At 73.1% G+C, this 55,039-nt stretch carries 56 protein-coding genes (1 of these 56 running past the window's edge); 30 read left to right on the forward strand and 26 right to left on the reverse strand.

Annotation, left to right across the window (positions count from 1 at the left end; genetic code table 11):
- Positions 1-209 precede the first annotated feature (209 nt).
- Positions 210-755: a peptide deformylase gene (def, locus tag ACIPYQ_RS29915; RefSeq protein WP_401256926.1), complete on the reverse strand. Its 546-nt coding sequence runs from the start codon at positions 753-755 to the stop codon at positions 210-212.
- A gap of 123 nt (positions 756-878) precedes the next feature.
- On the opposite strand from def, the gene ACIPYQ_RS29920 reads away from it, so the two are divergent.
- From ACIPYQ_RS29920 to ACIPYQ_RS29945, 6 genes are all read left to right on the forward strand, one after another.
- On the forward strand, positions 879-2,117 hold the full coding sequence (locus ACIPYQ_RS29920) for a MurT ligase domain-containing protein (RefSeq protein ID WP_361757403.1): 1,239 nt from the start codon (positions 879-881) through the stop codon (positions 2,115-2,117).
- Positions 2,118-2,145: 28 nt separating this feature from the next.
- On the forward strand, positions 2,146-2,874 hold the full coding sequence (locus ACIPYQ_RS29925; RefSeq protein WP_401256928.1) for a type 1 glutamine amidotransferase: 729 nt from the start codon (positions 2,146-2,148) through the stop codon (positions 2,872-2,874).
- Positions 2,875-3,089: 215 nt separating this feature from the next.
- Entirely contained in the window at positions 3,090-4,115 is a 1,026-nt protein-coding gene (locus ACIPYQ_RS29930) for a 6-phosphofructokinase (protein ID WP_361757409.1), read from the forward strand.
- 89 nt (positions 4,116-4,204) lie between these two features.
- Positions 4,205-5,161 carry a cytochrome c oxidase assembly protein gene (locus ACIPYQ_RS29935; RefSeq protein ID WP_401256930.1) on the forward strand — a complete coding sequence of 319 codons (957 nt, stop codon included), beginning with the start codon at positions 4,205-4,207 and terminating at the stop codon, positions 5,159-5,161.
- Positions 5,162-5,193: 32 nt separating this feature from the next.
- Positions 5,194-5,352 (forward strand): hypothetical protein, encoded by a 159-nt coding sequence (locus tag ACIPYQ_RS29940; protein ID WP_030711544.1) that lies wholly within the window; start codon positions 5,194-5,196, stop codon positions 5,350-5,352.
- A gap of 84 nt (positions 5,353-5,436) precedes the next feature.
- Complete coding sequence (locus tag ACIPYQ_RS29945; RefSeq protein WP_361757415.1) at positions 5,437-6,162, forward strand: lysophospholipid acyltransferase family protein; 726 nt, start codon at positions 5,437-5,439, stop codon at positions 6,160-6,162.
- 26 nt (positions 6,163-6,188) lie between these two features.
- On the opposite strand, the gene ACIPYQ_RS29950 is transcribed toward ACIPYQ_RS29945, so the two are convergent.
- The 8 genes from ACIPYQ_RS29950 to ACIPYQ_RS29985 form a co-directional block, all read right to left on the reverse strand.
- Positions 6,189-7,850 carry an alpha/beta hydrolase gene (locus ACIPYQ_RS29950; RefSeq protein ID WP_361757418.1) on the reverse strand — a complete coding sequence of 554 codons (1,662 nt, stop codon included), beginning with the start codon at positions 7,848-7,850 and terminating at the stop codon, positions 6,189-6,191.
- 181 nt (positions 7,851-8,031) lie between these two features.
- Positions 8,032-8,793 (reverse strand): urease accessory protein UreD, encoded by a 762-nt coding sequence (locus ACIPYQ_RS29955; protein WP_401257097.1) that lies wholly within the window; start codon positions 8,791-8,793, stop codon positions 8,032-8,034.
- Between the two features lie 50 nt (positions 8,794-8,843).
- Positions 8,844-9,539 carry an urease accessory protein UreG gene (gene ureG, locus ACIPYQ_RS29960; protein ID WP_401256933.1) on the reverse strand — a complete coding sequence of 232 codons (696 nt, stop codon included), beginning with the start codon at positions 9,537-9,539 and terminating at the stop codon, positions 8,844-8,846.
- Between the two features lie 21 nt (positions 9,540-9,560).
- The gene (locus ACIPYQ_RS29965; RefSeq protein ID WP_401256935.1) at positions 9,561-10,235 is read right to left on the reverse strand and encodes an urease accessory protein UreF; all 675 of its coding nucleotides are present in this window, start codon (positions 10,233-10,235) and stop codon (positions 9,561-9,563) included.
- A 31-nt stretch (positions 10,236-10,266) separates the two neighbouring features.
- A complete protein-coding gene (locus ACIPYQ_RS29970; RefSeq protein ID WP_401256937.1) occupies positions 10,267-11,988 on the reverse strand; it encodes an urease subunit alpha in 1,722 nt (573 codons plus the stop codon).
- Positions 11,981-12,292, reverse strand: a complete 312-nt coding sequence (locus tag ACIPYQ_RS29975) for an urease subunit beta (RefSeq protein WP_327417677.1) — start codon at positions 12,290-12,292, stop codon at positions 11,981-11,983. Before ACIPYQ_RS29975 ends, ACIPYQ_RS29970 begins: the two co-directional genes overlap by 8 nt.
- A gap of 14 nt (positions 12,293-12,306) precedes the next feature.
- Positions 12,307-12,609: an urease subunit gamma gene (locus ACIPYQ_RS29980; RefSeq protein WP_401256939.1), complete on the reverse strand. Its 303-nt coding sequence runs from the start codon at positions 12,607-12,609 to the stop codon at positions 12,307-12,309.
- Between the two features lie 323 nt (positions 12,610-12,932).
- Positions 12,933-13,388: an ATP-binding protein gene (locus ACIPYQ_RS29985; RefSeq protein WP_401256941.1), complete on the reverse strand. Its 456-nt coding sequence runs from the start codon at positions 13,386-13,388 to the stop codon at positions 12,933-12,935.
- Between the two features lie 198 nt (positions 13,389-13,586).
- Between ACIPYQ_RS29985 and ACIPYQ_RS29990 the strand changes: the two genes are divergently transcribed.
- Both ACIPYQ_RS29990 and ACIPYQ_RS29995 read left to right on the forward strand, forming a co-directional pair.
- Entirely contained in the window at positions 13,587-14,471 is an 885-nt protein-coding gene (locus ACIPYQ_RS29990; protein WP_361757437.1) for a helix-turn-helix transcriptional regulator, read from the forward strand.
- Positions 14,472-14,483: 12 nt separating this feature from the next.
- A complete protein-coding gene (locus tag ACIPYQ_RS29995; protein WP_319722562.1) occupies positions 14,484-14,705 on the forward strand; it encodes a DUF397 domain-containing protein in 222 nt (73 codons plus the stop codon).
- Positions 14,706-14,731: 26 nt separating this feature from the next.
- On the opposite strand, the gene ACIPYQ_RS30000 is transcribed toward ACIPYQ_RS29995, so the two are convergent.
- Complete coding sequence (locus ACIPYQ_RS30000) at positions 14,732-15,904, reverse strand: 8-amino-7-oxononanoate synthase (protein ID WP_401256944.1); 1,173 nt, start codon at positions 15,902-15,904, stop codon at positions 14,732-14,734.
- A 157-nt stretch (positions 15,905-16,061) separates the two neighbouring features.
- Between ACIPYQ_RS30000 and bioB the strand changes: the two genes are divergently transcribed.
- The 4 genes from bioB to ACIPYQ_RS30020 all read left to right on the forward strand — a co-directional run bounded on the left by bioB (position 16,062) and on the right by ACIPYQ_RS30020 (position 20,401).
- Positions 16,062-17,315: a biotin synthase BioB gene (gene bioB / locus ACIPYQ_RS30005; protein ID WP_401256946.1), complete on the forward strand. Its 1,254-nt coding sequence runs from the start codon at positions 16,062-16,064 to the stop codon at positions 17,313-17,315.
- Positions 17,308-18,639 (forward strand): adenosylmethionine--8-amino-7-oxononanoate transaminase, encoded by a 1,332-nt coding sequence (locus tag ACIPYQ_RS30010; protein WP_401256948.1) that lies wholly within the window; start codon positions 17,308-17,310, stop codon positions 18,637-18,639. Before bioB ends, ACIPYQ_RS30010 begins: the two co-directional genes overlap by 8 nt.
- A gap of 1 nt (position 18,640) precedes the next feature.
- Entirely contained in the window at positions 18,641-19,390 is a 750-nt protein-coding gene (gene bioD / locus ACIPYQ_RS30015) for a dethiobiotin synthase (RefSeq protein ID WP_401256950.1), read from the forward strand.
- Positions 19,391-19,714: 324 nt separating this feature from the next.
- Positions 19,715-20,401 (forward strand): class I SAM-dependent methyltransferase, encoded by a 687-nt coding sequence (locus tag ACIPYQ_RS30020; RefSeq protein WP_401256952.1) that lies wholly within the window; start codon positions 19,715-19,717, stop codon positions 20,399-20,401.
- Here ACIPYQ_RS30020 and ACIPYQ_RS30025 read toward each other — a convergent pair.
- Positions 20,373-20,807, reverse strand: coding sequence for a GNAT family N-acetyltransferase (locus tag ACIPYQ_RS30025; RefSeq protein ID WP_361757453.1), 435 nt, complete (start codon positions 20,805-20,807; stop codon positions 20,373-20,375). The genes ACIPYQ_RS30020 and ACIPYQ_RS30025 overlap by 29 nt on opposite strands.
- 205 nt (positions 20,808-21,012) lie before the next feature.
- Between ACIPYQ_RS30025 and ACIPYQ_RS30030 the strand changes: the two genes are divergently transcribed.
- The 5 genes from ACIPYQ_RS30030 to mug all read left to right on the forward strand — a co-directional run bounded on the left by ACIPYQ_RS30030 (position 21,013) and on the right by mug (position 26,274).
- Positions 21,013-22,347 carry a hemolysin family protein gene (locus ACIPYQ_RS30030; protein ID WP_401256954.1) on the forward strand — a complete coding sequence of 445 codons (1,335 nt, stop codon included), beginning with the start codon at positions 21,013-21,015 and terminating at the stop codon, positions 22,345-22,347.
- Positions 22,344-23,369, forward strand: coding sequence for a hemolysin family protein (locus ACIPYQ_RS30035; RefSeq protein WP_401256956.1), 1,026 nt, complete (start codon positions 22,344-22,346; stop codon positions 23,367-23,369). Before ACIPYQ_RS30030 ends, ACIPYQ_RS30035 begins: the two co-directional genes overlap by 4 nt.
- 66 nt (positions 23,370-23,435) lie before the next feature.
- Positions 23,436-24,218 (forward strand): SGNH/GDSL hydrolase family protein, encoded by a 783-nt coding sequence (locus tag ACIPYQ_RS30040; RefSeq protein WP_401256958.1) that lies wholly within the window; start codon positions 23,436-23,438, stop codon positions 24,216-24,218.
- A gap of 71 nt (positions 24,219-24,289) precedes the next feature.
- Positions 24,290-25,723 carry an adenylosuccinate lyase gene (gene purB, locus ACIPYQ_RS30045; protein ID WP_383574141.1) on the forward strand — a complete coding sequence of 478 codons (1,434 nt, stop codon included), beginning with the start codon at positions 24,290-24,292 and terminating at the stop codon, positions 25,721-25,723.
- Entirely contained in the window at positions 25,720-26,274 is a 555-nt protein-coding gene (gene mug, locus ACIPYQ_RS30050) for a G/U mismatch-specific DNA glycosylase (RefSeq protein ID WP_361757660.1), read from the forward strand. Before purB ends, mug begins: the two co-directional genes overlap by 4 nt.
- Here mug and ACIPYQ_RS30055 read toward each other — a convergent pair.
- From ACIPYQ_RS30055 to ACIPYQ_RS30065, 3 genes are read right to left on the reverse strand one after another with little or no spacing between them, the layout of a single operon-like run.
- Entirely contained in the window at positions 26,271-26,708 is a 438-nt protein-coding gene (locus ACIPYQ_RS30055) for a hypothetical protein (protein WP_401256960.1), read from the reverse strand. The two genes, mug and ACIPYQ_RS30055, sit on opposite strands and share 4 nt — an antisense overlap.
- 40 nt (positions 26,709-26,748) lie before the next feature.
- Positions 26,749-27,498 carry an ABC transporter permease subunit gene (locus ACIPYQ_RS30060; protein WP_401256962.1) on the reverse strand — a complete coding sequence of 250 codons (750 nt, stop codon included), beginning with the start codon at positions 27,496-27,498 and terminating at the stop codon, positions 26,749-26,751.
- Positions 27,499-27,539: 41 nt separating this feature from the next.
- On the reverse strand, positions 27,540-28,451 hold the full coding sequence (locus tag ACIPYQ_RS30065; RefSeq protein WP_401256964.1) for an ABC transporter ATP-binding protein: 912 nt from the start codon (positions 28,449-28,451) through the stop codon (positions 27,540-27,542).
- A gap of 108 nt (positions 28,452-28,559) precedes the next feature.
- Here ACIPYQ_RS30065 and ACIPYQ_RS30070 point away from each other — a divergent pair, with 108 nt between their 5' ends.
- The 3 genes from ACIPYQ_RS30070 to ACIPYQ_RS30080 all read left to right on the forward strand — a co-directional run bounded on the left by ACIPYQ_RS30070 (position 28,560) and on the right by ACIPYQ_RS30080 (position 31,643).
- Positions 28,560-29,735, forward strand: a complete 1,176-nt coding sequence (locus tag ACIPYQ_RS30070) for a histidine kinase (protein WP_361757533.1) — start codon at positions 28,560-28,562, stop codon at positions 29,733-29,735.
- A gap of 4 nt (positions 29,736-29,739) precedes the next feature.
- Entirely contained in the window at positions 29,740-30,390 is a 651-nt protein-coding gene (locus tag ACIPYQ_RS30075) for a response regulator (RefSeq protein ID WP_401256967.1), read from the forward strand.
- A 98-nt stretch (positions 30,391-30,488) separates the two neighbouring features.
- Positions 30,489-31,643, forward strand: coding sequence for an ROK family transcriptional regulator (locus ACIPYQ_RS30080; protein ID WP_383574131.1), 1,155 nt, complete (start codon positions 30,489-30,491; stop codon positions 31,641-31,643).
- 117 nt (positions 31,644-31,760) lie between these two features.
- Here the strand turns inward: ACIPYQ_RS30080 and ACIPYQ_RS30085 are convergent, their stop codons facing one another.
- A complete protein-coding gene (locus ACIPYQ_RS30085; protein ID WP_361757542.1) occupies positions 31,761-32,531 on the reverse strand; it encodes a GntR family transcriptional regulator in 771 nt (256 codons plus the stop codon).
- A gap of 288 nt (positions 32,532-32,819) precedes the next feature.
- Between ACIPYQ_RS30085 and ACIPYQ_RS30090 the strand changes: the two genes are divergently transcribed.
- From ACIPYQ_RS30090 to ACIPYQ_RS30105, 4 genes are all read left to right on the forward strand, one after another.
- Positions 32,820-33,671, forward strand: coding sequence for an alpha/beta fold hydrolase (locus ACIPYQ_RS30090; protein ID WP_401256970.1), 852 nt, complete (start codon positions 32,820-32,822; stop codon positions 33,669-33,671).
- 153 nt (positions 33,672-33,824) lie between these two features.
- Complete coding sequence (locus tag ACIPYQ_RS30095; protein ID WP_401257099.1) at positions 33,825-35,384, forward strand: alkaline phosphatase D family protein; 1,560 nt, start codon at positions 33,825-33,827, stop codon at positions 35,382-35,384.
- A 188-nt stretch (positions 35,385-35,572) separates the two neighbouring features.
- Positions 35,573-37,036, forward strand: a complete 1,464-nt coding sequence (locus tag ACIPYQ_RS30100) for a GNAT family N-acetyltransferase (RefSeq protein ID WP_401256972.1) — start codon at positions 35,573-35,575, stop codon at positions 37,034-37,036.
- Positions 37,037-37,342: 306 nt separating this feature from the next.
- Positions 37,343-39,046 carry a DUF885 domain-containing protein gene (locus tag ACIPYQ_RS30105; RefSeq protein WP_401256974.1) on the forward strand — a complete coding sequence of 568 codons (1,704 nt, stop codon included), beginning with the start codon at positions 37,343-37,345 and terminating at the stop codon, positions 39,044-39,046.
- Between the two features lie 86 nt (positions 39,047-39,132).
- On the opposite strand, the gene ACIPYQ_RS30110 is transcribed toward ACIPYQ_RS30105, so the two are convergent.
- Positions 39,133-39,660 carry a rhodanese-like domain-containing protein gene (locus ACIPYQ_RS30110; RefSeq protein ID WP_401256976.1) on the reverse strand — a complete coding sequence of 176 codons (528 nt, stop codon included), beginning with the start codon at positions 39,658-39,660 and terminating at the stop codon, positions 39,133-39,135.
- Between the two features lie 94 nt (positions 39,661-39,754).
- Between ACIPYQ_RS30110 and ACIPYQ_RS30115 the strand changes: the two genes are divergently transcribed.
- Complete coding sequence (locus tag ACIPYQ_RS30115; RefSeq protein WP_030008650.1) at positions 39,755-40,201, forward strand: Lrp/AsnC family transcriptional regulator; 447 nt, start codon at positions 39,755-39,757, stop codon at positions 40,199-40,201.
- Here ACIPYQ_RS30115 and ACIPYQ_RS30120 read toward each other — a convergent pair.
- From ACIPYQ_RS30120 to ACIPYQ_RS30130, 3 genes are all read right to left on the reverse strand, one after another.
- A complete protein-coding gene (locus tag ACIPYQ_RS30120; protein ID WP_401256978.1) occupies positions 40,191-43,202 on the reverse strand; it encodes an AAA family ATPase in 3,012 nt (1,003 codons plus the stop codon). The genes ACIPYQ_RS30115 and ACIPYQ_RS30120 overlap by 11 nt on opposite strands.
- Entirely contained in the window at positions 43,199-44,368 is a 1,170-nt protein-coding gene (locus ACIPYQ_RS30125) for an exonuclease SbcCD subunit D (RefSeq protein ID WP_401256980.1), read from the reverse strand. The genes ACIPYQ_RS30120 and ACIPYQ_RS30125 overlap by 4 nt, the downstream gene beginning before the upstream one ends.
- Before the next feature lie 85 nt (positions 44,369-44,453).
- On the reverse strand, positions 44,454-45,080 hold the full coding sequence (locus ACIPYQ_RS30130; protein WP_361757563.1) for a YigZ family protein: 627 nt from the start codon (positions 45,078-45,080) through the stop codon (positions 44,454-44,456).
- A 105-nt stretch (positions 45,081-45,185) separates the two neighbouring features.
- On the opposite strand from ACIPYQ_RS30130, the gene ACIPYQ_RS30135 reads away from it, so the two are divergent.
- Positions 45,186-45,590, forward strand: coding sequence for a CoA-binding protein (locus ACIPYQ_RS30135; protein WP_361757666.1), 405 nt, complete (start codon positions 45,186-45,188; stop codon positions 45,588-45,590).
- Here ACIPYQ_RS30135 and ACIPYQ_RS30140 read toward each other — a convergent pair.
- Positions 45,587-46,219, reverse strand: a complete 633-nt coding sequence (locus tag ACIPYQ_RS30140; protein ID WP_401256982.1) for a helix-turn-helix domain-containing protein — start codon at positions 46,217-46,219, stop codon at positions 45,587-45,589. The two genes, ACIPYQ_RS30135 and ACIPYQ_RS30140, sit on opposite strands and share 4 nt — an antisense overlap.
- 105 nt (positions 46,220-46,324) lie before the next feature.
- On the opposite strand from ACIPYQ_RS30140, the gene ACIPYQ_RS30145 reads away from it, so the two are divergent.
- Entirely contained in the window at positions 46,325-47,191 is an 867-nt protein-coding gene (locus ACIPYQ_RS30145; protein ID WP_401256984.1) for an EamA family transporter, read from the forward strand.
- Positions 47,192-47,207: 16 nt separating this feature from the next.
- Here the strand turns inward: ACIPYQ_RS30145 and ACIPYQ_RS30150 are convergent, their stop codons facing one another.
- On the reverse strand, positions 47,208-47,954 hold the full coding sequence (locus ACIPYQ_RS30150) for an acyltransferase (protein ID WP_401256986.1): 747 nt from the start codon (positions 47,952-47,954) through the stop codon (positions 47,208-47,210).
- 143 nt (positions 47,955-48,097) lie between these two features.
- On the opposite strand from ACIPYQ_RS30150, the gene ACIPYQ_RS30155 reads away from it, so the two are divergent.
- Positions 48,098-48,643: a gamma carbonic anhydrase family protein gene (locus ACIPYQ_RS30155; RefSeq protein WP_361757575.1), complete on the forward strand. Its 546-nt coding sequence runs from the start codon at positions 48,098-48,100 to the stop codon at positions 48,641-48,643.
- Between the two features lie 5 nt (positions 48,644-48,648).
- On the opposite strand, the gene ACIPYQ_RS30160 is transcribed toward ACIPYQ_RS30155, so the two are convergent.
- From ACIPYQ_RS30160 to ACIPYQ_RS30180, 5 genes are all read right to left on the reverse strand, one after another.
- A complete protein-coding gene (locus tag ACIPYQ_RS30160; protein ID WP_401256988.1) occupies positions 48,649-49,359 on the reverse strand; it encodes an ankyrin repeat domain-containing protein in 711 nt (236 codons plus the stop codon).
- Entirely contained in the window at positions 49,356-50,027 is a 672-nt protein-coding gene (locus ACIPYQ_RS30165; protein WP_361757580.1) for a DedA family protein, read from the reverse strand. The genes ACIPYQ_RS30160 and ACIPYQ_RS30165 overlap by 4 nt, the downstream gene beginning before the upstream one ends.
- Positions 50,028-50,085: 58 nt before the next feature.
- On the reverse strand, positions 50,086-52,602 hold the full coding sequence (locus ACIPYQ_RS30170; protein ID WP_401256991.1) for a beta-glucosidase: 2,517 nt from the start codon (positions 52,600-52,602) through the stop codon (positions 50,086-50,088).
- A 128-nt stretch (positions 52,603-52,730) separates the two neighbouring features.
- Positions 52,731-52,931 carry a type II toxin-antitoxin system VapB family antitoxin gene (locus tag ACIPYQ_RS30175; RefSeq protein WP_361757586.1) on the reverse strand — a complete coding sequence of 67 codons (201 nt, stop codon included), beginning with the start codon at positions 52,929-52,931 and terminating at the stop codon, positions 52,731-52,733.
- Between the two features lie 137 nt (positions 52,932-53,068).
- Positions 53,069-53,521 carry a DUF4442 domain-containing protein gene (locus ACIPYQ_RS30180; RefSeq protein ID WP_189973593.1) on the reverse strand — a complete coding sequence of 151 codons (453 nt, stop codon included), beginning with the start codon at positions 53,519-53,521 and terminating at the stop codon, positions 53,069-53,071.
- Positions 53,522-53,617: 96 nt separating this feature from the next.
- On the opposite strand from ACIPYQ_RS30180, the gene ACIPYQ_RS30185 reads away from it, so the two are divergent.
- Together ACIPYQ_RS30185 and ACIPYQ_RS30190 are read left to right on the forward strand one after the other, a co-directional pair.
- A complete protein-coding gene (locus tag ACIPYQ_RS30185; RefSeq protein WP_401256993.1) occupies positions 53,618-54,625 on the forward strand; it encodes a hypothetical protein in 1,008 nt (335 codons plus the stop codon).
- Positions 54,626-54,693: 68 nt separating this feature from the next.
- On the forward strand, positions 54,694-55,039 hold the start of the coding sequence (locus ACIPYQ_RS30190; RefSeq protein ID WP_401256995.1) for an MFS transporter. It continues 1,010 nt past the right edge of the window; the window shows 346 of its 1,356 coding nt (coding positions 1-346); the start codon lies at positions 54,694-54,696; its stop codon lies beyond the right edge, outside the window.

Consider the following 55,039-nt stretch of genomic DNA (forward strand, 5'->3'; position numbering starts at 1 on the left):
CTCCTGTGTCTTTCCCTTGTCCCCCACTCCCAGCCCTCTCTCTTGTCCTCGTCCCCCCCCGCGCGCGCCGGGGGGGGGGGGGGCGGGGGGCGGGGGCGCGCCCCCCCCCCCCCCCCGAACCCGGCTCCGCCGGGCACCGGGCTCCGCCCGGACCCGCTCCTCAAACGCCGGAGGGGCTGAAACTGGCCCGGCGCAGCCGAAGGGGGAGGTTAGGCGCGCGGCGACCAGGGGGCCTTGTGGATGGCTCGCCGCAGGCGACGGGCGCGGAGGCCCGTCACGCGGTCCGCGTACACGGTCCCGTCCAGGTGGTCGCACTCGTGCTGCAGGCAGCGGGCGAAGAAACCCGTACCGGAGACCCGTACGGCCGCCCCGTCCGAGGTGACCCCCTCGACGACCGCCCGGTCGAAGCGGGCCGTCCCCGCCTCCAGCCCCGGCAGGGACAGGCAGCCCTCCGGCCCGAGGAACTCGTCCCCGTCGGCCTCCACCAGCCGCGGGTTGACGATGTGCCCGACGTGGCGGACGTCCTCGTCGTCGGGGCAGTCGTAGACGAAGACCCGCTTCCCGACCCCGATCTGGTTCGCGGCGAGCCCGACGCCCTCCGCCGCGTACATCGTCGCGAACATGTCCTCGATGAGCCGGTCGAGTTCCGGGCCGAATTCGGTGACTTCCGCGCACGCGGAGTGGAGCACCGGATCACCCAGCAGGCTCATGGTGCGGACGAGGCCGGTGGTACCGGGGATGGGGCGCTTTGGCATGGCCGTAAGCCTACGACGGGCGACTATATGAGGAGATCCGCGGCGGGGCGGGGGCGCCGCGGTCAAGGCTGCGGCCGGTACTGGATAGGCTGGGGCCGACCGACGCAAGGAGGACAAGGGACGATGGCAGGCAACACGGAGCCGCTTTCGCCGCGGGCCAAGCTGGCCGTGACGGCGGGCAAGGCCGCGGCGGCGGTGTCGCGGGCCGCGGGACGCGGAAGCGGATCGGTGATCGGTGGCAAGGTCGCACTCAAACTCGACCCCGATCTTCTCGGCGCGCTGGCGCAACACCTCGACGTCGTCCTCGTCTCCGCGACGAACGGCAAGACGACGACGACCCGGCTGATCGCGGAGGCCCTGCGGGCCAGCGGCCCGGTCGTCTCCAACGCCCTCGGCGCCAACATGCCGGCCGGCATCACCTCGGCGCTGGCGGGCGGCTCGGACGCCAAGTACGGCGTCATCGAGGTCGACGAGAAGTACCTGGCCGGAGTGGCCCGGGACGTCACCCCCAAGGTGATCGCCCTGCTCAACCTCTCCCGCGACCAGCTGGACCGCGCCGCCGAGACCCGCATGCTCGCGGAGAAGTGGCGCGAGGGCCTCCAGGGCTCCAAGGCGGTCATCGTCGCGAACTGCGACGACCCGCTGATCGTCTGGTCCGCCTCCTCCTCGCAGAACGTGGTGTGGGTCGCGGCCGGCCAGGAGTGGAAGGACGACGCCTGGTCGTGCCCCTCCTGCGGTGGCGTCATGCAGCGCCCGGGCGACGACTGGTTCTGCGGCGAGTGCGGCTTCCGCCGTCCGACGCCGACCTGGGTGCTCTCCGGAGACCACGTCCTGGACCCGCACGGTTCGGCCTGGCCGATCCACCTCCAGCTGCCGGGCCGCGCCAACAAGGCCAACGCCGCCACCTCGGCCGCCGTCGCCGCCGTCTTCGGCGTCCCGCCGCAGGTCGCGCTGGAGCGGATGTACCAGGTGCAGGCCGTCGCCGGCCGCTACGACGTGGTGAGCTTCCAGGGCCGTGAGCTGCGGCTGCTGCTCGCGAAGAACCCGGCGGGCTGGCTCGAAACGTTTTCCCTGATCGACCCGCCGCCGACGCCGGTGATCCTCTCGGTGAACGCGCGCGGCGCCGACGGCACCGACACCTCCTGGCTGTGGGACGTGGACTACCCGCGCCTGGCCGGCCACCCGATCTTCGTGATCGGTGACCGCAAGCTGGACCTCGCGGTCCGCCTCGAGGTCGCGGGCCTGGACTTCCGGGTGTGCGAGACCCTCGACGAGGCCGTGCAGCTCGCGCCGCCCGGCCAGATCGAGCTGATCGCCAACTACACCGCCTTCCAGGACGTCCGCCGCCGCGTCGGCAACTAGGCCCGTCAGAAACGCAGAGGACAAGAGCATGAGCGACAACAGCCTGCGTCTGGTGTGGGTCTACCCCGACCTGCTCAGCACGTACGGAGACCAGGGCAACGCCCTCGTCGTGGAGCGCCGGGCCCGCCAGCGCGGCCTGGACGTGCAGCGCGTGGACGTGCGCAGCGACCAGCCGATCCCCACCTCGGGCGACATCTACCTGATCGGCGGCGGCGAGGACCGGCCGCAGCGCCTGGCCGCGGAGCGGCTGCTGCGCGACGGCGGTCTGGAGCGCGCCGTTGCGAACGGGGCGATCGTCTTCTCCGTCTGCGCCGGGTACCAGATCCTCGGCAAGGAGTTCGTCAACGACCAGGGCCAGCGCCAGGAGGGCCTCGGCCTGCTGGACGTCGTCACCGTGCGCGGTGAGGGCGAGCGGTGCGTCGGCGACGTCCTCGCCGACATCGACCCGCGCCTGGGCCTGCCTCAGCTGACGGGCTTCGAGAACCACCAGGGCGTCACGCACCTCGGTCCGACGGCCAGGCCGTTCGCCCGGGTGACGATGGGCCGCGGCAACGGCACCGGCGACGGCACCGAGGGCGCGTACAACGACACGGTGTTCGGCACGTACATGCACGGTCCCGTGATGGCCCGCAACCCGCAGATCGCGGACCTGCTGCTGAAGCTGGCCCTCGACGTGAACGCGCTGCCGGCCATAGACGACCGGTGGTACGAGGCGCTGCGCGCGGAGCGCATCGCGGCCGCCACGCAGCCCGCGTAGCGCCCGGCGGACCGCTCATCGGGGCGGCCCCGTCATCATGTGTTCGGCCCGGTTTTCCCTAGGGGGAACCGGGCCGACGTGGTTTCGTACGACGAGTGCGACCAGCATGTGGAGGATGGTTCAGCCGACCGCTCCACCGCTTGTAGGGTGGCCGTAGTTCCAACCGGACGACGTGGTCCGGTCGTCGGCCCACGTTGCAAAGGTCCGTTCCTGCCATGCGCATAGGTGTGCTCACTTCCGGTGGCGACTGCCCCGGTCTCAACGCCGTCATCCGTTCCGTCGTGCACCGCGCCGTCGTCGACCACGGCGACGAGGTGATCGGCTTCCTCGACGGCTGGAAGGGCCTGCTGGAGGCGGACTACCGCAAGCTCGACCTCGACGCCGTCGCCGGCATCCTGGCCCGCGGTGGCACCATCCTCGGCTCCTCCCGGGTCCAGCCCGCGCACCTGCGCGACGGCGTGGAGCGTGCCCGCGGGCACGTCGCCGACCTCGGCCTCGACGCGATCATCCCGATCGGCGGCGAGGGCACCCTGAAGGCCGCGAACCTGCTGTCGCAGGCCGGTCTGCCGATCGTCGGTGTCCCGAAGACCATCGACAACGACATCGCCTCCACCGACGTCACCTTCGGCTTCGACACCGCCGTCGGCGTCGCCACGGAGGCCCTGGACCGCCTGAAGACCACCGCCGAGTCGCACCAGCGCGTGATGGTCGTGGAGGTCATGGGCCGCCACACCGGGTGGATCGCCCTGCACTCGGGCATGGCGGCGGGCGCGCACGCGATCGTCGTGCCGGAGCGCCCCTTCGACATCGAGGAGCTGACGGCGATCGTCGGCGAGCGCTTCTCCGCGGGCAAGCGGTTCGCGATCGTCGTGGTCGCCGAGGGCGCCAAGCCGCGTCCCGGGTCGATGGACCTGGAGGAGGGCGGCGTCGACATGTACGGCCACGAGCGGTTCGCCGGCATCGGCAACCGGCTCGCCGTGGAGCTGGAGCACCGTCTGGGCAAGGAGGCCCGGCCGGTGATCCTGGGCCACGTCCAGCGCGGCGGCACGCCCACCGCGTACGACCGGGTCCTGGCCACCCGCTTCGGCTGGCACGCCGTGGAGGCCGCGCACCGCGGCGAGTTCGGCATGCTGACCGCGCTGCGCGGCACGGACATCGAGATGGTGCCGCTCGCCGAGGCGACCTCGACCCTCAAGACGGTTCCGGCCCAGCGCTACGACGAGGCCCAGACGGTTCTGTAACCGTATGCCCGTTACGGCCGCCCCCGCGCGCAGGAGCGTGCGGGGGCGGCACTACTGTGGTGGGGCGCCACAGTCAAGGGAGTGAAGAGATGGATCACAGCGGGCACGGCATGGACATGGACATGGACCTGCCGCCCTTCACTCTCGGACGCGGGCTGGAGTTCTCGTTCGACGCGTTCTTCCTGATCGCCCCGCTGGCGGGACTCGCCCTGTACGCGTGGGGCGTGCTGCGGCTGCGCCGGCGCGGGGACGCCTGGCCGCTGGGCCGGACCATCGCCTTCACCGTGGGCGTGCTGACCGTGGTCCTGGTGATGTGCACCAAGCTGAACGACTACGGCATGGTCATGTTCAGCGTGCACATGGTCCAGCACATGGTGATCAGCATGGTCACCCCGATCCTGGTGCTGCTGGGCGCACCGGTGACGCTGGCGCTGCGCGCGCTGCCGCCCGCCGCCCGTGGCCACAAGGGCCCGCGCGAGCTGCTGCTGGCGCTGCTGCACAGCCGGTACATGCGGGTGGTCACCCACCCCGCCTTCACGATCCCCATGTTCATCGCGAGCCTCTACGCCCTGTACTTCACGCCGCTCTTCGACTTCCTGATGGAGAGCCGCACCGGGCACATCGCGATGATGGTCCACTTCCTCGCCGTCGGCCTCATCTTCTTCTGGCCGATCATGGGCATCGACCCGGGTCCGCACCGTCCGGGCTACGTGATGCGGATGCTGGAGCTCTTCGCCGGCATGCCCTTCCACGCCTTCTTCGGCATCGCCCTGATGATGGCGAGCCAGCCGATGATCAAGACTTACGCGAACCCGCCGGCCTCCCTCGGCATCGACCCGCTGCTCGACCAGCAGTGGGGCGGCGGCATCGCCTGGGCGTTCAGCGAGATCCCCTCGGTGCTGGTGCTGATCGCCCTCGTCTACCAGTGGTACCACTCCGAGCAGCGGGCGGCGCGGCGCTCCGACCGGGCCGAGGAGCGCAACGGCGACAAGGAGCTGGAGGCGTACAACGCGTATCTCGCCTCGCTCCAAGCGCGTGGCCAGTAGCGGAACGGCACTGCGGCGCGCCACCATGGGGCATGACCGGATCCGTTAAGGCGATGGCCGTCATGACCTTCGCCGCACTGGTGGCCGTCGCCACGTACTCCGTGGCCCTCGGCAGCAACGGCTGGCTGTGGTTCGGCTGGGTGGTGCTGGGGCTGCTGACCGCAGGGATGGCCGCCTCCCGCAATGTCTGAGGAAGGTTCCCACCACCCCCTCCAGCCCGTGGCTCACCGTCCGTAAACTGGCGGTGACAACGGGATATCGACGGGAGCGGCCTGGTGTTCTACCACTTGCTCAAGCACGTGTTGCTCGGTCCTCTGCTGCGGCTGCTGTTCCGGCCGCGGATCGAGGGGCTGGAGAACATCCCGGCGGAGGGTGCCGCGATCGTCGCGGGCAACCACCTGTCCTTCTCCGACCACTTCCTCATGCCCGCGATCCTCAAGCGGCGGATCACCTTCCTCGCGAAGGCCGAGTACTTCACCGGGCCCGGCGTCAAGGGCCGGCTCACCGCCGCCTTCTTCCGCAGCGCGGGGCAGATCCCGGTGGACCGGTCCGGCAAGGACGCCGGGCAGGCGGCGCTGCGCGAGGGCCTGGCGGTGCTGGCCAAGGACGAGCTGCTGGGCATCTACCCGGAGGGGACGCGCTCGCACGACGGGCGGCTCTACAAGGGGAAGGTGGGCGTGGCCGCGATGGCCCTGGGCGCCGGGGTGCCCGTGATCCCCTGCGCGATGGTCGGCACCTTCGAGATCCAGCCGCCCGGGCAGCGGATCCCGAACATCCGGCGGGTGACGATCCGCTTCGGCCGGCCGCTGGACTTCTCCCGGTACGCCGGGATGGAGGGCGAGCGGGCGATCCTGCGGGCGGTCACCGACGAGATCATGTACGCGATCCTCGAACTGTCCGGCCAGGAGTACGTCGACCGGTACGCCGGCGAGGTGAAGGCCGAAGAGGAAGCCGAGCGGAAGAAGGAGCAACGGAAGAAGGCCCGGCGCTCCGCGCGCTGAGCCTTCTCCCGTACGGACGGTCCGGTCTAGCGGACGGCCGGCAGCTCCTCACCGGCCGGCCACGCGCTGCCCGGTCCGTGGTCGAGCGACAGCGCGGCGGCCTGGGCCGGGGCGACGGGCGCGGCGTGCGGGGCGCACGTGACGTCCTGCGCGTCGACCTTGCCGGTCAGCAGGTAGGTGTCCACCCGCGTGTTGATGCAGGGGTTCTGCAGGCTGGTGACGCCGTGCGAGCCGGCGTTCTGCTCGGTGATCAGACGCGAGCCGGCGAGGCGGCGGTGCAGCTCGACCGCGCCCTTGTACGGCGTGGCCGCGTCCCGCTCGGACTGGACGATCAGGATCGGCGGCACGCGCTTGGCACCGACCGCGATCGGGGTGCTCTGCTTGGCCTTCCAGGTCGCGCAGGGCAGGTTCATCCACGCGTTGGACCAGGTCAGGAACGGGTACTTCTCGTGGAGCTTGGTGTTGTCCCGGTCCCACTTGGCCCAGCTGGTGGGCCACTTGGCGTCGGCGCACTCGACCGCCGTGTAGACGGCGTTGCCGTTCTCCGAGGCCGCGTTGCCCTTGGTGTCCGTCATGTCCGGGGCGATGGCGTCGACGAGCGCCTGCTCGTCACCGGCGGCGTAGGCGGCCCAGGTCTGGGCGACGGGCACCCAGGAGGAGTCGTAGTACGGGGCGCCCTGGAAGAAGCCGATGAGCTCGGCCGGTCCGACGATCCCGCCGATCGGGTTGGCCTTCGCCTTGTTGCGCAGCTCCAGCCACTTGGCCTCGACCTTGGCGCGGGTGTCGCCGAGGTGGAAGACCCCGTCGTTCTTGGCGACCCAGTCCTGCCAGTCGTTCCACCGCATCTGGAAGGCGACGTCCTGGCCGAGGTTGGCCTCGTACCAGATGTTGTCCTGCGAGGGGTCGACCACGCTGTCGACGATCATGCGGCGCACGTGGGTCGGGAAGAGGCTCGCGTAGACCCCGCCGAGGTAGGTGCCGTAGGAGACGCCGAGGAAGTTCAGCCGCGCCTCGCCGAGGGCGGCGCGGATCACGTCCATGTCGCGGGCGCTGTTCGGCGTGGTCATGTGCGGCAGCATCTCGCCGCTGCGCTCCTTGCAGCCGTCCGCGTACTCGGCGGCGAGCTTGCGCTGGGCGCGCTTGTCGGCCTCGCTGTCCGGGACCGGGTCGGCCTTGGGGGCCTTCACGAACTCCTGCGGGTCGATGCAGGAGATGGGCGCGGAGTGGCCGACACCGCGGGGGTCGAAGCCGACGAAGTCGTACGCCTTGGAGGCGTTGACCCACAGCGGGCTCTTGGTGGTGACCCGGCGCGGGAAGCGCATGCCGGAACCGCCGGGGCCGCCGGGGTTGTAGACGAGGGCGCCCTGGCGCTCCTGCGGGGTGCCCGTGCTGCCGATCCGGTCGACGGCGATCTCGATGGTCTTGCCGTACGGCTTCGCGTAGTCGAGCGGGACCTTCACCCAGCCGCACTGGATGGGCTTCTCCAGACCCCAGTCCGCGGGGCAGTCCTTCCAGTCGATCCCGGTGCGGGCGGCGCGGGCGGCGGCGATCTGCACTCCCAGCACCTCCGGCAGCTTCGGGCCGTTGTCGGCCGGAGCCGCGGCGGCCGGCGGGGCCAGCAGCAGGCTCGCCGCCAGTGTGCCGGTGATCAGTGTGGCGGCGCTCCCCAGCGTCGCGTTGCGTATCACGTGGTTGTTCCCCCTGCGTCAGGTGCCGCCGTGGGCGGCCGGGTTGGTCGATTCGGTCGTCGGCGTGCAGAGGGATCTTGTCGTCTGATCCGGGGTCGGCGACAGAGCCGGATCGACTTCTTTGCCAACCCGATAACCGGAAAGGTGTGTACCGCTGAGCGGTGTCTGATTCCTCCCCCGTTTACCCGTGGTAGGTGCGGCAGGCCTCGTCGAGCACCTCGCGCAGCCGCAGGGCGTCCGGGGCCAGGGCCGTCACGAGGACGGCCGGCCCGGCCAGCGGCGTCACCACGGCGCACTCCCCCAGCACCCGGGCCGCGGGCGGGTCCCCGGCGAAGGCGGGGTCCACGACGAGGAGCTGACCGAGCGCCCGGTGACCGGCCAGGCCCGCCGGACCGTCCCAGCCGGCGGGCGCACCGGGGCCGCAGGTGAGCTCCTGGTCCAGCAGCGGACGGCCGCCGCGGGTGACGGTGAGCCGGCTGCTCAGCAGTCCCGGGTCCTCGCCCGAGCGGCCGAGCACCTGCTCCTCGCGCAGCAGCAGACGGGCGGTGGGGGCCAGTGCGACCTGGGTGTGCACCCGCAGGTCGCTGCCGCGCACCGAGACCAGCGGCTCCGGCAGCCACCGCACCGACGCCCCGTCCTCCAGGGTCAGGCGTACGTCGTACCGTGCGGGCTCGCCGCCGCGGCCGGGCAGCGCCAGGGTGGCCGCGGCCGAGGCGAGGGCGAGGCGGGCGCCGGGCCCGGCGGCGGCCTCGACGGTGAGGTGGTCCCCGCCCAGCGGCGCGCTCATCGCGCCGACCAGCACGACCCGGGCCTCGGCCCCCGACCCCCGGGCGCGGCGCAGCGCGAGCGGTCCCTCCCCGGCCAGCAGCGGCAGGGCGGTGCCGCCCCGGCCGTCGGCCACGGCGTGGATGCGGGCGGTGGCGCGGAGACCCGACGCGGGCAGGGGGACGGAGTCCGGAGGGACCCGGGGCGGGGAGAGGGGAGGTGCGCTGGTCACCGTACGGTCCAGGCGGCGATCCGCTCCCGCACCCAGGCCGCCACCGGGGCCACCCCTTCGGAGCCGCGCAGCGACTGGAAGGCGACGGGCAGTTCGCCGCGCTGCTCGGCGGCGTCGCGCGCCATCCGGCCGAGGTCGGAGCCGACGTACGGGGCGAGGTCGGTCTTGTTGACGACGAGGAGGTCGGCGGTGGTGACGCCGGGGCCGCCCTTGCGGGGGATGTCGTCGCCGCCGGCCACGTCGATGACGAAGATCTGGGCGTCGACGAGTCCCCGGGAGAAGGTGGCGGTGAGGTTGTCACCACCGGACTCGACGAGGATCAGGTCGAGCGGTCCGCTCTCCCGGAAGGTGTCCTCCAGTTCCTCGACGGCCTCCAGGTTGGCGGAGATGTCGTCGCGGATGGCGGTGTGCGGGCAGGCCCCGGTCTCGACGGCGGTGATCCGCTCGGGCGGCAGCACGGCCTCGCGGAGCAGGAACTCGGCGTCCTCGCGGGTGTAGATGTCGTTGGTGACGACGGCCATGGACAGTTCGGTGCGCAGCGCGCGGCACAGGGCGGCGACGGTGGCGGTCTTGCCGGAGCCGACGGGTCCGCCGAGCCCGATGCGCAGGGCGCGCCGGGTGCCGTCGGCGCGGAGCGGGTCGGCGCTGTGCGTGTGCCGGTGGGGGTAGGTCACGGCGTGGTCGAGGTGCATGGGGGTGTCTCCTTCGGTGGGTCAGGAAGCGAACAGCCGTACCGGCCAACCGGCATGGATCTCGGCCGAGATGTCCAGCAGCGGCGAGGAGGCCGTGGGCAGCGCCTGCGTGCCGTCCGAGCGGGCCCGCAGCGCGGCCCCGGCCGCCTGTGCGGAGACCGCGTCGAGGTCCGGGGCGAGCCGGGCCAGGACCCCGCTCGCCTCGAAGGGGTCCAGGCCGAGCAGCCGTACGGTCGCGGTCGCGGGCCCGCCGACGCTCTCGTACGCCGCCACGTGCGCGGCGTCGAGCGGCCCGAGCCCGGCGGCCCGGGCGGTGACGCCGAGCACCACCGGCTGGTGGGCGCCGCGCGGGAAGGCCGCGGCGAGTTCCTCCAGTTCGGGTGCGGGCCAGGTGGCCCGGGCGGCACGCAGCAGCTGCCGTCCGAGCCTGCGGGCCGCGGTGCGCAGCGCGGGCGAGGGGGTGCGGGCGTCCGCGGCGGCGTCGAGCTCCGCCGGGTCGAGCCCGAGGGCGGCGGCCGCGGCGAGCGCGGCGGCGGTGAGTCCGGCGGTGTGCAGCCGGCCCCGGCAGAACTCCTCCAGGGTGGCTGCGTCGTGGATCCGGCCCGCCTTGCAGGCGGCCTCGGCCCCGCCGGAGTGGGCGTGCCCTCCGGCGGGGAAGCGGCCGTCGGCGAGGACGAGCAGCGCGGCGAGGCTCACGGCAGGAGGCCTCTCTTCAGGCTGCGCCCCATCAGAAGAGGAAGTACCGCTGGGCCATGGGCAGTTCCGTCGCTGGCGCCGGTTCCACGGCCTCCCCGTCGATGGTGACCGTGAAGGTGTCGGCGTCGACCTCGACCCTCGGCATGGCGTCGTTGTTGCGCATGTCGGCCTTGCTCACCTTGCGGGTGCTCTCGATGGCCGTGAACCGCTTGCCGAGTCCGAGGCGTTCGGGCAGTCCGTCGTCGAGGGCGGCCTGTGCGGTGAAGTTCAGCGAGTTCAGGGCCGGGGCGCGCCCGTGGCTGCCGAACATGGGGCGGGGCATGACGGGCTGCGGGGTGGGGATGGAGGCGTTGGCGTCGCCCATCTGCGCGTAGGCGATCTGGCCGCCCTTGATGACGAGCTCGGGCTTGACCCCGAAGAAGGCGGGGTTCCACAGGACCAGGTCGGCGAGTTTGCCGGTCTCGACCGAGCCGATCTCGCGGGCGAGCCCCTGGGCCACGGCGGGGTTGATCGTGTACTTCGCGACGTAGCGGCGGGCCCGATGGTTGTCGGCGGGCCCGTCGCCGGGGAGGAAGCCGCGCCGCTTCTTCATCACGTGGGCGGTCTGCCAGGTGCGCAGCACGACCTCGCCGACCCGGCCCATGGCCTGGGAGTCGGAGGAGATGATGGAGATGGCCCCGAGGTCGTGCAGGACGTCCTCGGCGGCGATGCTCGAGGGCCGGATGCGGGATTCGGCGAAGGCGAGGTCCTCGGGGACGGCCGGGTTGAGGTGGTGGCAGACCATCAGCATGTCGAGGTGTTCCTCGACGGTGTTGACGGTGTGCGGCCGGGTGGGGTTGGTGGAGCTCGGCAGGATGTTGGGCTCGGAGACCACGGTGATGATGTCGGGGGCGTGCCCGCCGCCCGCGCCCTCGGTGTGGTACGAGTGGATGGTCCGGCCCGCGATCGCCGCGAGGGTGTCGCCGACGAATCCGGCCTCGTTGAGGGTGTCGGTGTGGATGGCGACCTGGGCGCCGGTCTCCTCGCAGACGCTCAGGCAGGCGTCGATGACGGCCGGGGTGGATCCCCAGTCCTCGTGGAGCTTGAATCCGAGCGCGCCGCCGCGCAGTTGGGAGTGCATGGCCTCGCGGGACATGGTGTTGCCCTTGCCGAGGAGGCCGATGTTGACGGGGTAGGCCTCCAACGCGGCGAACATCCGGGCCAGGTGCCAGGGTCCGGGCGTGACGGTGGTGGCCTTGGAGCCTTCGGCCGGTCCGGTGCCCCCGCCGACCAGGGTGGTGATTCCGGAGGCGAGCGCCTCCTCGATGACCGTCGGGGAGATGAAGTGCACGTGGGCGTCGATGGCGCCGGCGGTGACGATCTTCCCGTTGCCCGCGATGATCTCGGTCTCGGGGCCGATGACGAGGGCGGGGTCGACCCCGTCCATGGTGTCGGGGTTGCCGGCCTTGCCGATGCCGCAGATCCGGCCGTCGCGGATGCCGAGGTCGGCCTTGACGATGCCCCAGTGGTCGAGGACGACGACGCCGGTGATCACGGTGTCGGGGGCGCCCTCCGCCCGGGTGGTGCGGGCCTGGCCCATGGATTCGCGGATCACCTTGCCGCCGCCGAAGACGGCCTCGTCCCCGGCCCGGCCGGGTCCGCCGCCGAGGTCCTGCTCGATCTCGACGAAGAGGTCGGTGTCGGCGAGCCGGATCCGGTCGCCGGCCGTCGGCCCGAACAGGTCGGCGTACACCTGGCGGGAGAGGTCAGCCATCGAGCGGCCCCCCGGTCTCCCCGCGCAGTCCCGGTACGGTGCGCAGGCCCGCCAGCGGGACGAGTTCCACCGCGACCGGGATGCCCGGCTCGAAGCGGACGGCCGTGCCGGCGGCGATGTTGAGGCGGAGCCCGCGGGCGGCGGCGCGGTCGAAGTCGAGGCCGGGGTTGGCCTCGGCGAAGTGGTAGTGGGAGCCGACCTGGACCGGGCGGTCGGCGGCGTTGAGCACGGTGAGGCGGGTGACGGGGCGGCCCTCGTTGAGGCGCACCGGCCCGTCCCCGTAGGCGATCTCGCCGGGGATCATGCGGGTACTCCTGTTCAGACGATGGGGTCGTGGACGGTGACGAGCTTGGTGCCGTCCGGGAAGGTCGCCTCGACCTGGACGTCGTGGATCATCTCGGGGATCCCCTCCATGACGTCCTCGCGGCGCAGGACGGCGCGGCCGGAGGCCATCAGCTCGGCCACGGTCCGCCCGTCGCGGGCCCCTTCGAGGATGTGGGACGTGATCAGCGCGATCGCCTCGGGGTGGTTGAGGCGGACCCCGCGCGCCCTTCGCTTCTCGGCCACGTCGGCAGCCACGTGGATGAGCAGTCTCTCCTGCTCGTGCGGTGTCAGATGCACTCGTCATCACCAAGTTTCCAGGACAAGATCGGCAACGCGCCGGAGCGACCCTAGCCGCCTTCAACACCTTGTTGACCTGCACATATCCGAGCCAAGCGTGTCTTGCCCAACGCAGGAGAAGGCTTTCCGTCCCGACCACCGCCGCTTTACCGGATCATGGGTGATCATTGGCGGTCGAACGTGGGCGCCACGCTAGGGCCCGCGCTTTTCCGCTGCGTTAACCCACGTTTCAGGCAGGCACCCGGTTCAACTCCATTGCCTCAAAAACCCGGTTCCGTATACGGATTCGCAGCACGGTGGAACGCGGCACCGGCTGCGCCCGGTCAGCAGCCGGTGACGCTCCGCGCCGCCGTCGGCGCTCCGACGGCCCAGGGCAGCGCGATCCACACCGTCTTGCCGCCCTCCTCGGTCGGGGTGACCGAGAGCCGGCCGCCCGCCTCCACGGCGAGCCAGCGGATGATGACCATGCCCCGGCCGTTGTCCTGCTGGACGGCCGCCGGAAGCCGCTTGGGCCAGCGCGGATGACTGTCGGTCACCCCGACGCGCAGCCACTCCTGGCGCTCCAGCCGGATGTCCACCGTGAAGGTGGGCGACTGGCCGAAAGTGTGCTGTACGGCGTTGGTGGCGAGCTCCGAGACGATCAGCCGGACGCTGTCCGCGGTCTCGGCGTCCTCGGGGAGTCCCCATTCGCTCAGCACGTCCGCCACGTAGCGGCGGGCAGCGGCGACCGAGGCGGGATCGCTCGGCAGAGTGACGGATGCTTCCTGGTGGTCTGCCATGGCGACGGTCCCTTTCCCACCGGGACGGAACCGCCCCGGATCTGTGCTGGACGCCAGAGTGCCACCCATCGTGGCGCCGCACCTGGCGTTTCCCCAAGGTATGCATATATCTGTCGCTCGATGCGGTGAACTCTGCTACGGAAGAGAGTATTTGGACGGCAGACTGGTGCGAGCTGTGCCGGTGGAAGGGAGGCGGGTGTGCAGCACGGTCCCGCGGTGCGTCGGCGCAAGCTCGGCGAGGAACTGCGTGCCCTGCGTGACCGGTCCGGACTCACCAGTGGTGAGGCCGCCCGGATCACGGGATGGCACCAGTCGAAAATCAGCCGCATCGAGACAGGCCGCAGCGGCGTGAAGCCGGAGGACATCCGGCTGCTCCTCGACGTCTACGGGGAGGTCGTGAGCCCGCAGCAACGCGCCCTCCTGGAGGCCCTGTCGGCCTCGGCCGCCGGTCCCGGTCCGGCCGGTGACACCGGGCGGGGCCGCCAGTGGTGGCACGACTACCGGGGGCTGCTGCCGCAGGAGTACCGGGACTTCATCAGCCTGGAGGCGAGCGCCCGGTCGGCCCGCACCGTGGAGCTGTCCGTGGTGCCCGGGCTGCTGCAGACCTCCGGGTACGCGCGTGCGGTGACCCGGGCCGCGCTGGGCGGGCTGCCGGAGCCGAAGGTGGACGCCCTGGTCGACGTACGGCTGGCCCGGCAGTCGGTGCTGCGGGCCGATCCGCCGCTGGAGCTGAGCGCGGTGCTGGACGAGGCGGTGCTGCGCCGGCAGATCGGCGGACCGGGGGTGATGGCCGAGCAATTGCGGCACCTGGCGGAGGTGTCCCGGCTGCCCCAAGTGTGCTTGCAGGTCCTTCCGTTCAGCGTCGGCGGCCATCTCGGTCTGACAGGACCGTTCGTCATTTTTTCATTTCCGGACATCGCTGATCTGGATGTGGTGGTACTCGACCATTTGACGAGTAGCCTCTATCTGGAGCGGAAGGAAGACCTAGAGGCCTACAGCGCCGCGTTCCGCACCATCCAGGAACACGCCCTCCCGCCCCAGGACTCGTCGGATCTCATCAGCAGCCTTGCTGACGACGCGTAAGGAGGCACCCCCGTGTCCGCAACCCCCTTATCCTCCAGCGGACTTCTGATCAGCGCGCGGTGGCGGCGGAGCAGCCGCAGCACCGGAATGAACAACTGCGTGGAAGCGGCCGCCCTCGGCGGCGGCCTGCTGGCCGTCCGCGACTCCAAGCGGGCCGACGGCCCGGCCGTGCTCTTCACCGGGCCGGCCTGGGACGGCTTCCTCGCCTCAGTACGAGCGGACGCGCACGCGTAGCTCCGCCTAGCGGTCCGTGGCTCCGCCTAGCGGTCCGTGGCTCCGGCGGGTGCGGTCCGAAGGATCGTCCCGACCGCCCGATCGATCTCCTCCCCCGTGAGATCGGCCCGGGCGGTCAGCCGCAGCCGGGAGATGCCGTCCGGCACCGACGGCGGGCGGAAGCACCCCACGGACAGACCCGCCTCGCGGCAGTCGGCGGCCCAGCGCAGTGCCGCCGACGCCGACGGGGCCCGTACCGACACCACGGCCGCGTCCGGCCGGGCCGCGGTCAGGCCGGACGCGGTGAGCCGCCCGTACAGCCGGTCGGCCACCTCGCGGGCGCGGCCCGCCCGCTCCGGTTCCCGCTGGAGCAGGCGCAGGCTCGCCAGGGCCGCGCCCGCGGCGGCCGGGGCCAGTCCGGTGTCGAAGATGAAGGTGCGCGCCGTGTTGACCAGGTGCCTGATCACCTTGGCCGGGCCGAGCACGGCACCGCCCTGGCTGCCGAGGGACTTCGAGAGGGTCAGCGTCGCGACCACGTGGGGCGCGCCCGCGAGCCCGGCGGCGTGCAGCGCGCCGCGGCCGCCCTCGCCGAGCACGCCCAGCCCGTGGGCGTCGTCCACGATCAGGGCCGCGCCCTCGTCGCGGCAGGCGGCGGCGTACCCGGCGAGCGGGGCGGCGTCCCCGTCCACGGAGAACACCGAGTCGCTCACCAGCAGCGCCCGGCCCTCGTGCGTGGCGAGCGTCTTGCGCGCGGTGTCCGGGTCGGAGTGCGGGATCACCGCGGTCTCGGCGCGCGAGAGCCGGCAGCCGTCGACGATGGAGGCGTGGTTGCCCGCGTCGGAGACGACCAGCGTCCCCCGGCCGCCGAGCGCGGTGACCGCGGCGAGATTGGCCGCGTACCCGGAGGAGAGGACCAGCGCGGCCTCGAAACCGCAGAAGGCGGCGAGCTCCCGCTCCAGCTCCTCGTGCAGCTCGGTCGTACCCGTCACGAGGCGGGACCCGGTGGCTCCGGCGCCCCAGCGCTCGGCCGCCTCCCGTGCCCCGCGGATCGTCTCCGGGTGCCGGGACAGGCCGAGGTAGTCGTTGCTCGCGAGGTCCAGGAGCGGCGACACCGCCGGCCGCGGGCGGAGCGTGCGGACCAGCCCCGCCTGCTCCCGCTCGCTCTCCGCGACGTCGATCCAGGCGAAGACATCCTCGGGGTCGGGGGTGTGCTGGGGCATCGGCATGTCCTCGTGTTTTGTCGGCAGTCCACAGACCTGCCCCGACCCTAGTGGCCGTGACTCGTGCGCCAGGTGTGGTGATACACACACACCCATCCGGCCATGTTGTGCGATCTCTCCTTGGCCGGGATGGGTGCTGTGGTCCAGGATCGGGTGCATGGACCTGCTGAACACCCTGGTGGACAAGGGGCTGCGGCGCGAGCTGCCGACCCGCGAAGAAGCACTCGCCGTACTGGCGACTTCTGACGACGAACTGCTCGACGTGGTGGCCGCGGCCGGCAAGGTGCGCCGCCAGTGGTTCGGGCGTCGGGTCAAGCTGAACTACCTGGTCAACCTGAAGTCGGGCCTGTGCCCGGAGGACTGCTCGTACTGCTCCCAGCGGCTGGGGTCGAAGGCCGAGATCCTCAAGTACACGTGGCTGAAGCCGGAGGAGGCCTCCCAGGCCGCCGCCGCCGGTGTCGCGGGCGGCGCGAAGCGGGTCTGCCTGGTCGCCAGCGGCCGCGGGCCGACGGACCGGGACGTGGACCGGGTCGGCAAGACCATCGAGGCGATCAAGGAGCAGAACGAGGGCGTCGAGGTCTGCGCGTGCCTCGGCCTGCTCTCGGACGGCCAGGCGGAGCGGCTGCGCGACGCGGGCGCGGACGCCTACAACCACAACCTCAACACCTCCGAGGCGACGTACGGCGCGATCACCAAGACCCACACCTACGCGGACCGGGTCGACACCGTACAAAAGGCGCACGCCGCCGGGCTGTCCGCGTGCTCCGGTCTGATCGCGGGCATGGGCGAGACCGACGAGGACCTGGTCGACGTCGTCTTCTCGCTGCGCGAGCTGGACGCGGACTCGGTGCCGGTCAACTTCCTGATCCCCTTCGAGGGCACCCCGCTGGCCAAGGAGTGGAACCTCACCCCGCAGCGCTGCCTGCGGATCCTGGCGATGGCGCGGTTCGTCTGCCCCGACGTCGAGGTCCGGCTCGCGGGCGGGCGCGAGGTGCACCTGCGCTCGCTGCAGCCGCTGGCCCTGCACGTGGTCAACTCGATCTTCCTGGGCGACTACCTGACCAGTGAGGGCCAGGCCGGTCAGGCCGACCTCGACATGATCGCGGACGCCGGTTTCGAGGTGGAGGGCGCCGGTACGTTGACCCTCCCCGCGCACCGCTCCGACGCGGCGGCCGCGGCCGCCGGCGGGGGCTGCGGCTCGAACGGCGGCGCCTCGGTCTGCGGTTCGGGCGCGGCCACGGGCGAAGACGCCCCGGCGGCGGGCTGCGGCTCGGCGTGCGGCGGCTGCTCCGGGCACGGGCACGAAGAGGCGGCGCCCGTACCGGCCCAGGCCGCGGCCGGCGAGGTCCGGCCGGAGCTGGTGTCCGTACGCCGTCGTGGCGCGGGAACGGACATCGCTCCCAATGCCTGATCGGCTCCACCCGCTCGACGCCCCGTCGTCCGGCGCGGAACTGCTCGCGCTGGACCGGCAGCACGTCTGGCACCCGTACGGCCCGATGCCCGGACGGCAGGAGCCGCTGGTCATCGCCTCCGCCTCGGGCGTGCGGCTGCGGCTCGCCGAGCCCTCCCAGGGGGAGGGCCACGAGGAGCTGGTCGACGGCATGTCCTCCTGGTGGTCGGCCATCCACGGCTACAACCACCCGGTGCTCAACGAGGCCGTGACCACGCAGCTGGGCCGTATGTCGCACGTGATGTTCGGCGGGCTCACCCACGAGCCCGCCGTGCGGCTCGCCGCGAAGCTCGTCGAGATCACCCCGCCGGGCCTGGAGCACGTCTTCCTCTCCGACTCGGGCTCGGTGTCCGTCGAGGTCGCGGTGAAGATGTGCCTGCAGTACTGGCGTTCGCTGGGGCGGACGGGCAAGACCCGGCTGCTGACCTGGCGCGGCGGCTACCACGGGGACACCTGGCAGCCGATGGCCGTCTGCGACCCCGACGGCGGCATGCACGAGCTGTGGCAGGGGCACCTGCCGCGGCAGGTCTTCGCGGACGCGCCGCCCGCCGGTTTCGACACGCCCCTGGACCCGGCGTACGCCGACCACCTGCGCTCCCTGATCGCCGCGCACGCCGACGAGTTGGCCGCCGTCATCGTGGAGCCGGTGGTACAGGGCGCGGGCGGCATGCGCTTCCACAACCCGGACCACCTCCGGGTGCTGCGCGAGCTGTGCGACGAGTACGGCGTCCTCCTCATCCTGGACGAGATCGCGACGGGATTCGGCCGCACGGGCGCGCTCTTCGCGGCCGACCACGCCGGGATCACCCCGGACGTGATGTGCCTGGGCAAGTCGCTGACCGGCGGCTACCTCACCCTCGCGGCGACCCTGTGCACGGAACGGGTCGCCGACGGGATCTCCCAGGGCGAGGTGCCCGTCCTCGCCCACGGGCCGACCTTCATGGGGAACCCGCTCGCGTCGGCGGTGGCGCTCGCGTCGATCGACCTCCTCCTCGGGCAGGACTGGGCGACCGACGTCAAGCGGATCGAGGCCGGGCTGCGCGAAGGCCTGGCACCCGCGGCCGGGATCCCCGGCGTGCGGGACGTACGCGTCCTGGGCGCGATCGGCGTGGTGCAGCTGGACCACGCGATCGACATGGCCGCCGCGACCCGGGCGGCCGTGCGCGAGGGCGTGTGGCTGCGCCCGTTCCGGGACCTGATCTATGTGATGCCGCCGTTCGTCACCGGCGAGGCGGACGTGGCCCGTATCTGCCGCGCGGTGTGCGCGGCCGCGCAGGAAGGCTGAGATGTCCGTAGTGGTGGTGTCCGGGACGGGCACCGAAATCGGCAAGACCGTGGTCACGTCGGCGATCGCGGCCGCCGCGATCGCGGCCGGCCGCTCGGTGGCCGTGCTCAAGCCCGCGCAGACGGGCGTGGGCCCCCAGGAGCCGGGGGACGCCGCGGAAGCGGTCCGGCTGGCCGGGTCCGCGGTCACCGCGGTGGAACTGGCCCGCTATCCGGAGCCCTTGGCCCCGAACACGGCGGCCCGCCGCGCGGGGCTCCCGACCCTCTCCCCGGCGGAGATCGCGGAGGCGGCGCGGCAGTTGTCCGAGGCGCACGACCTGGTCCTGGTGGAGGGCGCGGGCGGGCTGCTCGTCCACTTCGACGACGAGGGCAACACCCTGGCCGACGCGGCCCGGCTGCTCGGCGCACCGACCGTGATCGTCGCCCCGGCGGGCCTCGGAACCCTCAACTCCACCACCCTCACGGCGGAAGCCCTGCGGGCCCGGGACCTGACCCCGCTGGGCGTGGTGGTCGGCAGCTGGCCTCAGGCCCCGGACCTGGCGGCCCGCTGCAACCTGGCGGACCTCCCGAGGTCCTCGGGCCTTCCGCTCCTGGGCGCGATCCCGGAACGCGCGGGCACCCTCCCCCCGGACCACTTCCGCACCGCGTCCCCCACCTGGCTGGCCCCACCCCTCTGGGGCACCTGGTCACCGAACACCTTCCTCACCACGTGGTCCCCCCCGCCGTACCCCACGGGCCCCACAAGCGCTTGAGACGCGGAGCCCGGGCCGAAGCCCCGATCTTCCAGCCCGACCCCACCATCCAGCCCGGCCCCACCATCCAGCCCCGCCGCACCATCCCAGCCTCGCCGGCGTTTGAGGCGCGGGGTCCGGGGCGGAGCCCCGATCCTTCAGCCCGGCCGCACCATTCCAGCCCCGCCGGCGCTTGAGGCGCGGGGTCCGGGGCGGAGCCCCGATCTTTGAGCCGCGCCAGCGTTCGGGGCCCACGGCTGGGCCCAGCCCGCCGAGGCAGGGATGACGGCCCGACCAAAGGGCACGCTGAAGGTACGGCAACGTCCGCCGCCCGGGAGGTCCGCCATGCCGCGCCGCCGCACACCGCACAACACGCGCAACAATCCGCCCCACGACCCCGTCCACCACCCCGTCTTCGCCCGCTTCTACGCCCGCGCCAGCACCGCCGCCGAGACCCGCGCCGGCATCGCCCCCCTCCGCCGCGAGCTGCTGCACGGCGTCTCCGGCCGCGTCATCGAGATCGGCGCCGGCAACGGCCTGAACTTCCCGCACTACCCCCGCGCCGTCTCCGAGGTCGTCGCCGTCGAACCGGAGCGCACCCTCCGCCGGCTCGCGGCCTCCGCCGCCCTCCGCTGCGAGGTCCCCGTGGACGTCGTACCCGGCGCCGCCGAGGCCCTCCCGGTCAAGAGCGAGGCCTTCGACGCCGCCGTCGCCTCCCTGGTGCTGTGCACCGTACGGGACCTGCCCCGCTCCCTCGCCGAGCTGCACCGCGTACTGCGGCCCGACGCCGAGCTGCGCTTCTTCGAGCACGGCCTGGCGCCCGGCCCCGGCATGGCCGCCTTCCAGCGCACCCTGGACCGGACCGTCTGGCCGCACCTCTTCGGCGGCTGCCACACCGCGCGCGACCCGCTCGCCGCCATCGAGGCCGCCGGTTTCCGGATCGTCTCGCACCGCCGCCTGCGGCTGCCCGAGCGCGGTCCGGCCCTGCCGACCTCCTACTGCGTCATCGGGTCGGCGCGCCGAGCGGCTTGACCCAGCGCGTCCACTGGTCCTGGGGCCCGTAGCCGGCGGCGTCCCAGGCCAGGTGGGCCCGCTCGTTGCGGACGAGCACCATCGCGTCCGCCCGCCGCCCGCCGAGCGCCACGAAGCGCTCCTCGGCGGCGGCCAGCAGTGCGGTCCCGATCCCCTGGCGCCGGTGGCCGGGGTGCACCGCGAGCCGGTACAGGTGACAGCGCCAGCCGTCGAACCCGGCGATCACCGTGCCCACGAGCTCACCGTCGCGCCGGGCGAGCAGCAGCGCCTGCGGGTCGCGGTCGTGGAGGCGCTCGACCCCGGCGAGGTCGTCGCTGATACTCGTTCCCTCGGCGGCGGCCTTCCAGAAGTCCAGCACGGCGCCGAGATCGGCGGCCGAAGCGGGTCCGACATGAAGATCAGTCATGTCCGGATCCCATCACCCGGCCCGACTCCGCCAAAAGAATGATCCGTTCTCTTTGCCCGTCCTTTACCATGTGGGCAAGGTCCCTCTTGAGTGAAAGGTGTGAGCGTCCGCCCATGGGCGAGCCTCCCAGTCCCCGACATACCGCTCCGCGACATCGCGCGGTCCCCCTCCTCCTGGCCGATCATGGGACGGAGGTGATCGACCGATGACCGAGGTGCTCCTGCTCGTCGTGGCACTGCTGCTCTGCATCGCCTGCGGGGTCTTCGTCGCGGCCGAGTTCTCGCTGACGACCGTGGAGCGCAGCGAGCTCGAACGGGCCGTGGAGCGGGGTGAGCGCGGGGCCGACAGCGCCCTGGCGGCCGTCCGCACCCTGACGTTCCAGCTCTCCGGCGCCCAGCTCGGCATCACCGTGACCGGCCTGGTCATCGGCATGCTCTCCAAGCCGTCGATCTCCGCCCTGCTCCAGGGCCCTTTCGAGGCCATGGGCCTGTCGGCCGGCGCCGCCTCCTCCGCCGCCCTGATCCTCGGCACGGCGATCTCGACCGTCGTCCTGATGGTCGTCGGCGAGCTGGTGCCCAAGAACTGGGCGATCTCCTCCCCGCTGGCGATCGCCAAGCGCGTGGCGACCGCGCAGCGGGTCTTCAGCCGGGCCTTCAAGCCCCTGATCAGCCACCTCAACACCACCGCGAACCACATGGTGCGCCGCTTCGGCATGGAGCCGGCCGAGGAGCTGGCCTCCGCGCGCACCCCGCAGGAGCTGGTCGCCCTCGCGCGCCACTCCGCGAAGGCGGGCGCGCTGGAGAAGGACACGGCCGAGCTGTTCGTGCGGACCCTGAACCTCGCCGACCTGACCGCGGAGAACGTGATGACCCCGCGCGTGCAGGTCACCGCTCTCGACGTGCAGACCACCGCCGAGGACGTGGCGAACGCGACGCTGGCCACCGGCCTGTCCCGGTTCCCGGTCTACCGGGGAAGCCTCGACACCGTCGTCGGCATCGTCCACATCAAGGACGTACTGGCCCTGCGCGCGGAGGAGCGGCGCCGCCGTCCGGTGTCGCAGCTGCTGCGCGAGCCCCTCCTCGTACCGGAGTCGCTGACCGTGGACCGGCTGCTGGACCGGCTGTCCGGCAAGCAGACGATGGCCGTGGTCATCGACGAGTACGGCGGCACGGCGGGCGTGGCCACGCTGGAGGACATCGTCGAGGAGGTCGTCGGCGAGGTCCGCGACGAGCACGACCCGCACGAGACCCCGGACCTGGCCCCGGCCGGTACGGACGAGTCCGGGCGCCTCCTCTACTCCGCCGACGGCTCCGCGCGCACCGACCAGCTCCAACGGATCGGGCTGCGCGTGCCGGACGGTCCGTACGAGACCCTGGCCGGCCTGATAGCGACCGAGCTGGGCCGGATCCCGGCAGTCGGCGACCAAATGGAACTGGACGGCTGGCAGCTCGACGTGGTGGACGCCGGCGGACGCCGGGCCGCGCGGGTGCTGCTGCACGCCCCGGCGGAGCCCGCCGACGGAACGGAGCAGGCCCGATGACCGCGATCCAGCTGTTGATCGGCCTGGCGACCCTGGTCGTCAACGCCTTCTTCGTCGGTGCGGAGTTCGCGCTGATCTCGGTCCGGCGCAGCCAGATCGAGCCGTACGCCGAGCAGGGCGACCGGCGGGCCCGCGCCGTCCTGTGGGGGCTGGAGCACCTGTCGGCGCTGATGGCGGCGGCCCAGCTGGGCATCACGCTGTGCACCCTGGTGCTGGGCGTGGTGGCCGAGCCGGCCATCGCGCATCTGCTGACCCCGCTGTTCGACCTCGTCGGGGTGCCGACGGGCCTGACCCACGCGATCTCCTTCGTGGTGGCGCTGACCCTGGCGACGTACCTGCACATGCTCTTCGGCGAGATGCTGCCGAAGAACGTGGCGCTGTCCGAGCCCGTGCGCACCGCGCTGCTGCTGGGGCCGCCGCTGGTGACCCTCACGCGGGCGCTGCGGCCGGTGATCTTCGCGATCAACGCCTTCGCCAACACGCTGCTGCGCCTGCTGCGGGTGGAGGTGAAGGACGAGGTCTCGGCGACCTTCTCGGACGACGAGCTGGCGCGGCTGGTCAAGGACTCCAGTAACGCGGGTCTGCTCGACGACCGGGCGAGCGAGCGCCTGCACGACGCCCTGGAGCTGGGCCGGCGGCCGGTGACCGATGTGGTGCTGCCGGCGGACCGGGTGGTCTCGGCCCGCGTGGGGATCACTCCGACCGGTCTGGAGCGGCTGTCGGCGGAGTCCGGGTACTCCCGTTTCCCGGTGGTCGACGAGCAGGACCGGATCCTGGGCTACCTGCACGTGAAGGACGCCTTGGACGCGGACGGGGAGGCGCGGAACGAGCCGTTCCCCGTGTCGGAGCTGCGGCCGATCGCCCAGGTACGGGCGGAGACCCCGCTGGACGACGTGCTGACCGCCATGCGGCGCAGCCGTACGCACCTGGCGGCGGTGCTCGGGGCGGAGAGCGCCATGACGGGCCTGGTGACCATGGAGGACGTGCTGCGGGAGCTGTTCGGCAGGCCCGCGTCCGCCTGATCGGTCGGGGAGGTGTGGTCCCCGGCCCTGCGGGGCCGGGGTACCGCGCGGTAACATCACTCCGCCATGGAGATGAATGCCTCTTACACCAGTTTCGTCGCGGTCGGCGACTCCTTCACCGAGGGCATGTCGGACCTGCTTCCGGACGGCTCCTACCGGGGCTGGGCCGATCTGCTGGCCGCCCGCCTCGCCGCGCGCGAGCCGGGCTTCCGCTACGCGAACCTCGCGGTCCGCGGGAAGCTGATCGGGCAGATCGCGGAGGACCAGGCCCCGGTGGCAGCGGCGATGGGCGCCGACGTGGTGGCCCTGGTGGGCGGGCTGAACGACGCTCTGCGCCCCAAGGTGGACATGGGCCGGGTCCGCGGCCACCTGGAGGCGGCCGTGGACATCCTCGCGCCCTCCTGCAAGCGCCTCGTCCTCATGCGCTCCCCGGGGCGCAACGGTCCGGTGATGGAACGCTTCCGGCCCCGCATGGAGGAGCTCTTCGTCATCATCGAGGAGCTCGCCGCCCGGCACGACGCCCTGGTCGTGGACCTGTACGGGGCCTCCGTGCTCGGAGACCAGCGGATGTGGGACGTGGACCGGCTGCACCTGACGGCGGAGGGCCACCGCCGGGTGGCCGAGGCCGTCTGGCAGACCCTGGGCCTGCCCGCCGAGGAGGACTGGCGCACGGAACTGCCCGCCGCCGTACCGCCCGGCTGGACGGTGCGCCGGGCCCAGGACCTGAGCTTCGCCCGGCAGCACCTGCTCCCCTGGATCGGCCGCCGCCTGACGGGCCGCTCCTCCGGGGACGGCCGCCCGGCCAAGCGTCCGGAGCTGCTGCCGTACGGGGACGCACCGCTCTCGTAGCAAGCCACAATCACGAGCGGGGGCCCTACCTGCGTAAACGCACAGCGGCGGCCCAAGTAGAATCCCTCTACGTGACTGCCAAGCCCCGCATCCCCAATGTCCTGGCCGGCCGCTACGCCTCCGCGGAGCTCGCCGTCCTGTGGTCCCCCGAGTACAAGGTGACGCTGGAGCGGCGGCTGTGGCTCGCCGTGCTGCGCGCCCAGAAGGACCTCGGTATCGAGGTCCCGGACGCGGCCCTCGCCGACTACGAGCGCGTCCTGGAGACCGTCGACCTCGCCTCCATCGCCGAGCGCGAGAAGGTCACCCGGCACGACGTGAAGGCCCGCATCGAGGAGTTCAACGCCCTCGCCGGTCACGAGCACGTCCACAAGGGCATGACCTCGCGCGACCTCACCGAGAACGTCGAGCAGCTGCAGATCCGGCTCTCGCTGGAGCTGGCCCGCGACCGCACGGTGGCCGTCCTCGCCCGCCTCGGCAAGCTGGCCGGCGAGCACGCCGAGCTGGTCATGGCCGGCCGCTCCCACAACGTGGCCGCGCAGGCCACCACCCTGGGGAAGCGCTTCGCCACCGCGGCCGACGAACTGCTCGTCGCCTACGACCGCCTGGAGAACCTCCTCGGCCGCTACCCGCTGCGCGGGATCAAGGGCCCGGTGGGCACCGCCCAGGACATGCTCGACCTGCTCGGCGGCGACGCCGCGAAGCTCGCCGACCTGGAGCAGCGGATCGCCGCCCACCTCGGCTTCGCCCAGGCCTTCACCTCGGTCGGCCAGGTCTACCCGCGCTCGCTCGACTACGACGTGGTCACCGCGCTGGTCCAGCTGGCCGCCGCCCCGTCGTCGATCGCCAAGACGATCCGCCTGATGGCCGGCCACGAGCTGGTCACCGAGGGCTTCAAGCCCGGCCAGGTCGGCTCCTCGGCGATGCCGCACAAGATGAACACCCGCTCCTGCGAGCGCGTGAACGGCCTGATGGTCATCCTGCGCGGCTACGCCTCGATGACCGGCGAGCTGGCCGGCGACCAGTGGAACGAGGGCGACGTCTCCTGCTCCGTGGTCCGCCGGGTGGCGCTGCCGGACGCGTTCTTCGCCTTCGACGGCCTGCTGGAGACCTTCCTGACGGTCCTCGACGAGTTCGGCGCCTTCCCGGCCGTCGTCGCCCGCGAGCTGGACCGCTACCTGCCCTTCCTCGCGACCACCAAGGTCCTGATGGGCGCGGTGCGGGCCGGCGTCGGCCGCGAGGCCGCCCACGAGGTCATCAAGGAGCACGCGGTGGCCTCCGCGCTCGCCATGCGCGAGCAGGGCGCCGAGCGCAACGAGCTGCTGGACAAGCTGGCCGCCGACGACCGGATGCCGCTGGACCGGGCCCAGCTCGACGCCCTCATGGCGGACAAGCTGTCCTTCACCGGCGCCGCCGGCGACCAGGTCGCCACCGTGGTCTCCCGGATCGAGGCGATCGCCAAGCAGCACCCGGAGGCCGCCGGGTACGCGCCGGGGTCGATCCTCTGACCCCCGAGGAGCTGACCGCCGCCCGTGACCGCGTCCTCCCGGACGTGGTCGCGGGCGGTCTGCGTGTGCTGTTCTGCGGGATCAACCCCGGCCTCCTCTCCGCCGCGACGGGCCACCACTTCGCCCGCCCCGGCAACCGCTTCTGGCCCGTCCTGCACCTGTCGGGCTTCACCCCGCGCCGGCTGGCCCCCGCGGAGCAGGAAGAGCTGCTGACCTACCGTCTCGGCATCACCAACGTCGTCGCCCGCGCCACGGCCCGCGCCGACGAACTGAGCGCCGAGGAGTTCCGCGAGGGCGGCCGCATCCTCACGGCCAAGGTGGAACTCCTGCGCCCCCAGTGGCTGGCGGTGGTCGGAGTGACGGCCTACCGCACGGCCTTCGGCGAACGGAAGGCGCAGATCGGCCCCCAGGAGCGGACCATCGGCTCCACCCGCGTCTGGGCCCTCCCCAACCCGAGCGGCCTCAACGCCCACTGGACCGCCGAGTCCATGGCCCAGGAGTACGCCCGCCTCCGCGCCGCCGCCGAGGCCTCCGAAGCCGCCAAGGGCTAGGGCGGGTCGATCACGGTGACCCCTGCCATCAGCAGGTAGGGGTCACCGGAGTCCCACTGCGCCACGTAGGCCACCAGCCACCGCTCCTCGGCCCGCCACAGGTGGACGTGGTCGGTGCTGTTGCTCAGCTCGTCCCACGGCTCCGGTATCTCCTCCCCGTCGAGCCCCCGTTCCAGCACCGACCCGAGGCTGAACACCTGCGGCTCCCCCCACCGGTCGGTCACCGCCTGGGTGAGCGCCCCGTACTCGGCACTGATCTGGTCGGTCGCCTCGATCCGCCCCGAACCGTCGTCATCCCAGAAGTGCTGCGTCCGGGCGAGCCGGATCAGATGAAAACCCGGGCCGCTGCTGCTTTCGACGGTCCGGACCGGCTCGGGCGGGAAATCCTTCGCCCTGAGCCTGTCGATCGTCTCGAGGTGCTCTGCCGTGGTCATACCGTCAGTATCCCGGCCACCACTGACAACTGGCCTGGCGTCACGCGTCCCGGCGGCGCACCGAGACCCACCCGCCGATGACCGCGGCGGCCGCCCACAGCGCCATCACGCCGAGTCCCGTCCAGTGGCCGACGAGGCCGCCAGCCTCCATCCGCATCATCATCTGGCCGGCCCGGTCCGGCAGGAGCTGAGCCACGCCCTCGGCGCTCGCTCCGATGACGAAGGACACCATCAGCACGAAGGGTATGAGCAGGCTCAGCACCAGCGCGGCGCTCCGCAGGACGGCCGTCAGTCCTGCCGCGAAGAGCGTCATGAGCGTCAGGTACATCCCGCAGCCGAAGACGGACCGGATCGTGCCCGGGTCACCGAGCTCCATGGCGTACGACCCCATGAACGCCTGGCCGGCCACGAAGGTGACGAGGGCGGTGATCTGCCCCAGCACGAAGGCGAGTACGCCCACCACGGCCATCTTCGAGAGGTAGAAGCGGGTGCGGTTCGGCACCGCGGCCAGCGAGGTGCGCAGAGCTCCGTTGTGGAACTCGGCGGACAGTGCGTTCGCTCCGAAGGCCATGGCCGCGATCTGGCCGAAGTTGATCCCGTAGTAGGCCGCGAGGAGGCGGTCGTCGCCCATGCTGCCTTCTTCGGCCTGGCCGATCGCCGCGGCGGTGAGCGCCTGTATCCCGGCGGTGGCGACGAAGATGGCTATGTACGCCCCTACGGTGCCGCGGAGGGACCGTAGCTTGATCCATTCCGAGTGCAGGACGGGCATGGTGGGCAGAGCGGCGCTCATGGCGAAGCCTCCTGAGTGGGGAAAGAGAGAGGGAGGGAAGGTCAGCGGGTTGCGGCGAACTGGGCGTGGTCGGCGGTGAGGTCCAGGTAGGCCTGCTCCAGCGAGGCCCGGTCGTCGGAAAGTTCCAGCACGGGCACGCCTTCGCGGGCGGCCAGGCTGCCGACCTGATCGGCCCGTATGCCGTCGACGGTCCATCGCCCGTCGTCCGCGGTCACCAGCTCGAAGCCGTCACGGGCCAGCGCGGCCCGCAGCCGGACCGGGTCGGAAGTGCGCAGCCGCACCCTCGGGGTGCTGCGGGCGTCGATGAACTCCTCCATCGAGGTGTCGGCCAGCAGCCTGCCGTTGCCGAGCACGACCAGGTGGTCGGCGAACGCCGAGGTCTCCGACATCAGATGGCTGGAGACCAGGATCGTGCGTCCCTCGGCGGCGAGACCGCGCATCAGCTCGCGGATCCAGATGATGCCCTCGGGGTCGAGGCCGTTGGCAGGCTCGTCCAGCAGCAGCACCCCGGGGTCGCCCAGCAGCGCCGCGGCTATGCCCAGGCGCTGGCGCATGCCGAGCGAGAAGGACTTGACCCGCCGCGCGGCGGCGGAGGCTATCCCGGTCTGCTCCAGGACCTCGTCCACCCGGCGCATGGGGATCCGGTCCGCCGCGGCGAGGAAGCGGAGGTGGTCCCGGGCGGTGCGCCCGCCGTGGGCCGCCTGTGCGTCCAGCAGTGCGCCGACCTGGTGCAGCGGGTCGGGGAAGTCGGTGAACCGCCGCCCGCCGATCGTGGCCGTACCGGACGTGGCCCGGTCCAGGCCCAGCAGCAGGCGCATCGTGGTGGACTTGCCGGCGCCGTTGGGGCCGAGGAAGCCGGTGACCCGTCCGGGCAGGACATCGAAGGTGAGGCCGTCCACCGCGCGGTGGGTGCCGTATGCCTTGGTGAGTTCTCGGATCTCGATGCTGTTCATGGCTCAAGACTCGCCGTCGGCCCCACCCCTCTTCCTCCCCCATGCGAGGGTGCCGTCTCCCCCACGTGGGGGAGACGGCCGCGAGCCGCCTCCTGTCACGATGAGGGCATGTACCGACTGCTCCGTGCCCCGCTCCAACCAGTGACCTACTCACGCTGGTTGCACCTCTGCGTGCCCGTCCTGCTGGTGGCGCTCTGGATGTTCGTGGGGCCCGAGGCGCCGTGGGTTCCGCTGCTCATCGCGATACCGGTCGGTCTGGTCCCCTGGGTACGGCTGGTCGAGGGACTGCAGGCGCGGTTCCTGCTCACCCCGCACGACTGGGGCCGCGCGGAGAGCGCCATCAGCGCGGTCCCCTCCGCGCGGTGGAACGACCGGTGGCGGACCCTGCTGTGGCTGGAGGTGCGGCTCGTCCTCGCGGGGGGCGCCTGGGTCCCGACCGTGTGGCTCCCGGCCATGTCGGTCGAGCTGGTCTCGATCGCTCTCGGGCATCCGCTGGGAGGTGACTTCATGCTTCCCTTCGAGCCCCCGCGGTGGGCCGCCGCGCTGCTCGTGCCGGTGCCGCTGATCCTGCTCCTCGCCATAGTGGTCCTGCTCGGGGAGCTGATCACCGCGATCGCCCAGCGGTTGCTGGGGCCTTCGGCGGCCGAGCGGCTCACCGCGCTGGAGGCCCGGACCGAGCAGCTTCTGGAGCGCAACCGGATCGCTCGCGAGCTGCACGACTCCATCGGGCACGCGCTGACGGTGGCGGTGGTGCAGGCGGGGGCCGCCCGGGCCGCCGGCGACCCGGAGTTCACGGACCGGGCGCTGTGCGCGATCGAGGAGACGGGCCGGGCCGCGCTGGAGGACCTGGAACGGGTGCTAGGCGTCCTGAGGGAGTCCGGGCAGCCTCCGTCGCAGCGGCCGACGCTCGTGGAGGCGGACCGGCTGCTGGAGTCGGCCCGGGCCTCCGGGGCGGTGGTGGACGCGCAACTGACCGGTCCGCTCGACAGGTTGCCGGGGCCGGTCACCCGGGAGGGGTACCGGATCCTTCAGGAGGCGCTCACGAACGTGCTGCGGCACTGCGGTCCGGTGCCCGTCCGGGTGAGGATCGAGATGGCCGGGGACCGGCTGGACCTGGAGGTGTCGAACCCGCTGCCCGACGGGCCGGCCCTGATGCAGCGCAGCGGGAGCGGGCTGCGCGGGATGCGGGAGCGGGCCGCACTGCTCGGCGGCGAGGCCGAGACCGGTCCGTACGAAGGCAGTTGGAGGGTGCGCGCCCGGCTTCCGCTGGAGCGAATACGCTGACCGGATGCCGGTTACCGTACTGCTCGTCGATGACGAACCCCTCGTGCGCGCGGGTCTGCGCGCCGTCCTGGACTCCCAGCCCGACATCGAGGTGGTGGGTGAGGCCGCGGACGGGGCCTCGGTGGTCCCGCTCGTCCGCCAGCTGAGGCCGGACGTGGTGGCGATGGACGTGCGGATGCCGCTGCTCGACGGTATCGAGGCGACCCGTGCGGTCCTGCGCTCGGTGGACTCCCCGCCGAAGATCCTCGTGGTCACCACCTTCGAGAACGACGAGTACGTCTACCAGGCACTGCGGGCCGGAGCCGACGGGTTCCTGCTGAAGCGGGCCCGGCCTTCGGAGATCGTGCACGCGGTACGGCTGGTGGCGGAGGGCGAGACGCTGCTCTTCCCGGCCGCCGTGCGGTCGCTGGCCGCGGAGTACGGGAACCGGCAGGCGCGGGCGACGCTGGAGCGGGCCGCGCTGACCGAGCGGGAGGAGGCGGTCCTGCGGCGCATGGCCCGGGGGCTCACCAACGTGGAGATCGCGGCCGACCTGATCATCGGCACGGAGACGGTCAAGTCCCACGTCAGCGCGATCCTGGCGAAACTGGGGGCGCGGGACCGCACCCAGGCGGTGATCACGGCGTACGAGTCGGGGTTCGTTTCGCCGGCCTGAGGAAAGGCTGATTCCGGCCGATGGGGGCCGCCTCTCGCCGCGGCACCGGGCGCGCAGTACGATCCGGCTGACAAGCTCGCTAGCTGGGAGGACACACGTTGGGGCAGCTGACCGGCGGGGACCCCTCTCTGCTCCGGCGGATCAATTCCGCCGTCGTGCTGCGCGCGCTGCGCACGGCCGGATCGCCGACCCTCACCGACCTCACGCGGCTGACCGGACTCTCCCGGCCGACCGTCGAAGGTGTCGTGGAGGGGCTGATCGGGACCGGGCTCGTCGTCGAGGCCGAAGCGGAGGAAGGCGCGCGTCGCCAGGGTCGACCGGCCAGGCGGTTCCGGTTCCGGGCCGAGGCAGGGCACCTGCTGGGCATCGAGATCGGATCGCACCGGATCGCGGTGCTGCTGTCCGGGCTGGACGGCCGCGTCATCGGCGCCGGCACCAAGGACGTCGCCGAGGACGCGTCCGCGGACGAGCGGCTGGAGCGGGTGCGGGCGGCCGTCGCCGATCTGCTGCGCCGCGCCGGCGTGCCGCGGGATTCCCTGCGGGCCGTCGGGGTCGGCAGCCCCGGCATCGTGGAGGCGGACGGCACGGTCCGCCTCGGCACGGCGCTGCCCGGCTGGACCGGGCTGCCGCTCGGGGAGCGGCTGCGCCGCTCGTTCCGCTGTCCGGTGCAGGTGGAGAACGATGCCAACGCGGCGGCGGTCGCCGAGCACTGGAAGGGCGCGGCGCGGGACACCGGTGACATGGTGTTCGTGATGGCCGGGCTCAGTCCCGGCGCCGGCTCGCTGATCGGCGGCCGGCTGCACCGGGGCTTCGGCGGCGCGGCCGGCGAGATCGGCGCCCTGCACCTGCTGGGCCGCGAGGTCACGCCCGAGCGGCTGCTCTCGACCACCGGTGAGCCGCTGCACCCCCTGGACGAGCCCGCCGTCGCCGAGGTCTTCGCGATGGCCAAGCGGGGCGACGAGCGCGCGGTGGCCGCCGTGGAGCGGTTCCTGCAGCGGCTGGTCCACGACGTGGCCGCGCTGGTCCTGGCGATGGATCCGGAGCTGGTGGTCGTCGGCGGCTGGGCGGCCGGGCTGGACGGCGTACTGGAGCCCTTGCGCCAGGAGCTGGAACGCTACTGCCTTCGCCCGCCGCGGGTGGCCCAGTCCCTGCTGGGCGAGGCCGCGGTGGCGACGGGCGCCCTGCGGCTCGCGCTGGACCACGTCGAGGAGGAACTCTTCGCCGTGGAGAAGACGGTCACGGCCCGCCGCTGACCGCGTCCCGGGACTTCCAGGGCTCCCGGGACTTCCAGGGCTCCCGGGACTCCCGGAGCGTCCAGGGCTCCCGGGGCCTCCAGGGCCGGCCGGGCCGTGCCGGCCCGGCCCGCGGTGTCAGGAGGCGACGCGGGGTTCGTGGGTGATCTCGACGTTGCCGGAGTCGCCGAAGGTGAGGCGGCAGGTGTCGGCCCGGTAGGTGGCCACCGAGACGGCGGCCGTGCCCGCGGCGGTGAAGTAGCGGGTGGTGACGAGGAGGACCGGGGCGCCGGGCAGGCGGTCCAGTTCCTTGGCGTCGTCGGCGCGCGCGGAGCCGAGCTCGACCGAGCGGTCCTGGCCGTCGAGGACCAGCCGCTGCAGTTCGCGCAGGACGGCGCGGGCGCGGGCGGGTCCGGACGGGGCCTCGATCGCCGGGAGTCCGGGCACCGAGGCGGCCGGAACGTAGAGCAGCTCGGCGGCGACGGCCTGGCCGTGCGTGACCCGGGTGCGGCGCACCGTGTGCACCGGCTGGTCGGCGGCGAAGTCCCCACCGGTGCCGAGGAGCTTCAGCACCGCGGCCGGCGGCAGGCTCTCGGCCGCGTCCACCGGCTCCCAGCCGTCGACGCCCTCGCCGGGCCAGCTGTGCTGGGCGCTGCCGACGGCGACGCCCACGCGCGGCGGGGCGACGGTGGTGCCGACGCCACGGCGACGCTGCAGCCGGCCCTCGAGCTCCAGCTGCTCCAGCGCCTGACGCAGGGTCGCACGGGCGACACCGAAACGGGCGGCCAGTTCACGCTCGTTGGGCAGGACCTCCCCGACGGCGAAGTCCTGGTCGAGCGCCTCGCTGAGGACGGTCTTGAGGTGCCAGTACTTCGGCTCCGGCGCCGTTTCGAGCTGCGTGGTCCCCACCCTGACTCCTCCTGCCGTCGCTGCACTCGCCGTGTGTTCCAGCGGCAGTTCCGCGCCTTTGTTTATTAAAGGTTCCTGCACTATCCCTGCGACGATAGGACGGTGCACCCCCTTGGTCAAGACCAATGCTCATCCCTTTGCCGGGCAGATCGGGCATACGTATCAAGCCGTTCACGGGATGTTCTCGTGCGCCCCGAAGGCTTGTAGTCAAGGGCTACCGGACGGTAATCATGGCGGTAGGTGTTACTGACAGCCTGTCTCGCACGCGTCCAACCGACGAGGAGCAGCATGACCGCCACGGTCTCCTTCACGATCGATACGCCGCTCGGCCCCCGCCCCACCACCGCCGTCTACGAGCGCAAGGGCTCCGGCGAACCGCTCCTCCTGTTGCACGGCATCGGCCACCACCTGCAGGCCTGGCAGCCGGTGACCGACATCCTGGCCGCCGAGCACGACGTGATCGCCGTCGACCTGCCCGGATTCGGCGCCTCGGAGCCGCTGCCGCAAGGGGTTCCGTACAACCTGGGGACCGTGGCCCCCGCGCTCGGAGCGCTCTGCACGGCCCTCGGCGTCGAGCGCCCGCACGTCGCGGGCAACTCCCTCGGCGGGCTGCTCGCCCTCGAAATGGGCCGGAGCAAGCTCGTCCGCTCGGTCACCGCCCTCTCCCCCGCCGGGTTCTGGACGGAGGGCGAGCGCCGCTACGCCTTCGCCACCCTCCTCACGATGCGCGCCGGCGCCAAGGCCCTGCCCCTCCCCGCGGTGCGGCGGCTCTCGCGCAACGCCGTCGGCCGCGCCGCGCTCACCGGCACCATCTACGCCCGCCCGGCCCGGCGTTCACCCGAGGCCGTGGTCGCCGAGACCCTGGCCCTGCGCGATGCCACCGGCTTCGAGGAGACCCTGGCCGCGGGCGGTTCCGTACGGTTCACCGACGACGTGCCCGGCCTGCCGGTCACCATCGCCTGGGGAACGCGCGACCGGCTGCTGCTGCGCCGCCAGGGCGTGCGCGCCAAGCACACGCTCCCCGGAGCCCGGCTGGTCCGGCTCCCGGGCTGCGGCCACGTCCCGATGAACGACGATCCGGCGCTCGTCTCCCGGGTGATCCTGGACACGGCCCGCAGCGCGAACGCTGTGGCCGCCTGAACGGCCGCCGCGAACCCGGTGGACGCCTGAACGGATGAGCGGCTGACGGGTGTTCATCCGAGGTTCGCGTGGGCGACGCGGCCGGGCCGGGGTGCGGCGGCACGCTGGTCCGACCCGTCCTCGCCGGCCCCTGGAGACGCACCGATGGCATCGATGCCGCACACCCGACGGACCCTCATCGGCGGTTCCCTCGCCCTGTCCTCCGCGCTGTTCGCCGCTCCAGCACTCGCCGCCCCCGCCTTCGCCCGCTCCGGCCGGCCGAAGGCGCTCTGGGGCGTCCAGTCCGGCGAGATCACCGCCCACTCGGCCACCGTCTGGACCCGTTCCGACCGCCTCGCGCGGATGTACGTCGAGACCTCCCCGAGCGAGGCGTTCCGCTACGCCGTACGCCGCCACCGCGGCCCGCTGGTCGGCCCGTCGAGCGACTTCACCGGAACCACCGTCCTGCGCGATCTGCCGCCCGGGCAGCAGATCCACTACCGCGTCGTCCTGGCCGACCCCGACGACCCCCGCCGCACCGCCGAGCCGGTCCACGGCACCTTCCGCACCACCCCCGTCTCGCGCCGCCACGACGTGCGCTTCCACTGGTCCGGGGACCTGGCCGGCCAGGGCTGGGGCATCAACCCCGACCTCGGCGGCTACCGCGTCTTCGAGGAGATGCGGCTGCGCAACCCCGACTTCTTCCTCTTCAGCGGGGACACGGTCTACGCCGACGGGCCGATCAAGGAGTCCGTGCCCCTGCGCGACGGCAGCCTCTGGCGCAACGTGACCACCGAGGAGAAGGCGAAGGTCGCCGAGACCCTCGCCGAGTTCCGCGGGAACTTCCGCTACAACCTGCTCGACCGCAACCTGACCGCCTTCAACGCCCAGGTCCCGGTCCTCGCCCAGTGGGACGACCACGAGGTGCGCAACAACTGGTACCCGGGCCAGCTGATCGACGACCCCCGGTACACCGTCAAGGAGGCCGACACCCTCGCCGCCCGCGCCCGCCAGGCCTTCGGCGAGTACTTCCCCGTCACCGACCTGCGCGGCGGACGCGCCGAGGGCCGGATGTACCGGGTGATGCGGTACGGCCCGCTGCTCGACGTCTTCGTCCTCGACATGCGCACGTACCGCAACGCCAACTCCCCCGGCACCCAGACCGAGGACCCCATCGGCATCCTCGGCCCCGAGCAGCTGGCCTGGGTCAAGCGCGAGCTCTCCCGCTCCCGCGCCACCTGGAAGGTCATCGCCGCCGACATGCCGCTCGGCATCGTCGTCCCCGACGGGGCCGCGAACTTCGAGGCCGTCGCCCAGGGCGACCCGGGCGCGCCGCTGGGCCGTGAGCTCCAGATCGCCGAACTCCTGCGCCACATCAAGCACCAGCGCATCACCGGCACCCTCTGGCTCACCGCCGACGTGCACTACACCGCCGCGAACCACTACGCGCCCGAGCGGGCCGCCTTCACCGACTTCGCGCCGTTCTGGGAGTTCGTGTCGGGCCCGATCGGCGCCGGCGGCTTCCCGGCCGGCCGGCTCGACGCCACCTTCGGCCCGGAGACGGCGTACGTCCAGTCGGCCCCGTTCGCCAACATGTCGCCGTCGGAGAACCCTCCGTACTACGGTGAGGTCGACATCGACGGCGGCAGCGGGGAACTCACGGTCCGGCTGCGCCGCCAGGGCGGCGGTGTCCTGTTCACCAGGACGCTCCAGCCCGGCCGCGTGGGTCAGTAGGACAGTAGAGCTGGTAGGGCCGGTAGGGCCGGTCTCGGGGGCTCACGCGCGCAGGACCGGACCCGGGGCTCGCGCCCGTATTCCGGAAACGGCCCCGAAAACTGGATGAAATCGGCCAGATGGACACTTAACCAGTCGGTCACAGATCGTTCGTGATCACGCAACACCCCTGAGCCACAGTGGTGTGCATGACTGACCGCAGCCCCGCCTCCGCCCAGCGTCCCCACCGCCACCACTGGCGCCGCGACCTCGTCGAACTCGCCGCCCTGTTCTGCGCCGTCGCGGTCGCCGACGCCATCGCCAATCTCGTCGTGCACGGCCCGAGGGGCCCGATCCTGCTGGTCGCCTCGGCCGTCGCACTCCTGGTGACCGCGGCGTTCCACACCTGGTGGGCGCGGCGCCACAGCCATGCGCCGCCGGGGAGCACAGCGCCCGGTGATCCGGCGCCGCTCCCCGCTGGGGCCTCCGGCCCGACCGACACGGCGACCGCCACCACCAGCCTGTGGCGGATGCGCACGACCGTACGGGACGAGCCCGGCTCCCTGGCGGCCGTCTGCACCGCCCTCGCCCGCAGCGGCGTCGACATCCTGACCCTGCAGACGCACCCGCTCCCCGAGGGCGGCACGGTCGACGAGTTCCTGCTGCGCGCCCCGCAGCAACTGCCCTCCGCCGACCTCTCCCGCGCCATCTCCCGGGCCGGCGGCCACAGCACCTGGATCGAGCGCGCCGACGCCCACGACCTCGTCGACACCCCGACCCGTGTCCTGGGCCTGGCCACCCGCACCGCCCTCGACGCCGCCGAGCTCCCCCTCGCCCTGCGCCAGCTGCTCGGCCGCTGCACCATCCACTCGATCCCGGCGACCACCCTTTCCGGCCGCCCCAACTCCGGCGCGGACGCACCCGTCGAAGGGGTCCTGGAGGCCACCTCCATGCGGCTGCGCGACCCCTCGGGCGGCGCGATCACCGTGGAGCGGCCCTACCTGCCCTTCACCCCGACCGAGTTCGCCCGGGCCCGCGCCCTGGTCGAGCTCGACGCCCGGCTCGGCCCCCGCGTCCCGCGCAGCCAGGACGTGCTGACCCTGCCCGAGGGCAACGAGATCACCGTGCGCCGCGCCGACGGCTCCGACCTCGCCGCGGCCCGCGCCATGCACGACCGCTGCTCCGAGCGCACCCTCGGACTGCGCTACCACGGCCCCGTCGCCGACGCCGACCGCTACCTCGGCCACCTGCTGAGCCCCCGCTTCGGCCGCACCCTCGCCGCCATCACCGCCTCCGGGAAGCTCGTCGCCCTCGGCCACCTCCTGTGGGACGGCGACGAGACCGAGGTCGCCCTGCTCATCGAGGACGACTGGCAGCGCCGCGGCATCGGCTCCGAGCTGCTGCGCCGGCTCATCTCGATGGCCGTCGAGGCCGGCTGCGACAGCGTGTACGCCGTCACCCAGGCCTCCAACACCGGCATGGTCGCCGCCATGCGCGGCCTCGGCCTCCCCCTCGACTACCAGATCGAGGAGGGCACCCTGGTGATCACCGCCCGGCTCGACGCCACCCCGGTCGCCTCGCGCCTGGCCTACGAGCTCCCCCGCGACCTCCCCTGCGAACGCCCCCGCGAGCTGCCGCACGACCAGCAGGCCGCGCCGCGCCGCCTGCGCTGAGCCACCCGGCCCGGACCGGCCCGCGGACCCGCCGCGGGCCGCCGGGCCGGATCGTCGGAAGCTCCCGCGAACCGCCCGCAACCGGACGCCCGACAACCGGATGGAGCGCATCCGGAGACCTCCGGATCCGGCCAAAATCCGGGCGCGCGACCCCTCGGCCGCCCCGCGCCCGGGGCCTGAACTCGGCTGTGCCGACTGCTGGTTGATCCACCCCGGCACCTGCGGCGGGACCGGCGCGGGCCCACCCGGGCAGGCTGACGGCAATCTGTGATGACGGGAACCCGTCTCACATACGAAGATGGCCGCATGTCAGAGATCCTCCAGAACGGCAGCGCCCCCCGACTGCCGCGCCAGGTTGCCGACGCGTACGTCGACGCCCTCATCGCCCTCGACCCGATCACGGGCACCTACCTCGGTGTCGCCGCGAGCTCCGGCAAGCTTCCGGACTTCTCGCCGGCGGGTCGCGCGGCCGTCGCCGAGCTGGCCCGCGACACGCTCGCCCGCCTCGACGCCGCCGAGGCTCTGCCGGGCGCCGACAGCGACGCCGAGCGCCGCTGCGCCCGTCTGCTGCGCGAGCGCCTCACCGCCGAGCTCGCCGTCCACGAGGCCGACGAGCACCTGTGCGCCGTGAGCAACATCCACGGCCCCGCGCACGAGGTCCGCGAGGTCTTCACCCTGACCCCCTCCGACACCGAGGAGGACTGGGCGGCGATCGCCGAGCGGCTGCGCGCCGTCCCGGCCGCCTTCGCCGGCTACCGCGAGAGCCTCCGGCTCGGCCTGGAGCGCGGCCTGTACGGCGGCCCGCGCGCCACCACGACGATGATCGGCCAGCTCGGCAACTGGGCCGGCCAGGACGGCGCCGACGCCGCCTTCTTCGCGGAGTTCGTCTCCGCCGGCCCGGACGCCCTGCGCCCGGAGCTGGACGCGGCGGCCGCCGGCGCCACCGCCGCCCTCGTCGAACTGCGCGACTGGATGAGCACGGTGTACGCCCCGGCGGTCGAGGGCAAGCCGGACACCGTGGGCCGCGAGCGCTACGCCCGCTGGTCCCGCTACTTCAACGGCACGGACCTGGACCTGGACGAGGCCTACGCCTACGGCTGGGCGGAGTACCACCGGCTGCTCGCCGAGATGAAGACCGAGGCGGCCAGGATCCTCCCGGGCGCCGGCCCCTGGGAGGCTCTGAAGCACCTGGACGAGCACGGCACCCACATCGAGGGCGTGGACGAGGTCCAGGCCTGGCTGCAGGGCCTGATGGACGAGGCCATCGAGAACCTCGACGGCACCCACTTCGAACTCGCCGAGCGCGTCCGCAAGGTGGAGTCCCGGATCGCCCCGCCGGGCGGGCCCGCGGCCCCGTACTACTCCTCTCCCTCGGAGGACTTCTCCCGCCCGGGCCGCACCTGGCTGCCCACCATGGGCCAGACCCGCTTCCCCGTCTACGACCTGGTCTCCACCTGGTACCACGAGGGCGTGCCGGGCCACCACCTGCAGCTCGCGCAGTGGACGCACGTGGCGGACCAGCTCTCCCGCTACCAGGCCACCGTCGGCTGGGTCAGCGCCAACTGCGAGGGCTGGGCCCTGTACGCGGAGCGGCTGATGGACGAGCTGGGCTACCTCAAGGACGCCGAGCAGCGCCTGGGTTACCTGGACTGCCAGATGATGCGCGCGGCGCGGGTCATCGTGGACATCGGCATGCACCTCGGGCTGCGGATCCCGGACGACTCGCCGTTCCACCCGGGCGAGAACTGGACGGTCGACCTGGCGCAGGAGTTCTTCGGCCTGCACAGCGGCCGGCCGGCGGACTTCATCGAGAGCGAGCTGACCCGCTACCTGTCCATGCCGGGGCAGGCGATCGGCTACAAGCTCGGCGAGCGCGCCTGGCTGCTGGGCCGGGAGAACGCGCGCGCCGCGCACGGCGAGTCCTTCGACCTGAAGGCCTGGCACATGGCGGCGCTGTCGCAGGGCTCCCTGGGGCTGGACGATCTGGTGGACGAGCTGTCGAAGCTCTGACGGCGCGGCTGCCGCCGCCCGGTGAACGACTGACGGGCCGCTCCTTCCCCCGGGGAACGAGCGGCCCGTCCGCGTGGACCGGCACCTCAGCAGCCGCAGTCGTCCGAGTCGGTCGGCGCGGTCAGCGGGTCGGCCTCGGCGCGCTGCCGGCCGCCCTGCCAGGTCTCGACCTCGAAGCCCTCGCGGATCCAGTACTCGATGCCGCCGAGCATCTCCTTGACCTGGAAGCCGAGTTCGGCGAGGGCGAGGGCGGAGCGGGCGCCGCCGTTGCAGCCGGGGCCCCAGCAGTACGTGACCACGGGGACGTCCTTGTCCAGGAGCCGCTCGGCCTGCTCGGGGACGAGGGCCGTGGGCAGGTGGACGGCTCCGGGGACGTGTGCCTGGTCCCAGGAGGGTGTGGAGCGGGAGTCGACGAGCTGGAAGCCGAGCTCGGCGCCCGTCTCGCGGTGGGCCTTGAAGGCGCTCGCGACGTCCGAGACGTCGGCGTGGAAGGCCAGGCTCGCGGCGAAGTACGCGGCCGCCGCGGCCGGGGAGGCCGGGGGCACCCGGAGCACGGGGTTGGCGGGGGTGGCGGCAGCGGCGGGGGCGGTGGCGGTGTTCTTCGTCGTCGTCATGGCAAGAAATCTACGATTCGTTGATCACTCCCGGAAGTGACTTTCCCCGGCCTTCTCGTTGTCCGACCGGGGATTCCCCTGCTAGACCTGCACCATGACCGACTATTCCCCTGACGCCACCGACTGGCGCATCCTCGAAGCACTCCAGCGGGACGGCCGCGCCAGTTTCACCGAGCTCGCCCGCTCCGTGTCCATGTCCGCGAGCGCCGTCACCGAGCGGGTCCGCCGGCTGGAGGAGACCGGCATCATCACCGGCTACACGGCGGTGGTGGACCCGGAAAGGCTCGGCAAGTCGATCCTCGCCCTGGTGCGGCTGCGCTACCCGCACGGCAACTACAAGCCGTTCCACGACTTCCTGGAGGCCACCCCGGAGATCCTGGAGGCCCACCACGTCACGGGCGACGACTGCTTCGTCCTCAAGGTCGCGACCCGCTCGATGTCGCACCTGGAGGAGGTCACGGGCCGGATCGCGGGGCTCGGTTCGGTGACGACGAGCATCGTCTACTCCTCTCCGCTGCCCCGCCGGCCGCTCAGTCCGTGAAGGCCGCCGTCCGGTGGCGCACCACGGAGCCGCCGCGCTGCTTGACGATCTCCAGCTGGGCCTGGACCCGGGTCCGCAGGTCGGCGACGTGGCTGACGATGCCGACGCTGCGGTCGCGCTCGCGCAGCGAGTCCAGTACGTCGAGCACCTCGTCCAGCGCCTGGTCGTCGAGGCTGCCGAAGCCCTCGTCGATGAAGAGGGTGTCGAGGCGCATGCCGCCCGCCTCGTCGGTGACCACGTCGGCCAGGCCCAGCGCGAGGGCGAGCGAGGCGAAGAAGGTCTCGCCGCCGGACAGGGTGGCGGTGTCCCGCTCACTGCCGGTCCAGGCGTCGACCACGTGCAGCCCGAGGCCGGAGCGCCCCCGTCCGCTCGCGCGCGCATCGGAGTGGACCAGGGTGTAGCGGCCGCCCGACATGCGCAGCAGCCGTACCGTCGCGGCGGCGGCCACCTGCTCCAGCCGGGCGGCCAGCACGTAGGCCTCCAGGCGCATCTTGCGCTCGTTGTCGGCTGAGGTGCCCGCGGTGAGTCCGGCCAGCCGGGCCACGCGGTCGTAGGCCTCGCGCAGCGGGCCGAGCGCGCGCAGTTCCTGCTCGGCCTGCCGGGAGAGCCGGTCGAGCTCCGTGCAGCGCACCCGGGCCGCGTCGGCGGCCGACCCCGCCGTACGGAGCTTCGCCGCGGCCCCGGCCGCGTACGCCTCGGCCCGCTCCGGTGCGGCCGGGGGCAGGGCTGCCGCTTCGGCGGCGCCGGTTTCGCGGCGGCGGTCCGCGAGGAGGGCCTCCTCCGTCTGCCAGGCGTCCAGCCGGTGTTGGAGCGCGGTGCGTTCGTACTCGGGGAGCACCGCGTCGGCGGCGGCCTCGATGGTGTCGAATCCGGCCTTGAAGGCGGCGTCGGCGAGCTGGTCGTCGGCCTCCTTCAGCCGGGTGGCGGTCGCCTCGGCGCGGCGCAGCGCTCCGGCGGCCCCCGAGACCATCCGGACCCGGTCCTCCAGGGTCCGGGCGCGGGCCGCGACGGTGGGCGCGCCGTCCCGTACGAGGGTCAGCTCGGCCTCCAGCGAGGCCTGTTCCCCGTCCAGGGCCTCGCGCCGGGAGGCCCTGGCGGCGGCCCGGGTCTCGGCGCCCTGGCGCTCGGTGCTGCGCGCGGCGTGCTCCCGTTCGGCGCGGGCGAGCCGTTCCCGGGCGGTGTGCAGTCCGGCGGCCGCGGCGTGGGCGGCGGCGTGCCGGGCACTCAGGTCCGAGGTCAGGGCGAGGAGTTCACCGGTGGTGGCGTCCCCGGCGGCGGCCGCGGCCTCGGCGCGGGCCTCCTGCGCGGCGGCGAGCCGGCGGTCGGCGGCGGCCCGGGCCCGCTCGGCCCGTTCGAAGTGGCCGTGGGCGGCGTCCTCGGCGGCGCGGTCCACGTGGCCGGGGGCCGGCCGGGCCGGAGCCGGGTGCTCCGCGGACCCGCACACGGTGCAGGCCTCGCCCGCCACCAGGGCCTCGGCGAGTTCGGCCGCGATCCCGCGCAGCCGGGCCTCCTTGAGCTCCAGCCAGCGCTCCCGGGCGGCGGCCGACTCCTCGCGCAGGGTGAGGAGTTCACCCTCGGCGCGGTCCGCGTCCGCGGCGAACTCGTCCCTGCGGCGGGCGGCGTTCAGGTGCATCCGGGCGGGTTCCAGCCGGCCCGCGAGCTGTTCGGCCAGCGTCGCGGCCTGTTGGGCGGCGTCCACGCGGTCCTGCAGGGCGGTCCGGGTCGCCTCCCAGCGCTCCAGCCACTCGGCGGTCTCCTGGTGCTGCTCATCGGCCGCCCGGGATTCCCGTTCCAGGTCGGCCCGCTCGCGGCCGATCTCGGCGCTGCGCTGCTCGGCCCGGTGGGCGGCGCCGAGCGCGCCCAGGTCCTCGCGCAGCCGCTGTTCCACGGCGGCGAGCTGTTCGGTGCCCGCCTCCTTGAGCTGCGGCGGGAGCTCCGCGCGGGTGGCGGCCTCCGCGTGCGCGGCGGCGAGGTGTGCGGCGGAGGCCGCGCCGCGCAGTTCCAGGGCGGGAGCGACGAGGGCGCCTCGCCGGGCCCGGTCCAGCAGGCCGCGCACGCGCTCCCGCTCGGGCTCCGCCTCGGCGAGCAGGGCGGCCCGGCGGACGGTCTCCGCGTGCCGGCGCTGCAGCCGGTCGAGCTCGCGCGCGTCCTCGGCGGCCCGCCGGGCGGCGTGGTGGCGGCTCTCCACGGCGGCGAGCGCGTACTCGGCGACATCCTGCCGCTCCCGGGCCGAGCACCGGGCGACGGCCGCCCAGGCACGGACCGCCGCGGCGAGCCCGGGGTCGCCCGGCTGGTGTCCGGGCAGCGGCCAGGCCCGCAGGTCGGCGCTGTCCCCGGCGGCCTGGGCGAGCCGCTGCGCGGTGTGCAGCACCTTCTCGTCGCCGGCCCGGACCCTGGCCTCGGCGGCCCGGCGGCGCTCGCCGAGCAGGGCCTCGACGGCGGCGAAGCGGCGGGTGTCGAAGAGCCGGCCGAGGAGCCGGCCGCGGGCCGCCTCGTCGGCCCGCAGGAACTTCGCGAACTCCCCCTGCGGCAGGAGCACGACCTGGCAGAACTGCTCGCGGCTCATGCCGAGGAGCTGCTCGATCTCCTCGCCGATCTCCTGGTGGGAGCGGCTGAGCGACTGCCAGCCCTCGCCGGTGTGCTCGCGCAGCCGGCTCTGGGCCTTGTCCTTGGTGGTGCCGGTGCCGCGCTTCTTGGGGCGTTCCTGTTCGGGGCGCCGGCTGATCTCCAGTCGGCGGCCGCCCGCGGTGAGTTCGAGGGTGACCTCGGTCGGGGTCCCGGGGGACGCGTGGTCGCTTCGCAGGCTGGTGCCGGGGGCCTGGCGGGGGCCGGGCACGGAGCCGTAGAGGGCGTAGCAGACGGCGTCGAGCACGGAGGTCTTCCCCGCGCCGGTGGGTCCGTGGAGCAGGAAGATCCCGGCGCCGGACAGGGCGTCGAAGTCGATCCGCTGGGGCTCGGCGAAGGGCCCGAAGGCGGTGACGGCCAGCCGGTGCAGCCTCATCGGTGGGTCTCCTGCCGGCTGTCGTCGGCCCGTACGTCGTCGAAGGCGCCCTGGAGGACGGCCCGTTCGGCCTCGTCCGCCCGGCCGCCGCCGCGCACGTGGGCGACGAAGTCCTCGGCGATCTCCTGGTCGCTGCGGCCCCGCAGCCGCTGGGCGTAGGAGGAGCCGGCCTCCTCCTCGCGGCCCTCGGGGTCGAAGGCGAGGCTGAGGGTGTGCGGGAAGCGGGCGGCGAGCCGGGCCATGGGGTCGTCGGGGCGTACCGGGTCGGTGAGGGTGGCCTCGACCCAGGCGTCCTCGTGCACCGCGTGCGCCGGCTCGGCCAGCAGGTCGTCGAGGCGTCCGCGCAGCCGGGCGAGGGGGCGCGGTACGGGGGTGTCGATCCGTTCGGCGCCGGCGATCTCCCCCTCCGCGCCCAGTTCGATCAGCCACATGGTCTTGCGGTGGTGGACTTCCGAGAAGGAGTAGGCGAGCGGGGAACCGGAGTAGCGGACCCGTTCGTTGATCGTCTGGCAGCCGTGGAGGTGGCCGAGGGCGGCGTAGTCCACCCCGTCGAAGACGGAGGCGGGCACGGCCTCGACCCCGCCGACGGCGATGTCGCGCTCGCTGTCGCTGGCCTGCCCGCCGGTGACGAAGGCGTGTGCCAGGACGACGGAGCGGGTGCCGGGCGGGCGGCTGGCCAGGTCGGCCCGCACCCGGTCCATGGCCGCGCCCAGTACCGCCTCGTGGCTCACCTTGTCCGCGCGGAACTCGTCCTTGACCAGGGCCGGTTCCAGGTAGGGCAGCCCGTACAGCGCCACCTCGCCGTGTACGTCGGCCAGGACGACGGGGTCGGCGCAGCCGGCCGGGTCGGTGCGCAGGTGGATCCCGGCCCGGTCGATCAGTCCGGCGCCGACGCCGAGCCGGCGGGCCGAGTCGTGGTTGCCGGAGATCATGACGGTGGGCACGCCGAGGTCGGCGAGCCGGTGCAGGGCCCGGTCGTACAGCTCGACGGCGGGCAGCGGGGGCACGGCCCGGTCGTAGACGTCACCGGCGACGAGGACGGCGTCGACCTCGCGCTCGCGGACGGTCGCGACGAGGTGGTCGACGAAGGCGGCCTGGGCGCCGAGCAGGTTCACCCGGTGGAAGGCCCGGCCGAGGTGCCAGTCCGAGGTGTGCAGGAACTTCACTCGCCGGCTCCGCCGCACATGCCGTCTCCCCCTGGTGGTCACCTGCTCGCTGAACCCCTCTACGCTAACCCGTCCCCGGGGTCGCTCAGGGCGCGTACGTCTCTCCGCCGAGGGTGAGGCCGGCGGTGCCCGCGGTGCTGTCGGCGAGCCAGGCCTCGAAGGCGGGCAGATCCGCCTCCGGGAGGGCGACCTCGATCTCCACCGCGGAGCCGTAGCGCAGGTCGACCACGGTCCGGCCGGTGGCGCGCAGATCGTTCTGGGTCTTGCCGGCGCGCTGGTGGTCGACGGTGACGGTGGCCAGCCGGTAGCGGCGCCGGGTGACGGTGCCGAGCTCGTCGAGCGCCTCGCCGACGACTCCGCCGTAGGCCCTGATCAGGCCGCCGGCGCCGAGTTTCACGCCGCCGTAGTAGCGGGTGACCACGGCGACGGCGTAACGCACGTCGCGGCGCATGAGCATCTGCAGCATCGGCACCCCGGCGGTGCCGCCGGGCTCGCCGTCGTCGCTGGCCTTCTGGACGGAGGCGTCGGCGCCGACCACGTAGGCGAAGCAGTTGTGCGTGGCGGTGGGGTGCTCCTTGCGGATGCGCGCGACGAACTCCTGCGCCTCCTGCTCGGTCGCGGCCGGGGCGAGCGAGCACAGGAAACGCGAGCGGTTGATCTCGGACTCGTGCACGCCCTCGCGGGCCACCGTCACGTACTGGTCTGCCTTCACCGCTCCACCCTACGGGGAATCGGACATGTGTCCTTTCGGTTGACCAGGCTGAACGGCAACGGCACAGACATGAACGACGGACGAGAACCACAGGAGGCGGCGCGCGTGTACGGCGACCCGGCAACCATCCGCAAGATCCTCACCGAGCTCGGCGACACCTGGGCCGTGGTGGGCCTGTCGAACAATCAGGACCGGGCGGCCTATGGGGTGGCCCGCGTGCTCCAGCGGTTCGGCAAGCGCGTGGTCCCGGTCCACCCCAAGGCCGAGACGGTGCACGGCGAGCGCGGGTACGCCTCGCTGGAGGAGATCCCGTTCAAGGTGGACGTGGTGGACGTGTTCGTCAACAGCGAGCTGGCCGGTCCGGTGGCCGACCAGGCGGCCGCCGTCGGCGCCGAGGCCGTCTGGTTCCAGCTCGGCGTGATCGACGAGGCCGCCTTCGACCGCACCCGCGCGGCCGGGCTGACCATGGTCATGGACCGCTGCCCGGCGATCGAGATCCCGGCTCTCTAGGGCCGGCCGGCGACCGCTCCCGCGCTGCCGTGGACGTGGGCGGGAGCGGGTGCGGGCGCCGCCACCGGCGGGACCGACACCGCGAGGGTCATCTCCATCGGCACGGAGCCGTCGTTGCGGAAGGCGTGTCCGAGGTTGGCCTCGAAGGTGGCCGCGGCCCCCGCCGGTACGCGGAACTCCTCCTCGCCGACGACCAGGGTGAGCTCCCCGGCCGTGACGTGCAGCATCTCGATGGTGCCGGAGGGGTGCGGAGCGGAGTCCGTCCCCTCGCCCGGCACCAGGTGCCAGGTCCAGAGCTCCATCGGCCCGCGCTCGTCGGTGCCGATCAGCATCGTCGTCGAGCTCCCCGCCTCGCTCGACCAGATCCGGACGACCTGGTCCGGCGGGACGATCCGGACCTGCGGCCCCCGGTCGTAGTCGAGGAGCGCGGAGATGCTGACGCCGAGGGCGTCGGCCAGCCTCACCGTGGTGCCCACGCTGGGGTTCGTACGGGCCTGCTCGATCTGGATGATCATCCCGCGGCTCACTCCCGCGCGGGCGGCCAGCGAGTCCAGGGTGAATCCGCGCTCACCGCGCCACCTCTTGAGGTTCCGGGCGAGCGCCTGGGTGAGCTGTTCGAGGTCCGACACATTCCGTCCAATATTCTGGATGGCACAGTCCAATGGACTGTACTACCGTCCGGGGTGTTCCATGCTGCACTCCACCGTTCACTGCACTGTACTGCGAGGCCCCGCATGACCGCCCTCTTCGCCCTGGCCACAGCCGTGCTGTGGGGTCTCGCCGACTTCGGCGGCGGGCTGCTGACCCGCCGGATACCGGCACTCACGGTGGTCGTCGTCTCGCAGGTCGTCGCGGTCCTCGTCCTCGGCGCGGTCGTCCTCGGCACCGGCGCCTGGCAGGAGGCCGGACCGCAGCTGTGGTTCGCGGTCGGCGCGGGTCTGGTCGGGCCGGTGGCGATGCTCAGCTTCTACAAGGCGCTGGCCCTCGGCCCCATGGGCGTGGTCTCCCCGCTGGGCTCGCTCGGGGTGGTCGTGCCCGTCACCGCGGGCCTGATCCTGGGCGAGCGGCCCAGCCCCGGCCAGTTCGCGGGCATCGCGGTGGCCGTCGTCGGCATCGTCCTCGCGGGCGGCCCGGAGCTGCGCGGCGCGCCCGTCCAGCGGCAGGCCGTCGTCCTGACCCTGGTCGCGGCCTTCGGGTTCGGCTCGGTGATGGCCCTGATCGCGGAGGCGTCCACCACCCTCACCGGACTCTTCCTCGCGTTGTTCGTCCAGCGGGTCACCAATGTCGCCGTGGGCGGCGCCGCCCTGTGGGCACGGTGCCGGCGCGGCGTCCCGGCCCTGCCGCCGGGTACCGGCCCGCGGATCCTGTGGGGGCTGCTGCCCGCGCTGGCCTTCGTCGGCTTGGCGGACGTCGCGGCGAACGGCACCTACTCCCTCGCCGCCCAGAGCGGCCCGGTCACCATGGCCGCCGTGCTGTCCTCGCTCTACCCGGTGGTCACGGCGCTCGCCGCCTTCGCCGTGCTCAAGGAGCGGCTGCGCAGCATCCAGGCGGCGGGCGCCGGCCTGGCCCTGGCGGGAACGGTTCTCCTGGCCGCGGGCTGACCGGCCCCGGACACCTCTACGCCTGCTCCGCCTCCGCCAGCTCGGCCAGCCCGCGCAGCTGCTCCGGGGTCATCCCGTCCGGGATCGGCACCGGCGCCGGCGTGCGCAGCGGCGGCTGCCAGCCCGTCTCCGGCTCCCAGCGCCGTACGATGCGCGCCGGCGCCCCCGCCACCACGGCGTGGTCCGGCACCTCGCCCCGTACGACGGCCCCCGCGGCCACCACCACGTTGCGGCCGAGCCGCGCGCCCGGCAGGATCACCGCGCCGGTGCCGAGCCAGCACCCCGGGCCGATCTCCACGGGTGCGCTGCGCGGCCACTGCCGGCCGACGGGCTGGTGCGGGTCGTCGTAGCTGTGGTTCGTGGACGTGATGTAGACCCCGGGACCGCAGAAGGTGTTCGACCCGATCGTGATCCGGGCGTCGGCGATGACATGGCTGCCCCGGCCGATGACGACCCCGTCGCCGAGCACGAGCATCGGCTCCTTGCCCAGGTCGAGGTCCGGCATCATGCCGGCGGTGAGGGTGACCTGCTCGCCGATGATGCAGTGGCCGCCGAGCCGGATCCACCGCTCGCCGAAGACCGTGCCCTGCGGGAAGGCGAGCCGCGTGCCGTCCCCGATCGCGCCGAACCGCAGCCGGCCCGGGGTCTGCGCGGTCACCGCGCCGGCCTGCTGCATCCAGCGCCAGCCGGTGTGGGCCGCGCGGCTCGCCAGCCGGCGGCGCAGGGCCGTCAGAGATGAGAACGTGTTCTGCTTCTTCGGCACCCGGCCACGTTAATGCGCCCGGCGTCGGACGTCCGGACCACCATCCTGTGATCTTCACCCCATCGCGGGTGCGGCGGGCCGCGTGCCCTACGGTGCTGTTGGCGCGGCACCCGGACGACAGACCGACGGCAGAGGAAGAGAACATGACGCACCAGGCGGCCCAGGCACTCGTGGCGAGTGTCGGCGGCAAGACCCCGGACATCGACCCGACGGCCTTCACCGCGCCCACCTCGGTCGTGGTCGGCGACGTCACCCTCGCCGCCGGCGCGAGCCTCTGGTACTCGGCCGTGCTCCGCGCCGACTGCGGCCCGATCACGCTCGGCGCCGACAGCAACGTGCAGGACAACTGCACGATCCACGTGGACCCGGGCTTCCCGGTCTCGATCGGCGAGCGCGTCTCCATCGGCCACAACGCCGTCGTGCACGGCTGCACCGTCGAGGACGACTGCCTGATCGGCATGGGCGCGACCGTGCTGAACGGCGCGGTCATCGGCGCCGGCTCGCTGGTCGCCGCACAGGCACTGGTCCCGCAGGGCATGGTCGTCCCGCCCGGCTCACTGGTCGCGGGTGTGCCCGCCAAGGTGCGCCGCGAGCTGACCGACGAGGAGCGCGAGGGCATCAAGGTCAACGCCCTGATGTACGTGGAGCTGGCCAAGCAGCACCGCGCCTCGGTGACCCCGGAGGCGTAGTCCCGCTAGCGGGACTCCCACGCCGCCAGCACCAGGGCCCTGACGGCCCGGTAGTCGTGGCTGCGCGGCCCGGGGCCCGGCCAGCCGGGGCCCTTCCCCTCGCGGGCGGTGCGCAGCTGCCCCGCCCGCCCCTCCCGTACGGTCCTCTCGGTGACGGCGGCGCCGCGCGCGAGCAGCCGCTCCACCGTGACCGGGAAGCCCCAGTGAGCGGCCCAGTCGAGGGCGGTGCAGCCCTTCATCCGCTCCTCGATGTCCGCGCCCCGGTCCAGCAGCAGGTCGACGAGGTCCGGGTTCCCGCTGTCCAGGGACGTGGCCGCGAGGACCAGTGGCACGTGGCCCAGCCTCCCCTCCGGACCGTTCGGGTCGGCGCCCGCGTCGAGGAGGGCCCGTGCGACCTCCGTGTGCCCGTTCATCGCCGCCAGCGACAGGTGGCCCGACTCGTAGTACGGTCCGGCGACGAGCCGGGGGTCGGCGCCCGCGGCGAGGAGCAGCCGCACGATGTCCGCGTGCCCCGCGCACGCCGCCAGGTCCAGCGCCCTGCGACCGCCCTGGACCCACTCGTCGACCTCGGCCCCCTCGGCCAGCAGGCGCTCCACCAAGGCCGTGTCGCCGCTCTCCGCCGCCCGGCCCAGCCCGTTCGCCAGCCGGTGGTAGTGGTCCTCCCGGCCCTCGGAGGACCAGTCGGACGACTCGTCTTCCCGTCGCGCCGGCGTCACTCGCCGACCGTCGCCCGCGCCTCCGACTGCGCGGGGATCGCGGCTCCGGCCGCGCCCGCCTCGGCGGCCGCCTTCTTCATCCGGCTGCGCATCACCAGGGTCACCGCGAGCCCGAACAGCACGGCGAGGGCCAGCGCCGCCCAGGAGAACCGCTTCAGCCACGGCTCCGCCACGACCCCGACGGAGTAGATGACGGCCGTGGTGCCGCCCGCCCAGAGGATCCCGCCGAAGACGTTGGCGATCAGGAACTTCCAGTACGGCATGTGCAGCACGCCCGCCAGCGGCCCCGCGAAGATCCGCAGCAGCGCCACGAACCGTCCGAAGAAGACGGCCCACATGCCCCACTTCTCGAAGGAGCGTTCCGCCAGGGCCACCTGCTGCGGCCCGAAGTGCTTGGGGAAGCGCCGGCCCAGCTTCTCCAGCAGCGGCTTGCCGCCCCGGCGGCCGATCGCGTAGCCGATCGAGTCACCCACGATCGCCCCGGTGATCGCGCAGAGGCCGAGCACCACGGGGTCGATGTCCCCGTGCTGCGAGGCCAGCAGCGCCGAGCTGACCAGGATGATCTCGCCCGGCAGCGGAATGCCGAGGCTCTCCAGCCCGATCACCAGACCCACCAGGAGATAGATGCTGACCGCCGGAATCGTCTCCAGCCATTCCTGGATGTGCACCGGTACGTCCTCCCGTGTCGTCCCCGGCGCGCCCCCTGTGACACGCCGAACGGGCAGCCTATCGGCTCGCCACGACCACCTTTGACTTCAGTGGCAGCTCGCGCGAGGAACGGCCCGCGAACACCTCACGGCGGCCGGAACCCAGCACCCACGCGTGCCGCTCCGGGTCCCAGGACGACAGCGCCCTGGCGTCGAGGTCCACGGCGACCCGCTGCGCCTCGCCGGGCGCGAGGGTGAGCCGCCGGTAGCCGGCCAGGGCGCGCACCGGCTGGTCGAGCCGGAGCTCGGGGGACGGGCCTACGTACACCTGGGCCACCTCGGTGCCCTTGCGGCGGCCGGTGTTGCGGACGGTGAACTCCGCGCGCAGCCCGCCCCGCTCCGGCCGGACCGTGAGCTTCTCGTAGTGCCAGGTCGTGTACGAGAGCCCGTGCCCGAAGGGGAACAGCGGCGCCACCCGCTGGGCGTCGTACCAGCGGTGACCGACGTGGATGCCCTCGGAGTACTCCTGCCGGCCGCCCAGTCCCGGGTAGCGCAGCGGGTCGCCGCCGACCGGGGTCGCCCGTTCGTCGGCCGGGAAGGTCTGGGTGAGGCGGCCGCCCGGGTCCACGTTGCCGAAGAGGACGTCGGCGGTGGCTCCCGCCCCCTCCTGGCCCGGGTAGTACATCTGGAGGACGGCCCCGGTCCGCGCCAGCCACGGCATGGTCGTGGCGGAGGAGGTGTTGAGGACCACCGTCGTACGGGGGTTCGCGGCGGCCACCGCCTCGATCAGCCGCTCCTGCCCGCCGGGGAGGGCCAGGGAGGTCCGGTCCCTGCCCTCGGTGGCGTCCTCGTAGGCGAACAGGACCACGCTGCGGGCCGATTTCGCCGTCCTCACGGCCTCGGCGAGGTCGGCGGCCCGGGTCGCCCCGGTGGTGTGCCGGAGCCGGAAGCGCTGGCCCCCGTCCCCGCCCCTGGCCGTCACGGCGAGCCGGTGGGGGCCCGCCTTGAGGGCGAGGGTGCGGCGGCGGACGGCCATCCCGTCGGGTGCGGAGCCGAGGAGCCCGCCGGCGAAGTGCTCGGCCATGCCCTGCCGGACGGGGAACAGCTCCTCGCCGTCGAGGCGCACGGCGGGCCGCTGCCCGGTGTAGTGGACGATCAGGGTCCACTCGTCGTCCGCCGCGAGGCGGAACTCGCCCTCGTGTCTCCACTCGCGCCCGGCGGCCACGCTCCGCTCGTCGAGGCCGGCGGCCGGGGTCAGCAGGTGCGCGGGGAGCGGCCGTCCGTACAGGTCCTCGCCGAGGGCGTGGCGCACGGTGGAGCCGTTCCCGGCCCGTTGCCGCAGGGCCGTGAGCGGGGCGGCCGCCCGGTCGGGGACCATGTGCGCGCTGCCCCCGCCGCCGACGAACGGCACCTGGGCGGTGGGACCGATCACCGCGATCGAGCGGGCGGCGGCGCCGGTCAGGGGCAGGGTGCCGGCTTCGTTGCGGAGCAGCACCGCCCCGGAGGTGGCCACCTTGCGGGCGACCCGGGCCCCGGCGGTGGCATCGCGCGCGGGCCGGGCGGCGGGCCGGGCCGCCAGCAGCCCGAAGCGGTCCATGGTGGTCAGGATCCGGTGGACGGCGAGGTCGACGGCGGCCTCGGTCACGGAACCGCCGCGCACCGCCTCGCGCAGCGGCCCGCCGAAGTGGGTACCGCCGGGCATCTCCATGTCGAGGCCGGCGCCGATGGCGGCGACGGTGCTGTGGGTGGCGTTCCAGTCGGACATCACCCAGCCGTCGAACCCCCAGCTCCCGCGCAGCAGTTCGTCGAGCAGCGGCTTGTTCTCGCAGGCGTGGACGCCGTTGACCTTGTTGTACGCGCCCATCACGGCGCCCGCACCGGCGGCCACGGCGGCCTCGAAGCCCCGTAGCTCGGTCTCGTGCAGGGTCTGCTCGGTGGCGGTCACGTCGACGGTGTCGCGGCCGTGTTCCTGGTTGTTGAGGGCGAAGTGCTTGACGGTGGCGATGAGCCCTTCGTCCTGAACGCCCCGGATCACCTCCGCGACCAGGTCCGCCGTCAGCCGCGGGTCCTCGGCGAAGGTCTCGAAGTTCCGGCCCGCGTACGGGGTCCGGATCAGGTTGACCATGGGCGCGAGCAGGACGTCCTGGCCGAGCGCGCGGCCCTCGCGGCCGAGGACCCGGCCGTACTCGCGGGCCAGCGCCGGGTCGAAGGCGGAGGCGAGCAGGACCGGCGCGGGCAGTGCGGTGGCGGGCCGGGCGACGCGTACTCCGGCGGGCCCGTCGGCGAGGCGCAGCGCCGGGATGCCCAGACGCGGTACGCCGGGCACGTAGCCGGCCTGGCCGAGGGGGGCGGGGTCCCGGGCGCCGTGCAGCAGGGCGGTCTTCTCTTCGAGGGTGAGCCGTTCCAGCAGGGCGTCGATCCGGGCGGCGCCGGCGCCCCCGGGCCCGGCGGCGGATCCCCCGGCGGGTCCCGCTGCGGGCGGCGTCCTGGCGGGTCCCGCGCCCGGCGGCACGGTGGGGGCGCAGGCGCCCGCGCCGAAGGCCGCTGCCACCCCGCCCGCCGCCGCGAGCAGCCGCATCGCCGAACGTCTGGACACGGCCCCGCTCATCGGCGCTCCCTGCGGCGTGGTTCGGCGGGAGCGGCCCGCGCCGGACCGCTCCCCCGCCCACTGTGCGCCGCGCGCCGACGTGCCCGGCCGAGACGCGCCACCGCGGGGGCCCAGGTTCAGCCCTCCGGCAGCGGCGGCACGGTGTCGGCGGTCCGGCGCGGCTCGTCCTGCCGCTGGACCCGCGCCTCGGTGCGGTGCCCGCGCGCGATGTAGTCCCGTACGACGGCCTCCACCGCGTCCTGCGGCGAACCGACCCCGGCGAGCACCATCACCTCCACCACGAGCTCGGCATCGAGGCTGATGTTGACCTTGGCCACGGGCGCTCCCTCCATCGTCGTCCGACGGACTCTAGCCGTCGCACGCCTGCGGATTCCGCGGTTCCGCCCCTTCCTCCGGGCGGCACGCGAAGGCCCCCGCTCGGCAGAGGCGGGGGCCTTCGCAGCGGCGCCGGGACCTATGCGTTGGGGCGCAGGGTCCAGACGACGGTCATTTCACCGGTCACGGCCTCGTCCTCGCGCTGGATGGCGATGGTGACCGGGAACTCGGGGCGGCCGCCCGCGTCGAGTTCGGCGACGACCTCCGCGGCCGGGCGGCCGAGGGTGGCGGTGGCGGTCACGACGCCCTTGGCGAGCTTCTTGTAGCCGATCTCGGCCTTCACGGCGAGGGGCACGGCGCGCGAGAGCTGGTCGCCGAAGGCGGCCAGGACGATCGCACCGCTCGCGGACTCGGCGAGGGTGAACATGGCACCGGCGTGCGGGCCACCGACGTGGTTGTGGTAGTCGGGCTGGTCCGGAAGCCGGACGACCGCGCGCTCGGGGGTGGTCTCCAGGAACTGGAGGTTCAGGGTCCGGGCCATCGGCACCGTCGCGGCGAGCAGTTCGCCCACGTTCATCTGATCTGCGCTCATGGACGGCGATGTTACCCACGAGTACACCCCCTTGGCCAGAGCTCGCAAGGGGGCGGCCGTGGCTCCCGGGGTCCGCTCCCACTATCGTTACCGGCCATGTGGCCAGGACAGCAGCAGCCGCCCGGGGGCGAACAGAACCCCCAGGACGCGCACCAGAACCCGTACCAGCAGCAGCCGGGGCAGCCGAACCCGTACCAGCAGCAGCCCGGTTACGGATACCCGCAGCAGCCGGGGTACCAGCCGCCCGCAGGCGTTCCCGGCCAGCAGTGGGGCCCGCCCCAGCAGCCGCAGCAGCCCCAGGGCGGCGGCGGGAGCCCGTACTCGACCAAGACCGTGGCCATCGTCGCGGCGGCCGCCGTCGTGGTGGCCGCCGCCGCGACCGGCGCCTACGTGTTCACCCGGGACGACAAGAAGACCGAGGCCAACGACAAGCCGCCGGCGGCCAGCTCCCCGCCGGCCACCGAGGCACCCGCCCCGGCCGGCAGCAGCGCCAACCCGCGGGCCGGCGGCAGCATGCAGCCCGTCATCCCGGGCTGGAAGGTCGTCGTCAACACCAAGTACAACGTCGCCTACGACGTGCCCCCCGAGTGGAACGTCAACGACTCCGGGGTGTCCCTCTCCATCCACGACGAGGCCGACGGCAAGCCGGTCGTCACGATGTCCGGGACCGCCACCCTCAAGAAGGAGTGGTGCACGGTCGACAAGAACGCCGACGGCACCATGGAGAAGTACTCACTCGCGGACACCGGCGTCAAGGGCGCCCAGGGCGCCAAGGACACCCCCCAGGTGGCGACCGACAACACCGGCACCTGGGTCTGGGCGGCGTACGCCCAGAAGGAGCCCAAGGGAACGGTGAAGGTCACCGAGCCCAAGGAGTACACGACCGCCTCCGGCATCAAGGGCCACACGGCGGTCGCGACCGCGCCGAACGTGAAGAAGGAGAACAAGTGCTCCTCGGACGGCAAGGCGGTCGGCTTCGCCTTCAAGAACGCCGTCGGTGACTTCGCCAGCTTCGTGATCGTCGGCGCGGCGGGCGTGAAGGACGAGGTTCCGACCGACGTCTCCGACAAGATCCTCAGCTCCATCCGGCTCTCCACCGGCTGATCTCCGCCTCCGCCGCCCCGGTCCGGAATCCGTTTGGATTCTCGGCCCGGGGCGGGGATAGTCCGGGGGTGAGTTCTCCCCCCGCCGCAGCGCCCCGTACGCCCGCACGCCGTCGCCGTCCCGAGTGGGCCGGACGCAACTACTCCCTGCTGACGGGCGCGGCGGTCGTCACCAACCTCGGCAGCCACGGGGCCCTCATCGCGGCCACCTTCGCGGTGTTGGAGGCCGGCGGGTCCAGCGGGGACATCGGCCTGGTCGCGGCCGCCCGTACGCTGCCGCTCGTCCTCTTCCTGCTCATCGGCGGCGCCGTCGCCGACCGGCTGCCGCGCCACCGCGTGATGGTCGCGGCCAACGCCCTGAACTGCCTCTCGCAGGCCGCCTTCGCGCTGCTCGTCCTCACCGGCGACCCCCAGC

The sequence above is a fragment of the Streptomyces sp. NPDC090045 genome (assembly GCF_044747975.1).
Taxonomy (GTDB): Bacteria; Actinomycetota; Actinomycetes; order Streptomycetales; family Streptomycetaceae; genus Streptomyces.

Excerpts from the sequence above, each read along its gene's own strand:
- def (WP_401256926.1), bottom strand. The coding sequence starts at position 755 with ATGCCAAAGCGCCCCATCCCCGGTACCACCGGCCTCGTCCGCACCATG.
- ACIPYQ_RS29920 (WP_361757403.1), top strand. The coding sequence starts at position 879 with ATGGCAGGCAACACGGAGCCGCTTTCGCCGCGGGCCAAGCTGGCCGTG.
- ACIPYQ_RS29925 (WP_401256928.1), top strand. The coding sequence starts at position 2,146 with ATGAGCGACAACAGCCTGCGTCTGGTGTGGGTCTACCCCGACCTGCTC.
- ACIPYQ_RS29930 (WP_361757409.1), top strand. The coding sequence starts at position 3,090 with ATGCGCATAGGTGTGCTCACTTCCGGTGGCGACTGCCCCGGTCTCAAC.
- ACIPYQ_RS29935 (WP_401256930.1), top strand. The coding sequence starts at position 4,205 with ATGGATCACAGCGGGCACGGCATGGACATGGACATGGACCTGCCGCCC.
- ACIPYQ_RS29940 (WP_030711544.1), top strand. The coding sequence starts at position 5,194 with ATGACCGGATCCGTTAAGGCGATGGCCGTCATGACCTTCGCCGCACTG.
- ureG (WP_401256933.1), bottom strand. The coding sequence starts at position 9,539 with ATGCACCTCGACCACGCCGTGACCTACCCCCACCGGCACACGCACAGC.
- ACIPYQ_RS29970 (WP_401256937.1), bottom strand. The coding sequence starts at position 11,988 with ATGGCTGACCTCTCCCGCCAGGTGTACGCCGACCTGTTCGGGCCGACG.
- ACIPYQ_RS29975 (WP_327417677.1), bottom strand. The coding sequence starts at position 12,292 with ATGATCCCCGGCGAGATCGCCTACGGGGACGGGCCGGTGCGCCTCAAC.
- ACIPYQ_RS29985 (WP_401256941.1), bottom strand. The coding sequence starts at position 13,388 with ATGGCAGACCACCAGGAAGCATCCGTCACTCTGCCGAGCGATCCCGCC.
- ACIPYQ_RS30000 (WP_401256944.1), bottom strand. The coding sequence starts at position 15,904 with ATGCCCCAGCACACCCCCGACCCCGAGGATGTCTTCGCCTGGATCGAC.
- bioB (WP_401256946.1), top strand. The coding sequence starts at position 16,062 with ATGGACCTGCTGAACACCCTGGTGGACAAGGGGCTGCGGCGCGAGCTG.
- ACIPYQ_RS30010 (WP_401256948.1), top strand. The coding sequence starts at position 17,308 with ATGCCTGATCGGCTCCACCCGCTCGACGCCCCGTCGTCCGGCGCGGAA.
- bioD (WP_401256950.1), top strand. The coding sequence starts at position 18,641 with ATGTCCGTAGTGGTGGTGTCCGGGACGGGCACCGAAATCGGCAAGACC.
- ACIPYQ_RS30020 (WP_401256952.1), top strand. The coding sequence starts at position 19,715 with ATGCCGCGCCGCCGCACACCGCACAACACGCGCAACAATCCGCCCCAC.
- ACIPYQ_RS30025 (WP_361757453.1), bottom strand. The coding sequence starts at position 20,807 with ATGACTGATCTTCATGTCGGACCCGCTTCGGCCGCCGATCTCGGCGCC.
- ACIPYQ_RS30030 (WP_401256954.1), top strand. The coding sequence starts at position 21,013 with ATGACCGAGGTGCTCCTGCTCGTCGTGGCACTGCTGCTCTGCATCGCC.
- ACIPYQ_RS30035 (WP_401256956.1), top strand. The coding sequence starts at position 22,344 with ATGACCGCGATCCAGCTGTTGATCGGCCTGGCGACCCTGGTCGTCAAC.
- ACIPYQ_RS30040 (WP_401256958.1), top strand. The coding sequence starts at position 23,436 with ATGGAGATGAATGCCTCTTACACCAGTTTCGTCGCGGTCGGCGACTCC.
- ACIPYQ_RS30055 (WP_401256960.1), bottom strand. The coding sequence starts at position 26,708 with ATGACCACGGCAGAGCACCTCGAGACGATCGACAGGCTCAGGGCGAAG.
- ACIPYQ_RS30060 (WP_401256962.1), bottom strand. The coding sequence starts at position 27,498 with ATGAGCGCCGCTCTGCCCACCATGCCCGTCCTGCACTCGGAATGGATC.
- ACIPYQ_RS30065 (WP_401256964.1), bottom strand. The coding sequence starts at position 28,451 with ATGAACAGCATCGAGATCCGAGAACTCACCAAGGCATACGGCACCCAC.
- ACIPYQ_RS30070 (WP_361757533.1), top strand. The coding sequence starts at position 28,560 with ATGTACCGACTGCTCCGTGCCCCGCTCCAACCAGTGACCTACTCACGC.
- ACIPYQ_RS30075 (WP_401256967.1), top strand. The coding sequence starts at position 29,740 with ATGCCGGTTACCGTACTGCTCGTCGATGACGAACCCCTCGTGCGCGCG.
- ACIPYQ_RS30090 (WP_401256970.1), top strand. The coding sequence starts at position 32,820 with ATGACCGCCACGGTCTCCTTCACGATCGATACGCCGCTCGGCCCCCGC.
- ACIPYQ_RS30095 (WP_401257099.1), top strand. The coding sequence starts at position 33,825 with ATGCCGCACACCCGACGGACCCTCATCGGCGGTTCCCTCGCCCTGTCC.
- ACIPYQ_RS30100 (WP_401256972.1), top strand. The coding sequence starts at position 35,573 with ATGACTGACCGCAGCCCCGCCTCCGCCCAGCGTCCCCACCGCCACCAC.
- ACIPYQ_RS30105 (WP_401256974.1), top strand. The coding sequence starts at position 37,343 with ATGTCAGAGATCCTCCAGAACGGCAGCGCCCCCCGACTGCCGCGCCAG.
- ACIPYQ_RS30110 (WP_401256976.1), bottom strand. The coding sequence starts at position 39,660 with ATGACGACGACGAAGAACACCGCCACCGCCCCCGCCGCTGCCGCCACC.
- ACIPYQ_RS30115 (WP_030008650.1), top strand. The coding sequence starts at position 39,755 with ATGACCGACTATTCCCCTGACGCCACCGACTGGCGCATCCTCGAAGCA.
- ACIPYQ_RS30120 (WP_401256978.1), bottom strand. The coding sequence starts at position 43,202 with ATGAGGCTGCACCGGCTGGCCGTCACCGCCTTCGGGCCCTTCGCCGAG.
- ACIPYQ_RS30145 (WP_401256984.1), top strand. The coding sequence starts at position 46,325 with ATGACCGCCCTCTTCGCCCTGGCCACAGCCGTGCTGTGGGGTCTCGCC.
- ACIPYQ_RS30155 (WP_361757575.1), top strand. The coding sequence starts at position 48,098 with ATGACGCACCAGGCGGCCCAGGCACTCGTGGCGAGTGTCGGCGGCAAG.
- ACIPYQ_RS30180 (WP_189973593.1), bottom strand. The coding sequence starts at position 53,521 with ATGAGCGCAGATCAGATGAACGTGGGCGAACTGCTCGCCGCGACGGTG.
- ACIPYQ_RS30185 (WP_401256993.1), top strand. The coding sequence starts at position 53,618 with ATGTGGCCAGGACAGCAGCAGCCGCCCGGGGGCGAACAGAACCCCCAG.